Genomic DNA, 57,671 nt, shown 5'->3' with positions numbered 1-57,671 from the left:
CGTACACAGCAAACAGCAATGGCGCTATGCTCTGATTTTATAACGGAAGCTACAATTGGCCCAGGCGCAAATGTACACGATATACTTGCTGTGGCTGATTGGCCTAATTTCCAGGGAGCAGTTGTAATCGTCGGCCATCAACCCACATTGAGGAATGTGGCCAGTTATCTGATTCCAACTATTCCTGCAGAGCTGAGTGTAAAAAAAGGCTCTGTTTGGTGGATTCGATATCAGAAAAGTAAGAGCGGATTTGAACCAGTGCTGCATACTGTGATCTACCCTGAGATGTTATGAATAAATTGAGGTTGGTATCGCACTTATTGACGCTGCATATGCCCAGGATAATTCTGTTCAATAAACCCTACGGTGTGATTTGCCAATTTACACCAGCAGATGGACATCGATCATTGCAGGATTTCATTCCTTTTCCGGGTTTTTATCCGGCAGGTAGATTGGATGCTGATAGCGAAGGTTTAGTGTTATTAACCGATAATGGTAAGCTGCAGAATAAAATTTGCAGCCCAAAGTTTAAACTTCCTAAAACTTATTGGGTTCAAGTGGAAGGTAAGCCAGATAACGGTGCACTCAATGCAATGCGTCGTGGCATTGTTCTCAATGGCTTTAAGACAAAATCTGCGCAGGTAAGCCTGATGAATGAGCCCAGTTTTCTCTGGGACAGAAAGCCGCCTATTCGTTTTCGCAGGAATATTCCGACTACGTGGTTATCTTTGATTCTCAAGGAGGGAAAGAATCGTCAGATAAGGCGAATGACGGCGGCGGTATTTTTTCCTACATTGCGATTAATTCGTTATGCAATCGGTTTGCATACCCTGAAGGGTATTGCACCAGGAGAATGGCGCATGCTTGCTGATTCTGATATAAGCTAAAGATAAATGTTGCCGGATCTTTCTCTGAAATTTTTATGACAATGAATTTCTACTAAGAATCAGAGTGTAATGTCTTATTTGATTAGATCCACATGTGAATAGCAAACTGAAAAGATTGATATTTCCTTTCAAATAAATGATAGTGTAACATTTTGGCTGAAGAGTAATAAGTACGAAATAAAGAAGTAGGACATGCAGTAGTTTTTGATACAAATATGATTAATTGATTGAATTAAATATTGATGTACAGAGTGTAGTTTTTTATTGGATGGACCCCATGTTAAGTTGTACTGGGTCTTTAATAGGATGATAACCATATGATTTATGATTTTCTTAATTTAATTTCGGGTGTGATCGATATGCCGTGGTGGGGATATATTGTTATTACCCTGATTTTTACACATATTACAATTGCCGCTATTACGATTTACTTGCATCGTCATTCGGCACACAGAGCTTTGGAGCTACATGCTATACCGAGTCATTTTTTTCGTTTCTGGCTCTGGCTGACGACTGGAATGGTTACGAAGGAATGGACAGCAATTCATCGCAAACATCATGCAAAGTGTGAAACCAAGGAGGATCCCCATAGTCCGGTTATTTTTGGTATCGAAAAAGTATTAGCGGAAGGTTCAGAACTCTACAGAGCAGAAGCTAAAAATGCGGACACTCTGAAGAGATATGGTTATGGTACTCCTGATGATTGGCTAGAGCGTAATGTGTATAGTAAGCATAGCGCAAAAGGCGTTGCGCTTATGTTGATTATTAATGTGATTTTATTTGGTCCGATTGGGATTACTATTTGGGCCGTTCAAATGTTATGGGCTCCTGTTTTTGCTGCGGGTATCGTTAATGGTGTTGGTCATTACTGGGGATATCGTAATTTTCAGGCGGAAGATGCCAGCAGAAATATTGTTCCTTGGGGAATTCTGATTGGCGGGGAGGAGCTACATAATAATCATCATGCATATGCGACATCTGCACGCTTATCTAATAAGTGGTATGAGTTCGATATCGGTTGGATGTATATCCGAATTTTGGAAGCGTTAGGGCTTGCAAAAGTCAAAAAGATTGCACCTAAATTACGCATTGACCAAGCAAAAACTCAATGTGACTCAGATACCTTGCAAGCTGTTATCTCTCACCGTTATGAAGTTCTTGCAAAGTATACGAAATCATTAAAAGCAACTTTTGCAAAAGAAATGATCCATTTGAAAGAGGCAACCGTTCACTATGGAGTGGACAGTTCCACCTTGAAGCGCTGGGTTCTGGCTGATTCTAAAACCTTGCAGGATCATGAGCGCGAGAAACTGACCCAAGTGCTCAGTAATGCTAAAACTCTCGATAAAGTCTATACCATGCGAGACGAGTTAGCTCAAATATGGCAACGATCTACTGCAACAACGGAAGAATTGGTTAAGCAATTGGAAGATTGGTGCCGACGTGCAGAGGAGAGTGGAATCGAAGTATTGAGAGTATTTTCTCAGCGACTACGGTGCTATGCTTAATGCCTTGAAAAAGTGAAATGAGAATAAAAAAGCCTGCATATGCAGGCTTTTTTATTCTATTTATTATTACTCGATATTACTTGAGTTTTGTTTCTTTATATAGGACATGCTTGCGTACAACAGGATCAAATTTCATAAATTCCATTTTTTCAGGCTTAGCCCGTTTGTTTTTAGTGGTCGTATAAAAATGCCCCGTTCCAGCCGAGGATTCAAGTTTTACTTTTTCACGCATAATGACGGTAACTCCTTGATTAATATTCTTGAAAGATCTTTAAATGTTTTTTCCTTCCAATCGCATTTTAACCAATACTGCATCAATACCATTCTTATCGATAGTACGCAGTGCTGCATTAGTTAAGCGCAGTTTAATCCAGCGATTCTCGCTCTCAACCCAGAATTTTCGGTGTTGCAGATTAGGTAAAAAACGTCTTTTGGTTTTATTATTTGCGTGAGAAACATTGTGACCAGACATTGGCTTCTTGCCAGTTACTTCACATACTCGTGCCATATAGCGCACTCCAGGATTCTTAAAAAGAGGAATTATATCCTGATTTTGGGCATTTGCTCAAATTAAATCATGCTCGGAAAATGAAAGAGCAGTGCCGTTACCGACAATAAAGTGATCCAATACTTGAACATCAATCAGAGACAATGCTTGTTTTAAGGATTGGGTTAATACTTTATCGGCATGACTGGGTTCAGCAGTGCCCGAAGGGTGATTGTGCGCAAAGATGATTGCAGCCGCATTATGATGTAAAGCACGTTTGATAATTTCCCTAGGATAAACACTGGCTTGCGTCAAGGTTCCGCTAAATAGTTCTTCGGTAGCAATAGCATGATTCTTTGCGTCAAGGAAAATGCCAATAAATACTTCGTGTTGCTTATTTGCCAAGCTCAGTCGTAAAAAATCTCGAACCAGTTTAGGTGAATTCATAGCATTGCCACACTTTAGCTCCTCACCTAAGGTACGGCGAGCCATTTCTAATACCGCTTGCAATTGTGCATATTTAGCGATACCCATTCCAGGAAGTTGACAAAAATTTAACTGACTGGCTGCAAACACATTGGTTAAGCTACCAAAATGTAAAAGCAATTCTCTTGCGAGATCTACAGCGCTTTTTCCGCTAATGCCGGTACGTAAGAATATAGCCAGTAGTTCTGTATCAGAAAGTGTCGAAGCACCTTTTTGTAACAGTTTTTCACGTGGTCGTTCAGATACCGGCCAATTTGTAATTGCCATATATGATGTGGTGCACAGTGATGTAAAATAAGACGAGCGGTTGTATTAAGTGTTGATTAGTGAAGCTAACGTGATTAACCATAATTGATAGGATAGCGGCATTAGTGTGATCCAATTGAGCCGAATGAATGTTTTAGTATTTTAGGTAATTTATCGTATTGCAAAATTAAATTTATTGTTCATCATAAGATTAGAACCACCTGATTTAGTTGAAAAAATATGCTGCGCAGGAGGTGTGGCATGGATTATAGATATGGAAGTCATACGGTTTATCAGATTGATTATCATTTGTGCGGGTAACGAAGTATAGATACAAGGTTCTGATAGGAGAGATAGCCGGGCGGGTTCGAGAATTGGTTCGTCAGACGTGCGAAGCATTTGAAATCAGGATAGTGCGTGGTGTAGTGAGTAAGGATCAGGTCATATACTTTGAACCAAATTCAAATGATAATTTTAAAATGGAACCCGAATAAGACGCGTCGTTTAGATGGCGCATATCCGGACTTTCAGTCCGTAACTCAAACCTACCGGCTTTGGCCGGTGGTTGTTTAGTTGAGATATTACTTGTAATGAAAATAGGAGCATCGACTGTATCAAAGAAGCGTTTACTGTTGGGAGTAACCGGCGGTGTGGCCGCCTACAAAACAGCGGAACTAGCACGTCTGTTAACTCAGCATGGAATCGATGTGCAGACAATAATGACCGAAGCAGCTTGTCATTTTATGGGGCCGGCAACTTTCCAGTCATTAACTGGAAATTCTGTATACACTGATTTGTGGAAAACCAATGCCGTGCATAATATGGCGCACATTGATATATCCCGCAACGCCGACATGATTTTAGTGGCTCCGGCCAGCGCAAATTTTATGGGCAAGCTTGCCAATGGACTGGCAGATGATTTGCTATCGGTATTATGTATGGCACGTGATTGTCCGCTCATGATAGCACCGGCAATGAATCGTCAAATGTGGGAGAATCCTGCAACGCAGCGTAATTTGTCATTGTTACGCCAGGATGATGTAACAATAATCGGTCCGGCCTGCGGTGAACAAGCTTGTGGTGAAATAGGGATGGGGCGCATGGTGGAAGTAAGTGAGCTGGTAGAAGCGGTACAAATTGCTTTCCAGGCTGATACATTGTTACGGGGTAAAAATATTTTGGTGACAGCCGGACCTACTTATGAAGCAATTGATGCTGTCCGAGGAATTACCAACAATAGCTCCGGGAAAATGGGATATGCTGTTGCTAAAGCTGCATTAGAAATGGGCGCAAAAACCACTCTGATTTCCGGACCAACATGTTTATCGCCACCTGCAGTTGGCAAGTTTATTTCGGTAGTGAGTGCTGAAGAAATGTTACATGCAGTGCAAGCAGAAGTATTACAAGCTGACATTTTTATCAGTGTCGCTGCTGTCGCTGACTACCGTACTGCAAGCATCCAACAACAAAAACTAAAAAAATCACCTACCAATCTGTTGATTGAATTAATTCCTAATCCGGATATTCTGATGACGGTCTCTACATCTCCCAATCCGCCTTTTTGTGTTGGTTTTGCAGCGGAAACAGAAAATCTCGAGAAGAATGCAGCTGCGAAAAGAAATAAGAAAAAATTACCTTTACTGGTCGCCAATCTGGCTCAAGATGCGATTGGTTCTGATGAGAATGAGTTGATTTTTCTGGATGACGAAGGCAAACATGTTCTTCCCAAGGCAGCAAAAATAGAACAAGCGCGGCGTCTGATGATGCATATTCACTCACTGTATAGCAACCTTAAGAAAAATGATGAAAAAAATTGATATCAAAATTCTCGATGATCGATTAAATGAACAATTTCCAGCGTATGCTACACCGGGTTCAGCCGGTTTGGATTTGCGTGCGTGTATTGAACACCCGGTGACGATCAATCCTGGAGAAACTAATCTCATTCCAGTGGGCATCGCAATACATTTAGCGGATACTGGATTGGCGGCGCTGATATTGCCACGCTCTGGGTTAGGCCATAAGCATGGGATCGTATTAGGAAATTTAGTAGGTTTGATTGATTCAGATTATCAAGGGCAAATTTTGGTTTCTTGCTGGAATCGTAGCCAAACAGCTTTTTGTCTTAATCCGTTAGAACGGATTGCTCAGCTTGTTGTGGTTCCTGTGATTCAAGTAGCGTTTAATCGGGTAGACAGTTTTGACTACAGCCACCGTGGTGAAGATGGGTTTGGCAGTACAGGGAAACATTAATAAACTATTACCTTATGTAGCGTTATTCTGAATATTGCCTATATATGGCTTAGAATAATACTCAGTAATTGCACGGGATGGAAAGAAGCTCGCAACGATTAAGAATCTCAATGAAAGCGCGGTAACATTCCCTTGATTCCACGCATCATTTTTGCCATTCCGCCTTTATTCATCATTTTCATCATTTTCCTGGCTTGTTCAAATTGTGCTAGCAAGCGATTAACTTCCTGCACGGATACGCCTGCACCTGCGGCGATTCGGCGTTTTCTTGAGGCTTTTAGAATTTCTGGTTTCGCACGTTCTTGCTTGGTCATGGAATTGATAATGCCTTCTGTCCGGTTAATTATTTTATCGTCCACTTTAACGTTTTGCGCCGCCTGACTGAATTGGGCTGGTAATTTATCCATCAGGGCATTCATTCCACCCATGTTGCGCATCTGTTGAAACTGTGCTTTGAAATCATCAAGGTCAAATGCTTTACCCGATTTCATTTTCTTCATCAATCTCTCAGCTTCTTGCTGATCGGCGCTACGCTGCGCTTCCTCGATCAAACCGAGTACATCACCCATACCCAAAATGCGGGATGCCATTCGATCAGGATGAAATGCTTCCAGGCCTGTCAGTTTTTCTGCGATACCGGCGAATTTGATCGGTTTTCCCGTAACATGCTTGACTGACAATGCGGCACCGCCACGCGCATCACCGTCGAGCTTGGTAAGAATGACGCCGGTCAATGGTAATGCTTCAGAAAATGCTTTGGCAGTATTTACCGCATCCTGGCCTTGCATTGCATCAACAACAAACAAGGTTTCAATGGGTCGCAAAAGCGCCTCAAGCTCACTGATTTCCTGCATCATGGCTTCATCAATACCTAACCGGCCCGCAGTATCAACAATCATAACCTCATGATGATGCCTGCGTGCATAATCCAATGCAGCGGCACCAATTTCTCCGGGTTTTTGCCCTTCCTGAACAGGGAAAAAATCGGCGCCCACTTGATTGGCTAGAAGTTCAAGTTGACGAATCGCAGCTGGACGATAAATATCACAGGAAACTAGCAATACTTTCTTTTTTTTGTTTTCCATAAGCCACTTGGCCAGCTTCCCGCTGCTAGTAGTCTTGCCGGCGCCTTGTAGTCCTGCCATGAGAATAACCGCAGGCGGGACTGTGGCAAGATTAAGATCAGCCTTTTCTCCACCTATGATGGCAATTAATTCTTGATGAACCACTCCAACTAGAGCCTGTCCTGGGGTGAGGCTACTCATCACTTCATGACCAACAGCTTTTTCTTTGACGCGCGCGATGAAATCTTTGACTACTGGTAAAGCCACATCTGCTTCCAGTAACGCTAAGCGAACTTCTCGCAAAGCATCCTGGATATTATTTTCAGAAAGCCTTGCTTCGCCGCGTAATGTCTTGATAACTCCGCTGAGTCGATGGGTCAGATTGTCAAACATATTTAAGCCTCGTAAATCAATAATTAGAGAACAAAATAATAATCCGTTTTAATAAATATCAGGATCAGGTCTTTGAATTTGCTAAAGTGCCATGTAGACTAAACAATTATTTCGGCATATCAAATTTAACTATCAATGATCAGCATTTTAACTTATCTCGCGGCCTTTTTGCTTTATATACTGATTGGTTGGTTTTTTTGGCGAAATACATGGAGTCAAACCGCATCTGGAACGAATGACCATGTATTGGTGCAAGCTACATGGGGGCATTATGCGATGATTGTTCCGTTGCTGCTGCATACCCTAATACTTTATCAATCCATATTTGTTGGTTCAGGACTTAGTTTCGGTTTGAGCAATGCAATCTCATCCATTGTTTGGTTGACGGCTTTCATTTATTGGTTCTCAGGATTTTTTGAACGCTTACAGGGATTGCAGACTTTGATCGCGCCCATAGCAGGAGCTGCGGCGATAGCGGTATTGCTGCCATTGTTTTTCCCATCCTTGCGTCCGCTTGAGAATACTGAATTGCCTGCATTCAAAGCGCACTTGCTGGTTGCAATGATGGCTTATAGCTTGCTGACAATAGCGGCGTTACACGCATTGTTCATGACAGTAGTCGAACGTCAGTTACACCATCCCGCATCACGTTCAGTATTTCCCAATTTGCCACCGTTGCTGGCAATGGAAAAATTGCTATTTCATATTATCTGGGTTGGGTTTATCTTACTCACGTTGACACTCGTGAGCGGTATCGTATTTTCGCAGGAAGTGTTTGGCCAATCGCTGACGTTTTCTCATAAAACCCTATTTGGTTTTATCTCCTGGGGGGTTTTTGCAGCGTTATTGATAGGTAGGCAGTTCTATGGGTGGCGAGGGCGTATTGCAATTCGCTGGACATTGATCGGATTCATTATATTATTACTAGCCTATATCGGCAGTAAATTTGTGCTGGAAATCATATTGAATCGCTATTAGGTTAGTTAAATTACTTTTATCCTCGGCAAAAAACCAGGTAATTTAGCTTCACGGTCTGATATAACATGAAATTTCAAGCGGAGCCGGAATCGAAAACATCGACAGACAGAGGATATTTATTACTTTTATAAAAACTACTGTAAATATTACTGTATTTTATATTCTCTTGACCTCTGAATTCTTAATTTTTCTGTAATACATCAAACTTTTAGAATGCACCTAACCCAATTTGCCATTGAATTACTTCAGAAGGCTTCTTCGAGCAGATGGGTAAAGTGACGAAACATCGAACTATAACGAAGTAGGCATGAATAGCTGCGGAAGTTAAAGCAAAGAGTGGTTTTTTTACCTTCCGTGTCATGTCGTACACCACTGCGCTGACAACCGATATGGTTGAATTAATAACTGATGTTTCAATCCACGCGCCCACGTGGGGCGCGACGACTCTGACAAGTCCACGGGAAACAAGGAGTGGTGTTTCAATCCACGCGCCCACGTGGGGCGCGACTGTTAAAACATATCGAATCGTTCGATTCTCATTAGTTTCAATCCACGCGCCCACGTGGGGCGCGACTGCCTCGAATTGGCTCAGATGTTTCGGTGTGATGTTTCAATCCACGCGCCCACGTGGGGCGCGACGTCGTCCATAGAAATCAAGGTGAGTCCGATATCTGTTTCAATCCACGCGCCCACGTGGGGCGCGACCACCCGGCCAAAATACGTTTTTAACCGTATTCAGTTTCAATCCACGCGCCCACGTGGGGCGCGACTTCATCGATGAGATGACGCGATTCGACGCCGGCGGTTTCAATCCACGCGCCCACGTGGGGCGCGACGCCTTGCAGCAACTACCGCTCCAAAAAAGTTCTGTTTCAATCCACGCGCCCACGTGGGGCGCGACTTCAGCAAATTAGGCTTATAATCACTGAATGCCGTTTCAATCCACGCGCCCACGTGGGGCGCGACGAGTTTAACGATAAAGAATGGCGTAATAGTCAAGTTTCAATCCACGCGCCCACGTGGGGCGCGACCATGTACAACATCAATACCGGATGCTCCACACCCGTTTCAATCCACGCGCCCACGTGGGGCGCGACAGCCACTATGGGCATGTTTGGTGCGTCTATCGGTGTTTCAATCCACGCGCCCACGTGGGGCGCGACTTCACCGCCTCTATTTCAGGCGTTACTTTTGGAGTTTCAATCCACGCGCCCACGTGGGGCGCGACAGCGTATGCTTAATTGATTGGAATCATTGGTTAAAGAACCAATAAATTGCGAATCAATGGACGCATTTGCGAAAAGTATTATAAATTATTTACTGCTGAAATAAAAAATAAGAAAAATCATTATCTTAATGAATGCAAAAATATTGATCCTTTTATGCTCGCTTAGGATTCGCATTACAGTAATATCAAGCCATTTAAATCTAATACTGTTTTAGCGCCAATATGTTCAACACGCCGTTCCCAGTTATTTCCCAGGTAGTAAAATCTTAAGCTATCGAATTCTTCATCAATAACGTCGATTAGTTCATTTTTTAGCTTTGTCCATTGTGCCATATCAACCTCTATTTCAAATACTGAATACTGTACTCTCTGGCCGTAGTTTAGGCATAATTTTGCAATCCTGCGTAAACGTTTTGGCCCGGTATCGATTTTAAAGCTGACATCGTAAGTTACTAAAATCATCATCTGAAAACCTCTAATCTATTTCCACAGAAAAGGCACATAGCTGTCGCAGTCACCCCGCAAGAAACGCGCTAAGATTTGAGCTTGTAACCAAGGAAGTAAGCCAATCGGAACCGTTTCTTCAAACCACGGATGAAATAAGTTATCTTGCTTACGGTCTTGCCAAGCCGCCAACAATTTTTTTCGAGGTTCATCTTTCAATGTCACTGATCTGTTGGGCCAAGTCTCAAAATCCTTAGACACTACTTGTCGCTTGTTAATTAGTGATAATACAAACCTATCAACCATAGGCCGAAATTCTTCCGCCATATCTAAAGCTAATGACGGTCTGCCGCTACGTAGTTGATGCAAAAATCCACTGGCAGGATCTAATCCGGTTGTTTCCAAGGCAGAGCGACAATCATGGGTGAGCAAGGTGTAGAAAAACGACAGCAAAGCATTTACAGGATCAGTTGGTGGTCGGCGTCTGCGGGAGTCAAACTCGAAATCAGCTTGTCGTATTAAATGGTTAAACACGCCAAAATATACTTGCGCCGCTTCACCTTCCCGCCCCATCAAAGTATCAATAGTTTTGCAATCGATAAGCTGTGTTAAACAGCGAGTCAAGCGTTTTTCAGCGATTTGTAAGTCAGCAAGTATTTTGTCGTCGATAATTTGTTCACTGTGATCACGCAGATATCTTCTAATCACATAGCGCTGGTTATACAATTTCCCGGTTAGCATGGTCTGGGCAATGGCAACACTCTTTTCCACATTGTGCCCGGTTATATGTTGCGTTCTACGTAACAGCACATTACCGCTTACGGGACCTTCAACGCGAGCTAGATATTTGCCGAACATATTTAAAAAAGTAATGGTTATGCCATTTTCTGCACAATGCGCCATCAAGTAAGGTGAAATAGTTACTTGCCCAAAACACACTAAACCCTGTAATTTATGAATAGGTACGCGTGCTTTAGTTTCCTTATACACTTTTAAAACCAAATTCTCGTTGTCTTTATGCAACCAGGCGTTTTGCGTTTGAACATAAATTACGTTGCGTAATGGACGCATATTTAATCCTTTTTTAACTGTTCTGCCAGCCAGGCAGATGCCGATTTGCCAAAATCTTTGGGATGGCATTGATCGATTAGCGAGCAACCGTTACATTTTCTTGCTTGGTAGATTGCATGAGGAGTAATGTTGGTTTGTACGATGTCTCGGCAGGCTAAGATGGTTTGTAGCGTTAAATTGCGTAGTTCAGCATCAAAAATTACCGGGTGCCGCCGACGTACTTCGCCATAAAACAATGCGCCTTCCGGTATTGCAACACCGTGCATTTCTTCCAAACAAAGTGCTTGTGCGCACAATTGCACCTCATCGGCGCGATGCGCTTTGGGTTTGCCACGTTTGTATTCGATGGGGAAGGGGATTTCTGTGCCGTCTGCTTGTTGATGGTATTCCACCACATCGGCTACGCCTTCGATGCGTAGTTCTGCGTTAGCCAAGCGCAACGCTCGCGCGGTACGCACTGCACCGCGTTTTTGCTGATCAGCCTGATTTACGCGTTGATGCAATACCTGACCTTCTGCCGTAAATTGGTTTTCTATCCAGATATTTTCCAGTTCAATTAAAGCGAATTGACGCGGGCAATATAGATAATGCTGCAAGCGTGATAGGTAGATGGGTTCTAGGGTTTGCATGGCTCAATTTAGCACCCACAACGGAGATAAATAAAATGACAGTATTTGTGGTTATATTATTTCTATAATCTCAACGGCTTGTGGTAAATCAGCTCGATTGATGTTGACGACATAATCACTAAAACTGCGCGGTGGAATATCATCTGGATTGACACGATCAATCTTGATGAGGTCAAACAGCTTATGTGATGGTGCATTGCCTAATTTATCTGCATGTTTAAAAACAATGAGTTTTTGCGTTGCCATTTCGCCACGCGCGGCTGAATGGTCATGTTCAAAAATTTGCGCCAGTGAGTCCCATAAAATTTGCAAATCCTGTTCTGTGAAGCCTGTTTTCTCAGCAAGTGCGGCTGAAACAAATCCATGAGCGCGATATAAACCATAAGGAATAATATGTTTACGGCCCATTGTGCGTTCTTTTTCTGCGTCTTTTTCGTTAGTGACCGTCATGCGGGTTATGGAAATTTCTTGAGGAAAAACCGGATCAATTGAACGTGCAAAGGCCATTTGTATAGGACCACGAACAGTACCTGTATTTATCTCTGTGGTCATTACTGCGCCAAATGTACGAATATCGAAAAAGTGGTTGCACATGAATTGTGTCAAGGCTTTTGCTTTATCCGCATCAAGGGGTAATTTTTTTGCTACTGGTTTCAAATCTTGTGCTTCATACGCTTTTTTGTTCAGGTTATTTAACACGGCTTTTTCCTGCATATAAATTGCGTAACCCGGTTTATCTGCTTGTGTTAACTCTACAAAATTACGAATCTTGCGTTTTAAACAAACATCGGTGACTAAGCCCTGGTTAGTTTCAGGGTCTAAACGTGGCATATTGCCAGCATCGGGATCACCATTGGGGTTGCCGTTTTTAACGTCAAACAGTAAAACAAATTCGTAGCGGTTGTTAATTATGGTCATGTGAGATATTCCTTTGAAATTGAGTCGTGTGTGTTTTGTTTTCGAGCTAGTCTTCACTCGCTTGGCTTAGTGTTTGGTCTTCATCATCATGTACAGCTACAAGGTTTTCAATTTCCTTGCCCGCTTTATCTTTTATTTTCCGAGTGTAGCGTTGATGGTAATAACCAATAGCGAAACGTCCTTGATCTTGAAGATTCAAATTACGCGGCCATGAAGTCGGCATATCATTTTCAATATCTCTTATTTGCCAGTCGAAAAATGATGCCAAATGTTTTTTATCAGTGTTATCCTTTCTTATTTTTGCGAGATGATTCATGGCATTGCGTATCAGCATGGGAAATACTAAAGCGGGTGTGGCGGAAGCTGCTCCCCAGTAACGATCGCGTATGGTGGCATTGATGTCCTTGCCTAACGCCTGCTTTTGTATGCTTTCTAGTACCGCAAAAAGCCGTCCCATTCGATAGGCGACATTTTTTTCTTCTACATCCAGACTCATAGATAACTCCTTTGTGTTGGTCAATTGTTTTAAACGGATTTGACGATTGATAACGGCTTTACACAACGATACTCGTATGGAATTCACTACGCCATCTGAACGTATACGCAGTAGCACTTGTGCTAACAGACTTTGTGGATAGTTTTGTCCCGTGAAAATTGCGCGTGCCAGTCCACCCGCTAATTGAGGGGAAATTTCATCAGCTTTTGTTTTTCCATTATAAATAGGCGCGGTAGCATAGGTTAATTTCCAAATTTCTGGCAGTCCATTCCCCCATTGTGGTTCAAGATGCAAATCATGGTAATGCTGTGCTATACGTTGCGTCATTTCATCGAGTGTGGACACATACCAAAATCGTATCGATATACGCGCAGCATTAGGCGATAAACCCAAAATATAAAATTTAGTTGCTGGATTAAGGCTTGGGCGGAGGGTTTGCAGTGGAATACCTTGTGAAACTTGTTGTAATAAACTAGCTAAACTTGCTGTTTCTTGTCCATCAGTAGGATTGATTGCTTCCGACATAAAGCTTTCTGCCATTTCAGCATCAGTGCTATCAGCCGATTCTGCCCAAAAAATAGTCACCGCATCACCAATTTTTAAGCGTTGTTTGTTGGTATTGTCTTTGCGTAGCAGATAATTTAGGACTGTGACATATTTGAACGCGGCATTCGTGCCGACACTGGCATTTTTGCCTTTTTTCAAACCATAGGATTCAAAAGAATCTTTGTTAAACGATACGATTAACGCGCCAGACGATTGTGCGTTATCTACGCCTTTAATTGAACTATGTAGCTCAGCTATTTTTGCAGTTTCTCCCTCAATAAGGCATTGTCCATCGGAAAGTTTATTAAGATAGTTAGAAAGTACGATTGCCCATTGTTTTTTAAACTCCTCACAGTCATGGATGTACTTATTTCCATCGTCAAGTAGTCTAAAAACAAAATTAGCATCTAAAGCTTCTTTTGTTTCTTCGTGGTAATTTTGCTTATTGTCATTCCAGAACGTTGGAAATTTTTGCAAAGCTTTTAATGCCTTTGAATTGGTGCTGTCAAAAGTACTTACCTTAGCCCAAAAATCTTCATATTTTTTGTCCAAGTCATTAGGTTTTTCTGAGAGACCTAATGTATAGGCTGAGTTATCCCATAGATAATTAGCTTTCACACCTGATGTTCTTCCTTCGAGCATAGGAATCATCAATGATCTCGGCGTGTAAATTGTCTTTTTTTTCACTGCATAAGGAATGCGTAAATCCTCAATATGATGAATTGAGCCGTCCGCATTCAGCGCGATACAGTAACTAATTTTTTCCCAACTCCAACCGTAAGGAGGAAGAACACCTTGTTTGGTTGTAAAGAGCCTATCGTAATACGCATTCAATGATTGAAGAATCATGACAAAATCTCCAACATTGAGGGTATGGTAATGATGCCGTTAATCATGTTTGCTCTAAAAAAGCGCGGTGTCATGCCGTTAGTAAAATCTATATCCCATAACATCCAGCCTAAATCGCGTTCTCCTTTGAGTTGTTCGTGACAGATGGGAATATCAGCTAGGCTATCCAGTAATTCAAATGACGCACTAAACTCTCGATTTCCTAAACAGGGTTGTTGAAAACACTGTCCCTTACTGGCTCTGCGCTTGAATATTTCAATGTGTTTGCCCGCATTATCATCAACACCAGCCTGTTCCGTGAATTCAAAATGGGCTTCAATGATGTAGCACACTTTTTTAAGAATAATGGCAGCGCGTTGTTGACGATTATCGCCGTCATCAACGTGATAAGTCAGCTTGCCAAGATTGCCGCTTTTCATAGCAGCCTTCACATTACTTGGTTTTATAATGTCCGCCACTTCATTACGTTTTATGTTTTCAAAACAAATCGGCTCTAACACATGAATACGGTCTATTACCCAACGAATCGCTGGTTTCCAATGTATCGCTTCAATAATGCCGCGTGCTGCTGACGGTGTAATGACATCATAAGAAACACGCTCTACTTTCATTTCAGGTCGGGTAAAACAGGCATTGTCGCCCCAGACTTTTAAAATAATGCCTTTCGTCATTTGTTTTTCACTCCAATTTATGCATTTTTATCACCAAACACAGTCTTCTCCGTTCATTATTAACGGGTTAGCTTCGAGATTGAAGCCAACGGTATCTGTATATAAATTGTCACTTTCCAGCACTAAAAATTGTTCACCGAATCTTTTGGACTGAACGTATTGTAATGCTCTTAGCTTGATTAACTCCCCTGCTAAATGCTGCGGCACAGAAATGGTATAAACCTGCAAAGTTCTTGCGATCTGTCCAACACTCATGTAATCAGGTAGTTCATACAATTGTTTGATACCATCAACCGCCGTTTGATCATAGCGTACGATGACTGTTTTCATGGTGTTGCTAATGACTTTAAACTTTTGTGCAATCCAATCAAAAGGCAGGTTTTGAAGCTTGCTGTCTCGTATGACTCCTAAAATGTTGTGTTTATCTAGCTCACTGGTTTGCCCTGTTTCTTTATGCCAATAAACGCGCTCAAAATAATCTTGAATAGCCTCTAATCCTAACGGGTCACTGCTAAAAGTATGAAGGCTGAGGGTTTCTTTCATTTTGTCTGAGTATGTTTTAAGTTCGGGTGGTGGGGCGTGGTCTTTGGCGGTAAATATCCATACGGGGCTTTCGTCAGTTTTACGTTTACCCTCACGGTTACAACGCCCAGCCGCTTGAGCAATGGAATCTAAGCCCGCATCACTACGCATGACAAAAGGAAAATCAACATCTACCCCCGCTTCTATCAACGAGGTGGATACCACGCGACAGGTTTTGCCCTGCTTTAATGCCAAACGAATTTTTGCGAGCAGCAATTTTCGGTGTACCGCACACATATACGTTGATAAATGAAACGAACCTGTTAAATCCGCGATACCTTGATACAGTTCTTGTGCCTGTTTTCTATTGTTGACGATACACAATACTTGCTGTTTGTCGCGTAAATTGGCAATGACTTGGGCATCATCTAACATGCCTATATGCTTTACCGAAACACGTTGAAACTGCTCGTAAAGCTGTTTGGGATTAATACTGTCAGATACGGCTAATTCGCGTACATTTTGCAGACCGCCCGAAAAACCATCTTCTTCCTTAAATGCAGGTTGTGTGGCGGTACACAATACAATTGAGCAACCATAATTTTTTGCCAATTCATCAAGAGCAGCCATACAAGGGCGCAGTAAGTACATAGGTAAGGTTTGTGCTTCATCTAAAATCACCACACTATTGACTATACGGTGTAATTTACGGCAATCGCTGGGGCGATTAGAGAAAAGCGATTCCATGAACTGCACGACGGTGGTAACTATCACAGGTGCATCCCAGTTTTCCATCGCCATTTTTAACTTTGTTTTGCTGTCAGGCTGTTTTACGTTACTTTCAAGGGCGGGATCATTAAACGCGCTGTGATGTTCAATGATGGCATCCTGATATTCCTTTCCAAACTGCTCACGAAATACGGCAGCATTTTGTTCAATAATGCTGGTAAAAGGGATGACATAAATGATGCGCCGTTTTTGATATGTTTCGGCATGATCAAGGGCAAAAGCCATAGATGCCAAGGTTTTACCGCCGCCCGTTGGAACAGTTAAGCTAAATAAACCAGGTTCAAGCGTTTTAGCGTTATGACGTACCGCCGACAAAATGCTTGCGCGTTTTAGATTTATATCCTTATCGCATTTAAGTGATTGTAATGATTTATCAAAATTCGTTTTCAGTTGCGCCAAGCTGGGATATTGCCCCCGTGATGCCAACGGTAGCCCTGCAACACGATTGCAAAACACTTCCGTATCCAGTCGATCGGCATCAACCAAGCAGGAAAGAATCATGCGAGATAAAAAAGTCTGTTGAAAACAGACAAAGCCTTTTTTGGGCTTTAACGGCGGGACTGATAATTTTCTGGGCAATTTCTGTGCAATTTCATCTATCCATGCCAATTTTAGAATAGGCAAGTCAGTTTTATTACAGCGTTCTGTTAAAGGGGTGAGCTTTTGATCCGTCCGGTAATCACCATTTGCAAGTCCAGCATGGTGTCCAGCGATTGCATAAGCGATGAAAAATCCGAAATCGTCATATTTTTCAAACGCGATTTTCGCGCCCCATGTGGCATGATCGATTCTTGGATGCTTACCTTCAAGCCGCTGTTGAAACTCTACCGTATATTTGCCTAAATCATGCAATAAACCAGCAGCTTTGCCATATTCAGCACACTTAAAAGTTTCTGCAAAACCCTCGGCTAGTTCTCCAACATTTACAAGGTGGTTTTGTAAATGTTGCCAGTCACTTTTATCACTTCGTTCTGTCGAGTGTGCATAAAAAAAATTATCGATTTCGTCATTGTAGGCTGGTTGATTAATGATCAATTGACCTCCTTAATTTGATGTCGACATACTGAATAAAAACCGCGTCCAAAAACCGATATAAAAACATTTAATGGCTTCAGATATGGCTTGCTCATGCTGTTCATTTTTGATGAGTAGTCTTATCTGTTTGCACATGGATAACACCAATTGTTTGTCGATCAGATTTTTGGCTTGTTCCAGAATATGTGCATCAGTATTTTGCTTACATTCAGTTAGGTGCACTCGTTCATCATCTTTGCTTATGCGCAGATTAAAGCCATTGACACCTTCCGGTGTTAAGCAATCAATTAAACCGCTGTGATGCGATGCAACACACAACCCAAGTATTTGACCGCATAATTTGCCTTCGCCATTTTTGCCGAATTTACTCAATGCTTCCCATATCAATTGCGCACCTGCCGTGGAATGATCTATTTTACCTTTCAGGGCAATGACATCAACGTAATTAGCATCCATATCAGGATTGAGTAATCCGGTACCGGACTGGATGTAGTTTTGAAAAGCGGTACTGTATTTACCGAAATCGTGTAACAGTCCTATCAACTCGCCTGCTTCGGCAACATTGATTTTACTGGCTAATTTCTTGGTGATATCAGCCACTTCTTGTAAATGAATGGCGAGAGTTTGCTTTTCTTTATCCGTTGTGCGGACGTGAGCTATGTAAGCTTGGTTTTTATCAAGCAGGTGATTGATGTTGTCGACGATTTTCATTTTAACTTAAAATATACTGTTTCTTTTAGACTTGGTTCAATACGAAAAAGGAGCATGCATGGCTGCCAAAGCGATGGTCATCGTTCAGGCGGTACATTGTTGACATAGGTTTTGTGGTTTTATTGCCACGTCAGCTTTGATTTTGTGTCGGGCCATTACAATGACTCTCCAAGTAAAAAGCAGTACAGGATGGGCTACTACATATTTGACTAGATTGTAAAGGGTGTTACTGTATTCTATCGGATATAAAAAACACGTAAATCATCTGTTTATTCGTGTTTAGCGAGCTTGTTTGATTATATAAGTTTGGTGGGCTTATGTTACTGGTTTGCGCCTGACCCCGGAAGAGCGTGCCACGCTTGAGTGCGAAGCCGCCGGATTGCTATTAGGCGGATATATCCGAGAGCGTGTATTTGATGAAAACCGAGCTAAGCGTCGCACCCATAACAAACATCCGGTTAAAGATCATAAATTTTTGAGCCAATTACTTGGCGAGCTGAGTCATTCGAGACTGGTGAATAATCTCAATCAACTCACCAAGGCTGCCAATTGCGGCTTGTTAATGTTTACCCCGGAGGTCAAAACGGCGCTGCTGAACGCATGTGCCAATATCCGTTACTTCCTCGGCATATCGTATTGATTTCCAGGCTTCGAGATACTTCTGCCGTCGTATGCCCCTGATCCAATACCAGGTTGATTGCATCAAATTTGTATTTCTTTGTGTATTGCTTTCTCGTTACCATTTCTTCCTCCAGCTAAAGCTATTTTCTCATAACTGGACTATGCGGATTTATTAAACCATGTCAGTTTAGTGCTCTTCAGAAATCCAACGCGTGGCGTAGCGGATTAAGTCGGCGCCATCTTTTAAATGTAGTTTGATCCGGATATTGAAGCGATGCGTCTCGATTGTTTTGATGCTGCGGCAAAGCAATTTTGCAATTTCTTGACTGCTATGTCCTTGTCCGATCAAGTGGAGTATTTCAAATTCACTGGGAGTAAGTGTATTGATAAGCTGCTCGGGCTCGGAGTGACCCGATGCGATGCGTTTCAACAATTTCTCGTGCATTTGCTTGCTTAAATAAACGTTACCCTTGAGTACTTCATGAATCGCCGCCAGCAATATTTCGCCTGGTTCTTGTTTCATCACATAGCCGCGCGCGCCGGCGCGTAAAGCGCGTTCGGCATACATTGATTCATCATGCATGGAGACAAATAGGACGGGAAGTGTAGGTATCAGCGCATGCATACTTTTAATCACTTCAAAACCGGATACGGTTTTAAGCGTGACATCCAATAAAACAATATCGACAGGTTCATTTTTCTTCAGTATTGCCAATGCCTCGTTGCCATCACCAGCTTCGGCAATTACTTCCATATCGGATTCCATGTTGATCATCATCGCCATGCCATGCCTTAGCATGGCATGGTCATCCACTAACATTATTTTTATTTTATTTGTAGACATTTTAGGCCATCCGCATTTCTAAACGAACTTCCGTGCCACCTTCGGAGCGTGGGAGAAAATCCAATTTTGCACCTAATTGCTTGGCACGATATTGCATTATTTTTATACCCATTCCGGAGGTTGTTTGCGAGGTCTCACTCGTTTCAATAAATCCGCCGCCGTCATCGGAAATTGACAAGCACAGTAGTCCTTCATTTGAAGATAAGGATATAGCGATGTGTTGCGCCTTGCCATGGCGAATTGCATTGTTGGCGGCTTCCTGGGCAATTCGATACAGATTAAGCGCCAGGGTATCATCATGAATAATAATGTTACTTTTGCATGAAAATACGCAAGATATGCTGTAAGTCGTTGCTATTCTATTCGCTAGCGCTTGTAGTGCGGCAATCACGCCATTGGCTTCTATTTCAAACGGAAGCAGTCCTTGCGCCAGTTGCTTGATGTGTATTACCGAGATTTGTGCTTGTGAGGCAATGGAAGCGGCAACTGTTGCCATGCTGGTGTTTCCTGCGGCAATGATTTGCTTCTCCAGCGCCCTGGCTTGATAGCCGATAGCGGCTATTTGCTGCCCTAGATTATCATGCAACTCCTGTCCTATTGTATGTGCTTGTTCTTCAGCTACGAACACCAGGGCTTGTTCCAATCGTTTGCGTTCCAGCCAGCTTTCCAAGTCGCTGGCGATCGCGTTAACGAGTTTCTGCTCTTCCACCACCATATGGGGGTGATCTGCCGGGTAATAAACTCGTATTTGACCGCACACTTTGCCATTAACACGAATCATGGAGCTGCAGGTACACGCAGGATCTCGTTCTGTGCGCCAATAATTGGTTTTCCTATGAGTGATTTTGGCTTTTGACTGTAATCGATGCCCAACTTCCGGGTCAAATTTCCCTATGGTAAATCTCCAGCCATTGAGTTCGATTACGGCACTTGCAATTTCGGGAAATTGCATAGCCGGTATCAGATGTTCAAAAATATTCTGGCAAACGTTGTCTATCGATGATTCCATGCCGATGCCGCGGCGAATTTCATAAAGGCAAGTGATCTCTTTAAGGCGCTCATGCAGTAACTCATCGACTTGTTTACGTTCCAGCCATCGTGCCAGATCACTGGTAATCGCATCGATAAGCTTTTGTTCTTCCAGAATCAGAAAAGGTTTGTCCTGGGGGTAAAAAACGCTTAGCTGGCCACATATCTTCCCGTTGACACTGATCTTTGAGCTTAATCCGTGTGTCGAATCTTGATTCGAAGTCGTAGAACAAATACGCTTTCCATCGAGCTCGATGATTACCGAAGCATGTTCTGGATATTGCATGGCAGGAGTCAGATGTGCAATTATCTGCTGGCAAACTTTGTCGACGGACAAATCAGATCCGATGCTGCGGCGAATCTCATACAGGCAGGTAATTTCTTTCAAGCGTTCACGCAGCTCAATTTCCTTATGGCTTAGTTCGATAGAAATCTGTTCTGCGGTTTCTTTGGCATCGCGTGATTCTCTTTCGGATTTAATCAGTTTGCGGACAAACCAATTCAATAGCAATATTTCAGCAATAATCAATCCAGCGAGATAAAGGACGATAGTCATTAATTGATCATTAATCGGATTGAATAATTCTTCCTGATCCAGCTTCAGAACCATGCCTAGACCAATACCATGGAGTGGCGCATATGCTTCGATTACCGGTATGTGGCGATAATCTTTTACCGCAATGACGCCGCTTGTGCCATTGAGCGCAAGATTTATTGGCAATATTCCCCCTTCGCTTGCATATCGCAGATGGGTGAATTTTACGCCGTCAATTTGACTGATCAAACAAGCCATCGCCTGTGTATCGATGGCCGGAGGGGCGCACAATATGAACTCGCCGGTTTTGCCAATGGATCTTATCTCGCTGAATCTGCGCGTTACTTGTGGTAGTTTGATTTCTGTCACAATTCTGCCGATATGACGCTTTTCCTGATCTGTAATATCGACCTGAGTGCGCAAAATAAATTGCTTATCCCATATGAGGAATGTGTCATGGTATTCCGGCAGTGGTATTGACTGAGCTATATTTTCAGAAAAATGGCCGATTTGGGATAATTTATTGCCCTTTGCATCATAAACAACTGCGGCAGAAAAACCTGTCTCCGGGAGTGAATTAACACTTCGCTCAAGATCGTGCAATGCGCTTTTATTTTCTGGTTGCGCATTGAGTTCCTGCATGGACTGAATCAAGAACGGACGAATGGCTAAAGTGCGTGTATCCGCCATTCCTTTTTGAATCTGATTTTCTACGAGAAGCGCCTTGCCTTGCAACGCAACACGTAAACCTATCCCCAGTACGGATTCAATTTGTTGCCGCATTGCACTGTAAACAGCAATACCGGTTGATAATGTTAATCCCAGCAGGAGTAAGCCGCCAATGATACTAATCTTGTGATCGTCACGTGTAAAAAGCAAGCTGTCCTCCTCAATAGGATTATCGGTCTATGGCTTTTGCTGATTAAAATTATGCAGAATACTCCTGCAACCAAATTGGAGTCAGTATGCCATATTTAATTAAGGTGGATAAAAGTACAGATTCTGGATTAATAGAGATAAGTAATATTTGCTGGACCTTCATAGTTTATTCGCAGGTTCGCGGGATTATTTTTTCAGTGCCAGCCAAATTTCTCGAATACAACCCGAAGTTTACTGAAATACCATTCACCTTCGCAAGTCATCGTCTTGTGAAGGCGCACATGATTGCTAGAATATTTCATCGGGCGCTTGCCAAGGATAGAAGTCCGTTATAAATCAAAATTCAATTGGATCAACATCCAGTACCCAGCGTACTTCGCGGACAGGCAATGCATTTATTTGCCTATACCAGCCAGCGAGAAATGTCTGTAATTGTTTGCGTGAAGTCGATTGTATGAGTAAGTATGCGCGTTCCATTCCTTTTAAACGCAACAGCTGGGCAGGCACTGGATCATAAATTTCTATCATTTGAGCAGGTTTGGCCAAGTGCGCGGCTTGCTTTAGAAAATTAAGCACGATTTTGATGCTATGGGCTTCGGCACGCAAAAGTGCTTGATATACATAAGGCGGAAATCCGGCTATTTTTCTTTCCATCAACAGTGCCTGCGCAAGGGTATCATAATTGTGCCGTTGCAACGCATGATACAGAGGATGATCGGGAAACCCGGTTTGAATTAACACATGTCCTGCAACATTGGCCCGGCCTGCGCGACCGGAAACTTGCATGAGCTGCGCAAATAAACGTTCGCTGGCACGAAAATCCGTACTATAGAGCGAGGTGTCGGCATTCAAAATACCGACCAGTGATAAGTTAGGAAAATCATGCCCTTTGGCTAGCAATTGGGTGCCGATCAGAATATCTACTTGATGGGTATGAATGGCGTGCAAAATTTCTTTCCAGGCATTCTTGCGGCGTGTGCTGTCGCGGTCGATGCGCAGAATTCGCGCTGATGGAAAATGTGCTCGCAGCGCTTCTTCCACACGCTGCGTACCTTGACCAAACGGTGCGATATCCTGATTGCCGCATTGCGGACAAGCACGCGGGAAGCTTTCTTCATGACCGCAATGATGACAGCATAATTTTTTATCGCGTAAATGAACCACAAGACGACTGGAGCAGCGCTGACAGAGCGCACTCCAGGTGCAGGATTTGCATAGCAGCACCGGCGCATAGCCGCGCCGGTTGATGAAAATCAGGCTTTGGTATTTGTTTGTCAGACATTTTTCCAATGATTTGAGTAGCGGTTCCGAGAGTCCATCCTGCGGTTTATGAATACGTGTATCAATATACTGAATTGAAGGCAGCTTGGCGTTTTTCATTGCGCGAGAAGCTAGGCGAATATATTGGTAACGGCCATTGATCGCATTGAAATAACTTTCCAGGGACGGCGTAGCGGAACCCAGCACCACAGGAATATTTGTTTCCCGTGCGCGAAAAATCGCCAAGTCACGCGCGGAATAACGTAATCCATCTTGTTGCTTGAATGAGCTGTCGTGTTCTTCGTCGACGATGATCAGCCCCAGCTTGGATAGTGGCGTGAAAACAGCCAGGCGTGTGCCTAGGATAATTTTAGCTTCACCCCGTTGGGCTTGCAGCCAACCGGTTAATCGTTCCGTGTCGTTGAGCCCGCTGTGCAGATTGATCAATAAAACGGTACGAAAGCGTGCACGAAAAACTGCTTCCAGCTGAGGTGTTAAATTGATTTCTGGAATCAGCACCAATGTCTGTTTGCCGTGTGACAAAGCCGATTCGATGAGACGCAAATATACTTCGGTCTTGCCGCTTCCGGTTATCCCATGCAGCAACCAGGTATTGAATCGTTCAAGTTCCGCAGTCACGGTTGTTACTGCATTGGCTTGATCGGCTGTCAAGGTGGGAACGATTGCAGTTTTGGATGGAGATGTCTCGATTGTCGGTTTTTCGGCTACCCAACCGAGTCGCTTCCATTCAATCAGTAACTTACTGGCACGTGGCGAAATTTGTTTAATTTGCTGGGTAGTCAGTATGGTTGCATTTTGAAATTCCGTCAGCAAGCGCCGCGCCACGCGGTTGCGCGCAGAAATCATGGTGATATCGATCAGTCTGCCTGAATCCGTGAGACTCAATGGATGGTGTACCGGATCTTTCAGTTTAACCGGTTTATTATTGCGCAGCAGTACGGGCAAGCCGTTCATGATCACCATGCCGAGCGGATGATGATAATACCGACTGCAGAATTGAAACAGATCCAGCAATGCTGGCGGGAGCGGATTAATTTCCCGGAAAATGCAGTAAACGGATTTAAGCTTCTCGATCGGAACCTGGGTCTCCGTATCGATTGCCATAATAATGCCCGTGAGCTTTTTTTTACCAAAGGGTACGCACACACGCAGACCAATATCATGCGAGCTGGCATTTTCGGCTTGATAATCAAACAGAGTGTCGACAGGAACGCTGAGGGCGACGCGAATGATGACCATAAGCAGCCGGAATTATCGCGACTGGGGGACGTTACTCACCGGATTTTGAATTAATTCCAGTGCGTAACTGTCCAGAGTGAAGTAATAAATTATTTCGAAACGCGATACAGTGTAGTGGGCGCTTCGCCGGATTTCTCTAATTTTGCCGTTGCTCCGTCGGAGCTGATCGCGAAGCTTGTGCTGCCTTCCACATCGGAGAAACCGACACAACCATTTGTATTATAAGTATAACCTGAAAATATGAGTTTGTTGTTTCCTTTGTCGTAGGTATAAGATGCAAATTCGATACCAGGTTTTCCGCATTTCTCTTGATCTTCGCGTTGTGCTTCACCCGTTGGGTCAAGCATCAGGAATTTACCGTTTGGAAAAAATACCAGCGTTTGAGTTTTGATGGCATTTTCATCATAAGCCCAGGCTCCGATAATTCCGGTTGCATCGTTATCAATTTTTGCGAAACGTGTTTCCTTGACCTCTTTTTCTGCAACTTCATTTTCGTTGCTGAGTTCGATTGGCTTGGCGATATGAAAGAGTTCGCCAAAAACGCTGGTTTTTTCCCGCTCTCTTTGTACTGTCACGATGTCAGAATATATCAATTCAAAACCATCGGTACGTACCCTGCGAGTTGGTCCCGGATCAGATAAGCCGGCTTTGATATTAGTATCGATAGTGGGTTTTCCAACCAGTTTGAATCCGCGATTATCAAAATCAATAGCATTGGCAATGCCTGCTTCGACGCCTGCCTGAAATATGGTACGTCCACCGCAGACGCGATTTTCGTCACAGGAATCATCCGGCCTGGCTTCGGCATGCAAATATTCCCCGCTGTTATCGGCGGCCACTCGCAGTACGCTGGCGGTTTGATTGGTATAGCTTACCCAGATTTGTGCACTGAGCAGCGCGACACCCTGTGACATAAAGTGATCGCGGGCTTCCTCGGGAGTTCTGGTTTCTCCTTCGATGTTTCCAGCTTCCATGATACTTTTTAAATTAGCGGATTCAGCAAATGTTTGCGGATCACTGTCGAGATTAATGGATCCGTTGACAGCAGCGGCTGTTTCGCGTGAAATGGAAATGCCGTTGGATAAATCTCTATCGGAATCAAGGGATTGCAATAGAATCAATAAATTTTGTAATTTGTTGTTGCTATCTCCTGCCAGCTCAATCGGCGTTACGATTTGTGAACCCGGGATATTTCCCAGTGTCAAACCGCCCAGTTTGAATTCGATCTTGTCGCCATGGTTGAAGCTGAAATTACCTTTCTCATCGGTTGTGCCCGATTTGCCTGAAGAAGCGTTGTAGGTAACTCCAGAGACTGGAGAATCAACTAAAATACCGACTGCCGGGCCAGTGGGCATATTTCTTTTGGTAGCCGACGCGGAGGATGAAGATGCCGATGTTGCAGCAGTGTTCTCGTTACTGCTGTCACAGGCGGCAAGCCCGGCAACAAACACTGTGGATAATAATATTATCCATGAACTCTTTTTAAGTGGGGGTGTGGATTTCATTAAGATGCTCTCTTTTTGATTAATTAAAAAATTCAATCTTGTACAATTTACACTTTGCGATTGTTACAACAAAAAGCGGATGCTGATATTCTACTATTAAGATTGCTATTATAGCCAAGCAATCGTTTTTTCGTTTCTTACTTGCATCGTCGGGTTTCAAATTTTTGTCTTTTCGTGTATTTTCGCCGCTAATTTTTTACTAGGGAGAATATAGGGTATTAATATGTCAAATATGGCTGAGATCTCACAACTGACTGGAATGTCAGCGCAACTCCCCATTGACTGGTACCTGGATCCAAAAATTCTTGAAATTGAGAAACATATCCTTTTTGATCAAGGGCCGGGATACGTGGGTCACGAAGTAATGGTGCCAAATATAGGAGATTATTATGTACCGGAACGAATGGAGAAGGCTAGAGTGCTGGTGCGCAATGAACAAGGGATTGAATTGCTTTCCAATGTTTGTCGGCATCGACAAGCCCTGCTACTGAATGGTAGGAGTAATACCAAAAGTATCGTATGTCCGATTCATCGCTGGACGTATGCACTGGATGGAAAACTGCTGGGTGCACCGCATTTTGATCAGAATCCCTGCCTCAATCTTGCAAAAACATCGTTGCAAAACTGGAATGGCTTGTTGTTTTCCGGTCAGCGCAATGTGTCGCGGGATTTGACAAATCTAAGTACCGATGTCCTTCAGGGCTTTGATTTTTCCGGTTACTTGCTGGATCATGTGCAGGTCGATCACTATGATTGCAACTGGAAGACCTTTATAGAAGTTTATTTGGAGGATTACCATGTTGATTCGTTTCATCCGGGCCTGGGTCATTTCGTCAATACCGAAAAACTCAATTGGGAATTTGACAGTTGGTACAGTGCACAAACCGTAGCCATCGATAGCGCGCGCCTGCAGAAACCAGGCAGCCCTGTATATGCCAAATGGCATGAGCAAGTGCTGCAGCAAACTGAAGGAAAGATGCCGTCACATGGCGCCATATGGTTGTTGTATTTTCCTAATATCATGGTGGAGTGGTATCCCTATACGCTGGTCATTAGCACGATATTGCCAACCGGGATTGAAAGTTGCATGAATATCATTGAGTTCTATTATCCGGAAGAAATTGTTTTATTCGAGCGCGATTTTGTGGAGGCTGAACAGGCCGCCTATAGAGAAACCGCACGTGAGGATGAAGAAATCTGTCGATCAATAACCGCAGGCCGGCGTGCATTATATGCTCAGAATCTTAGCGAAACCGGGCCTTATCAAATGCCAATGGAAGCCGGAATGGAGCATTTTCATCAATTTCTGCGGCGTGAGATCGAACCCCATCTTTGATGGCTGTTCACTCGTAATTATAATATTTAAGGAAGACGGATTAATGCGCTCGATGTGGATGCTGGTCGCTGCATTTATGTTTGCTGGTATGGGTGTACTGGTTAAGCTCGGAGCTGCTTATTTTTCCAGCACCGAGCTGGTATTTTATCGATCGTTGTTTGGTGCCTGGATAACCTACCTGATCCTTCGTTTTTATCGCTTGTCGATACGCACGCCACATTGGCGGATTCACTGCTGGCGTGGAGTAACGGGTCTGGTCAGTCTGCTGATGTTTTTTTACTGCTTAACGCAGTTGCCGTTAGCCACTGCCGTTTCGCTGAATTATACTTGGCCGCTTTTTGCTGCGTTATTTTCCACCCTGATTCTGAAAGAGCATATTCACTGGTCACTGGTTGTAACCGTGATATTGGGTTTTATGGGAGTCATGTTGTTGTTGCGTCCTACCGTGCCTGATGATCAATGGTTCTCGGGTGTAATGGGCATTGCTTCAGGTTTTTTTGCGGCAATTGCATATATCAATGTCAAGCAGCTAGGTAATCTGGGTGAAACGGAATGGCATGTAGTATTCTATTTTACCTTGATTAGCACCGTATTAACGGGCGTGTGGCTGCTGTTTACCTCATTTAGTCCCATCACCGGACATGGGTTGCTGTTGTTGCTCGGGATCGGCCTGGCCGCAACCCTGGCGCAATTGGCGATGACGCGCGCTTACCATCAAGGTATTACCTTGGTGGTATCGTCATTGGGTTATAGCACGGTATTGTTTTCCAGTCTTTGGGGAATTTGGTTTTGGAATGAAATTTTATCACCGGTTGCCTGGTTGGGTATGGGGCTGATTGTTGCGGGTGGATTATTCAGCGGTATCTTAGGTTTTAAATTGACGCCAGCTGTCACTTCAAAATAACTCTGTAATTGTCTGCCAGCAGGCAAAATTTGCACCAATTCGTTTAATTGCCTATGATGAGCTTGTTATCATTTGGAATGGAATTATGATTACTATTCAAAAAAAGGGTAATTTGGTAATTGTCGCGGTTATTGGTGAGTTTACCTTGACCGATTATCGTGAATTTGAGCAACAGGTTCTATACCGGCAACATTTTGATGGTAAAGCAAATCTTTTGTTTGATTGGCGCGACATGCTCGACTACACCGTTGATGTCGCCTGGGAAGAAATCAAGTTCATGCGCGATCATGGCAACGAGTTTAACCGGGTAGCAGTTGTCACGGATGACGAATGGCAAACTTGGGGTACTTGGGTTTTTAATTTGTTTGTAAGTGCCAACGTAGCAGTATTTCATAATTATGAAGAAGCCGAAGAATGGGTCTTGGAGAATGAGTAACCGGAAAATCCGTTCCATTTCAACGACTTTGTTTATATGTAGGCATGTATTGCACAGAGATGGATGCACTTCGATCAAACATGATGATCTTTGGTGCTCTATAGTTTTGTTTATGAACGATAATAATCATTATGGATGAATTGATACTTGCTCGGATATTGCATGTACTGGGCGTGGTTTTGTGGATTGGTGGCGTGGCGATGGTAACGTTGGTGCTGTTGCCGCTGCTCGCGCGCATGTCATCGGCAACGGAAGCAATGGAAATTTTTGCTCGTTTCCGGCGGCGTTTTGCCGCGCAAGCACGGATTTCCACATTGATCGTTGGTTTAAGTGGTTTTTACATGGTATACGCACTGGATGTCTGGCAGCGCTTTGTACAATGGCAATATTGGTGGATGCATGCCATGGTGTTAATCTGGCTGTTTTTTAGCGTAATGCTGTTTGTTATGGAGCCACGTTCCCGCCGCCAGGCTGCGGTATCCGCACAGAAAAACATCGCTCCTGAGATGTTCGCCAAAATTCAGCGTAAGCATATGACCTTATTGATACTCAGCCTGATCACCATAGCTGGTGCCGTGGCCGGTAGCCATGGATGGCTGATTCCTGGGAATTGATAATGGATTATGCGGTATTAAAAATGATTCATGTCAGCAGTGTGATTTTAAGTTTCTCATTATTCTTTTTTCGCGGGGTCTGGTTGATTCAGGATTCCCAAAAGCTACATCAGCGTTGGGTCAAGATTCTGCCGCATATCAATGATACGGTATTACTTATCAGTGCCATTCTGCTGGCGGTCGTGATTCAGCAAAATCCGCTGGATCATGCTTGGCTGACTGCGAAGGTATTCGGCTTGCTGGTTTATATTGGCCTGGGTATGGTAGCGATGCGTTTTGGCAAAACCCGCAAAGCCAGGATCACCTCGTGGATAGCCGCGCTTTGCGTGTTTGCGTATATTGTTCTGGTCGCATTAACTAAAAGTCCCGTCTTGGGTATCGGCTAGACTTATCCGGCACTATATTTCAGAGTAGTGAGTACGGTCGAATGGATTTTTCTACTTTTCGTCTTGAAAAGGCCGGTTATCACCAGGCGCAAGCTATTAGCGATCTAATCAATCAGACCTATCGCGGAGAGGTCGGATGGACTACAGAAGCTGCGATTATTCAGGGCGACAGAACCGATCGGCTGGAAATAGAAGCTGCCATGACGCGCTCTGATAGCTGTTTCTTTGTTGCTTATCAATCATTCATGCTGGTGTCGTGTATTTATGTGGCAAAAGAAAAAGAGCATGCATACATCGGTTTTCTCTCAGTTCATCCCAGTCTGCAACAACAAGGGCTTGGCAAATATATGCTTGAATATACGGAGGCCTTTGCCTATAACATGATGCAAGTGCGCAAATTTAGCATGTTCGTAGTGTCGCAGCGTCCTGAATTGATTGCGTTTTATCAACGCAGAGGCTATCGTTTGACTGGTCAAGTGAAAGCTTGTCCGTCACATTTGGGCATACCGAAGGCTTCCGGTCTGACGATTGATTATCTGGAAAAGGTTGTGTAAGGTAGAACCTGATCCTTGCGATTATCATTTAGCCAATCATAAGGGAGCATCCCATGGCAAAATTAAAATTTCTGATTGTCTTATTGGTTTTTTGCAAAACTGCACTGGTACATGCGCAATCCGCTGATCCTGGTATTTGGCATAATGCAGCGCCGACACTGGAGAAACGCACCGAAATTGCAGCCGCGGCGCTGGATGGAAAAATTTATGTGGTGGGTGGATTCAGTCAACCGAGCCTGAGCAATGTGCTGGATTTCGCCGTCAGCCGCATGGTGGAAGTTTATGATCCCGCCACCGATACCTGGACTGAAACAACGCCGCTGCCAGAAGGCCGGCATCATGCTGGAATTGCTGCCCTGAATGGCCATTTATATGTGATTGGCGGCTTTACTAAAGGCGGTTTATCAGTATGGCGCGCAGTTGCCACGCTATATCAATTTAATCCGGTTAATCAAACCTGGCGCGAACTGAAATCCATGCCCACTGCGCGCGGCGCATTGGGTGTGGCGGTACATCAAGGTCGCCTCTATGCCGTTGGCGGATATGACGGTGATAACAACTCCGCAGCTGTAGAAGTATTCGATCCGCAAACCAACGTTTGGACTTCTGCTGCACCTATGCCGACCGCACGCGATCATTTGGCGGTTGTAACTGCAAGCGATAAGATTTATGCCATTGGCGGACGTCCGGACCTGAATTACCGCAAAAATATGGATGTGGTCGAAGCTTATGACTTCGTCACGAATCAATGGCACGCGCGCGCCAAATTACCGACCGCACGTAGCGGCATTGCCGCCGGTGTGATCGACGGACGCATTTACGTGGTGGGAGGTGAATCCGGTGAAGGCACGTTCAATACTCATGAAATGTATCTGCCAAAAGAGGATCGCTGGGTGATGATGATGCCGATGCCGACGGCCCGGCATGGATTGGGAGCAGCTGTGGTCAATGACCGGTTACATGTCATCAGTGGTGGTTTGACGCCTGGAGCATCGTTCAGCCAAGTACATGAAGTGTTTACGCCGCCACATTAAATGCTGGGCTTTGTAATTCCAGAGACGAAGAATCAGGAAGATTCCGGTGCGATGATCAATTCGGTATGTACCTTGTTTTGCCATTCGTGCATCCAGCGGGAGAAGTCATCAGGCAGCAACGGTCTGGAAATAAAATTACCTTGAGCCATATCGCATCCTGTTTGCCGCAAAAATTCCCAATCGTTACGATCCTCGACGCCTTCCGCTACGATATCCATGCCCAATTGCTTACCCATCGATAAACTGGCGTCGTAAATGGCGCGCAATGTGTCATCTTCACATGCGCGGTGCACGAAGCTCTGGTCGATTTTAAGTTCATTGAAAGGAATATCGCGTAATTGCGCTAATGATGAATGCCCGGTACCAAAATCGTCAATCGATAAATGGAATCTTTTGAGACGTAGCCGTGCCAGGATTTCCAGAGGTATGCGCGTATCGGATCCCATTAATTGGCTTTCTGTGACTTCGAGTACGATTTTTTGTGGTGGAAGGCCGCTTTCGGTTACCAGATTAACAACGAAATCCTGGAAATCCAGTGAGGCCAGGTTATCCATCGAAACATTAATTCCAGTCCGTAATGTTAGCCCGTTTTGATGCCACTGCTTGGCTTGAGCTACAGCCTGCTGCAAAACCTGGTGCGTCAAATCGTCAATCAGATTATTTTCTTCTGCGATGTGGATAAACCGATCAGGCAAAATGATCCCATCTTTCGGGTGATGCCAGCGCACTAATGTTTCCGCTCCGATAACATCGCCCGTCGCTACCGATACCTTGGGCTGGTAATAATTGACTAATTCATGATGCGCAAGGGCGGATTGAATATCCGCGGCAGTGTAAATTTTCTGACTGGGTTGCTGCCCGGCTGAAGAATCAGGTTTCCATTGTTGCAATATTTCAGATAATTTTTCAGGATCTACAGGCTTGAGAAGGTAACCCAGCATGGATATTTTGTGTGCATGAACCAGTCTCTCAGCGGTTTTGAGCATGCGTTCGTCTTCGCCACTGACTAGAATCAGTTTGCCATGATACTGTCGATCTACCAGGTAACGCACAAACTCGATGCCATCCATATCCGGCATGTTTAAATCGAGTAATATCAAATCCGGACGGGTGTCGATGTGGTCGATTTTTCTCAGAGCATCCGAACCGTTATCGCAAGTGACGACGGAAGCATAACCCAGCTTGGCAAGCATGCGCGTCAGGAGTTTGAGCATGAAGGTGTCGTCATCGAGGATCATTATTTTGACGTTGGATGCGCTAACCATGACTTGCCTTTATTATTATATAGTTTGAAAGAGGTGCAAAATTACTGCATACAGTATCGTACGATCATACACTGTGTCGTGAAAAAAATGATAGAAATCACTTTTACCGATATGGCATGAATTGTGAAATTGCTTGTATAAGTTGTATCATGTTAATTGTTTAGCGTACTTGGTATCCCATCACTCTGATGATTTCCCACTTGAAATCATGCACATGAGCATCGTCACCTGTCAGTGGCATGGAAAGGGCGCTTTTCGTTATTGGTGGCAGCTCCAGGTTGATTTGGTGTTGTTTCGTTTCGTGGGACATATTTGCATGCATGTGCATCTGATGATGATCATGGATCGGGGTCATGCTGACAACCAACTGTGTCACATGATAATGATCATTGCCATTATAGATGGTGCCACTGAAAATCCCCCAGCCGAATCCCGCGTCAATTTTAAGTTGTTGAATTGCTTCTGTGGGTAATTCGATTGGATTCGGGTGTTGCGCATCGGATTGCCGACAACAATCTGGAGTGGTAAGAGATTCGTTAGTCAATGCAGGATACGAAACAGTCATTAATATTATAATAAATAGAGGGAGTCTCATTGATTGTGATAGATTAGCCATTCAATATCCTTAACAGAGAAGTAGTTTAAATAATATTTGAGAGAGATTATAAATCAACGAACCTGATTTTATTGGTTCAGCGATAATTAACTGATCGAGTTCGCGCAAAGATTAATATCTGTGCATCTTAAAAAATATTTCTTGGTACAGGATATATTCTGCCTCAGAATATTTATTGAGGTTTTGATCCATTGATTATGGAGGCGTTCATGAAGCAGAAAATACTTTCGATCATGCTGATGTTATTGGTGGGATGTGCATCGATACCATCTGAGGCTCCGGAGCTTTCGGCGCAGCTTGGCGCCCGGATTTCTTCGCTGGAAGCGGCGCATGTCAGGCTTTTGCAAGAGTTCTTTCGTGACAAAAGGTTGCGTGTCGATGATTTTGTGCAAGAAGTATGGGTGCCGATATTTGCCCAGGAATTTTTCAGTGACCCCAAAGTCGATGCAACTTGGAAGCAAGTCGTTCGGTCGCAAGATGCAAAAGATCGCCTAACCTTTATTACGCTGACCGGACCCAAACTTCAAGTGAAAATTAATCAAAAGCGTGTTGAACTGATTCAGCCGCTGGATGAGCTTGAAGCGGTGATACGAAGCAAACTTAAATCGGAATATGATCAGGCGCGAGCGATTAATAATTCATTGACCGCTTTTCTGCAGTCCGCATCAAAAGTCGAGGAAAACAGAAAGCGTTACCTCGACATGATCGGAGCGGCAAGTACGGATATCGATAAATTCGTCAACCAAACCGATCAAGCTGTATCCGAGTTGGTTGTTGCTTCTCGCAGTATTGAAGACCGTGTGCAAGACGCGGAGAAATATCGCGAAAAGATCAAAATGATTCTTGATAAACTGCGTAAATGAGGTGTGATGATGACAATCGACTGGGATAAATTTCAAGCGGAATTGGATCAGGTCATTAATGAAGCGGGAGATAGAACAGATAATAAGCTTGCAGGGAAGATTTCAGTAATTACTCGCTTATCGGACGATGAAATTGAGAAACTTTTTCCAGAACCGGCTGAAGTCAAGAAGCTTGCGGAGTTGATGGAAATCATTAAGCGTTCTGGCGATCAAAATGAAAAAATCAATAAAATTGTTGATAATGCCGACGAGTTTGGCGGAATTATCCTCAAGTTGCTTACCAGGTTGGTATAGCAGCAATATTCCACATCTGATACTCATTGCGTTGTGCAGCGCCGGCTATAGGGATTTGCCTCACTTTATGAAAGCTGTGTGTTGTCGCCCCTGATTTGCAACCCGACCTATGACGGGCCTAGCGTACCTACGGAAGAATACCGAATATAAAAAGCCTGTTGTCAAACGCTTCCTAAAAAAGTGAATGCATGCTGTTAAAAAGCTATCGGGAAATTTTTAGTGATTGACATTCAAGACAACTGGTCGTATTGTATTCCGATGTCAAAATCAACCAAAAAAGAATTTAATCGCGAGAGCCTGTTGAATCAGGGTGTAACTCTATTCATGGGGCAAGGTTATCATGGGACCGGATTGCAGGAGATTCTCGATGCAGTGAACGTTCCCAAGGGTTCTTTTTATAATTATTTCGACAGCAAAGAAGATTTTGGAGCTGATGTCATCCAGCACTATATTGGTCCATTTATTACGCAATTAGCCAGACATTTGGATGATTCTGATACGGATGCGCTTGGTGCAATTCAAGGTTATTTTGATGAGCTTATTGTAGAGCTTGAGAAAAATGAGTTTAAGGGCGGGTGTCTTTTAGGCAATCTGATGGGTGAATTAGGGGATACCAGTAGAGTGTGCCAGAAATCTCTTCAAGCAGCGGTCAGACGTTATCGGGAATTGTTGCAGTTTGGATTAGAGAAAGCGCAGCAGCAAGGGACAGTCAGATTGGATAAATCAGCTGAAGAAATGGCTGATTTGCTGATAAATTCCTGGCAAGGCGCCTTATTGCGGATGAAAATAGAAAAATCATCCGCCTCGGTTAAGCAATGTTGTCATAATTTGCTAGGAGATTATTTTATGTCTTAGTTTTTTTATGTAATTAAAATACGACTGGTCATGTTAATTTAATCAATCTTACTGGAACTACTATGCCAAAATATATTATAGAACGTGAAATTCCTGGAGCAGGATCATTGACATCGCAGGATTTGCAAGCTATTTCTCAAAAATCATGCGGTGTATTGAGCAATATGGGTGCACGAGTTCAATGGCTGGAAAGTTACATAACGGATGATAAAGTCTATTGCATCTACATTGCCCCAGATGAAGCTGCCGTCAGAGCGCACGCTGAACAAGGCGAGTTTCCAGCCAACCGTATTTCTCGAATCAAAACGGTGATTGACCCAACTACGGCCGAATAGAGACATGAAAACCATGCCTGTTTATGAGCGTTGGTTTTTTACGGTATTCTTGGCTATGTATAAAAAACTGACTTGGTTATAGCGCTTTTTAGTAAGCTGCAGACAGGTAACTATAGTCATTTAGCAATGGCAATTTATTCAAGGGGTACATATCATGCGATTTTATGCTGCTGTTCGTTTCACACCATTCATTTTGACGTTGATTTTAGCAAGTATTGGTGAATCATTCGCCGAGGCTAAAGCACTAGACATAACGCCCAAACAATTAGCTGCCGCAGGATCGGAACGAGGGCATCAGCATCATGTGGCATCTGAATTGACACCTCAGCCAGGCGCAGACGGCCAGCTTGCTCCCAGGCTGCTTAACCTGGGTTCGCATACTTTCCCGGTCAGCACGCGTAACCCGTTGGCGCAACAATATATCAACCAGGGTCTTAATCTCGCTTATGCATTCAACCATGCCGAGGCACGCCGGGCATTTCGTGAAGCGGCGCGGCTGGATCCCAACCTCGCAATGGCGTACTGGGGACAAGCGCTGGTACTTGGTCCCAACATCAACGTAATGATGGAGCCGAATGAAGAACCGAATGCTTTGGAGATCGTGCAAAAGGCCAAAGCGCTGATGATGAATGCATCTTCGAAAGAGCAGGCGTTAATCAGTGCTCTTGAAAAACGCTACTCAGGACGAGCCGAGCATCGAGAAGAAAATGATAAAGCTTACGCGCAGGCCATGAAGAAAGTGCTTCAACGTTTCTCGCATGATGAGGATATTGCAATGCTGTATGTAGAATCCATGATGGATCTGCGGCCCTGGGGCTACTGGATGCTGGATGGTCAAGCCCATGAAGGAACAGCAGAGATTGTGGCGTTAACTGAAGAAGTGTTGCGGCGCAATCCGGAACATCCCGGCGCTCTGCATATGTATATCCATCTGATAGAACCGACTGATACCCCCGAGCGTGCAGAGCAAGCAGCTGATAAGTTGTTGACGTTGATGCCTGAAGCAGGGCACATGATACACATGTCATCGCATATTTATCAGCGTGTAGGCCGTTATGCCGATTCAATAAAAAGTAACCAGCTTGCAATCGCGGCAGATGAGAACTATATCGCCCAATGTCAGGCGCAAGGTGTATATCCGATGGTGTACTATCCGCATAACATTCATTTTCTCTGGTTTGCAGCGACATTGGATGGTCAAAGCAAGCTTGCTATCAGCGCGGCACAGGAAACAGCCAGTAAGATTGGTAATGAAGTGCTGGAAACGATACCGCTGACAGCCATATTCCGCGTAACGCCTTATTGGGCACTTGCGCGATTTGGATACTGGCAGGAAATTCTCGCTCAGCCCGCACCTCCCGTAACCAATCTGTTTTTAACCGGGAGCTGGCATTATGTGCGTGGGCTCGCATTTGTCGCGACAGAACAATTGCAGCAAGCCGAGAAAGAACTGGAGGTGTTGCGCAAGATTATGAGAGATCCTTTGTTGGATGGTCCGTTACTCTCGAAAAATACGACCAAGACCGTACTGAGCGCTGCACCTGAAGTTCTCGCCGGAGAAATTGCCGCTGCGCATGGAAAATTTGATCAGGCCATTGCATATCTTGAGAAAGCGGTGCGCCTGGAAGATGCTTTGGTGTATACCGAGCCATCAGAATTTCCCTTGCCGCCACGTCTGGCATTGGGCGCTATTCTCTTGGAATCAGGACGACCGAACGAAGCAGAAACAGTTTATTGGGAAGATTTGCGCCGGAATCGCAACAACGGATGGGCACTTTATGGTTTAGCACAGGCATTGCAAGCGCAAAATAAAATTGATGAAGCGGCGATTATCACGGCACGTTTTGAGCAAGCGTGGGCGCGTGCCGACATAAAACTGCAGAGATCTCGCTTTGGGCGCTAATGAACTAAGTATATTGTATAATGAACTAAATATATTGTAATTTGGATGGATATGTTTTTTTAAGAATACTATATATTCCGGCTATACTGCTTAACTAGGTAAAAATGTTTACGAGATGAGGATGAACGATGAAATTTGCCACAGTATTGATGACCGGATTGATTTTTATTGGTTTGTCGGCTTGCTCTAGTACCGGGCCAGTCCTATATCCCAACACACATTTTTTATCAGTAGGTAAAGATTCTGCGGAGCGGGATGTTGAGGCTTGTGAACGGCTGGCTGAGTCGGCGGGTGCCCGGGAAGGCAAGGGACAGACGGGGAATGTGGCAACTAGTACGGCTATGGGAGCTGGTATTGGTGCCGCAAGCGGTGCTGCTGGGGGCGCTATATATGGATCAGTGGGTCAAGGCTCGCTGATTGGTGCTGCCAGCGGAGCTGTTGCCGGACTGCTGCGAGGAATTCTGTTCTCGACAAGATCTTCGCAACCGAATCAGGCATATGCAAACTTTGTGTCGCGTTGTTTGGAGGAGAAAGGCTATGAAGTTACCGGTTGGCAATAAACACGGTAACTTTGTCTATTCGTGAGTTGCGAGTTGATGGATTATTGTAAAAACAGACTCTGCTATGTCAATACCTTTCTCATTGCATCAGCTAATTCCTCTGCGACAAATTTAGCGACATAAGCATCTGCACCTACCGATTTAACGTGATTTTCGTTTGCTTCACCCGTGAGCGAGGAATGAATGATCACCGGAATGGACTTATATCGTTGATCGCTCTTGATGTAGCGGGTAAGCGTGAAGCCATCCATTTCCGGCATTTCCAGGTCAGTTAAGATTAAAGCGATCTTGTCATGAATGGTTTTACCTTCGGCTGCGGCAATTTCCGACATGGATTGAATTTTGGACCAAGCTTCGAGTCCGGTCCTAGTCATTACATAAGATACTTCCAGTGCTTTTAGTGCATTTTCAATCAAGCTGCGTGCCAATGGCGAATCGTCAGCGGCCAGGATTATTTTTCCAGCAGGGAGGGTTATTTTGTTGCCAATATTTTCGGGTATCATTTCGCCGGCAGGACTGGGAAGCACATCGCGTAAGATCTGCTCAACATCCAGTACCTGGGCTAGGCGGGAGCCTTCTTTATCGCCATCAAGCCGTGCGATACTGGTGATCAAGTTGCCACCCTTGCCTTCTGCAGCGATCACTTGATTCCAATCCAGACGCGCGATTTCGTTGACTTCCTCGACTGCGAAAGCCTGAGTCGAACGCGCATATTCGGTGACCAAAAGTATCGAAGTTCCTTTGCTCGGATTGCAACCCACGACTTTAGGCAAATTGATAACCGTAATGACTTGACCGCGAATATTGGCTATGCCCATTACGTAGGGGGGAGCGTTTGCTATTTCTGTGATATCTGGCATGACCAGGATTTCACGCACCTTAAAAACGTTAATGCCAAATAGTTCACGATGATTGGTACCCGGAGCTTCGCCTAATCTGAACAGTAACAATTCGAATTTGTTATTGGCAGTCAGATTGGTGCGTTCATCAATCTCATGTAAGGCTGTGCTCATAGTGTGCTCTCCAAATTTGTTAAGCAAATTAGAATGGATAATCGTGTGCGGTATCGGCTAAAGTTACGGGATCTTGAAAAATATGACGAAACGGTTATTTGCCCAGGCATTAATGGACATAAGTTGTAAATGCTATCAACTAGTCGGATACTTTCTTGTCAAATTAAGGGGCAAAGTTACCTTCTTTAGAAAAATTCCAGGCTGGTTTATTATCAATGCAGTGAGTATTTTTTGATTGATTGAATAAGGCCTATTTTTATTGCTTTTTCGCTGGTTTCTGAAGAAACGCACTAATCGGGCTTTGATAGCAAAAGTATTAAAAAATGATAGCGAGACGCTGATGGCATCTTCACTTAGAATGAGTTAATGCCGTACTTAGTTTGGTTTGTTGTATTGGCCGATACTAACCCTGGAGATAAACATGGATTTATATGCAAGTGTTCCTAAAGAGCTGAAGCAATCTGGGGCAATTAAAGAGCTTCAAACATTATTTTTGAATCTTGCCTGCGGCATAAAACTGTTGATGTTCCGTCGTAATATCATTCACCAGATAACGGTTTCGTATGATCAGTTCATTTTGCTGTTGGGTTTTTATGGCCTGACAGCACTTGTTGCTTCGTATGTGATGACGCCTAATCCGGTTTTTGGGTGGTTCGGTTTGGGATATATCGGTGTGGAGCTGTTGGGTGTTCTTCTGGTGGGGTTTGTACTGGCAAAACTCTGTGATGAACAAGACCACTTATTACGGTTCCTGACTGCTACATACAGCATATTGCCTTTCTTTTATCTCTTTTCTATTGTGGTTATACCTTTCTTGCCAGATGCTTACTTTGAAGCTGGGTATATGGTTTATACCCTATGGATTCTGGGTGTCTGTTTTTATGTTGCATTGCAGTTATTAAATGGGAAAAAAATTAAGGCACTGCTGATTGTCATGCTCTGGATAGGTATTTCATATCCACTGACGAATGTTTCGTTAAGTTTCTGGCATGAGGATTTTGATTATTCAGAAGCGTTGACCGCTTATAATGATGATGAGTTAAGCTACGTCAATCAGGAACAAGTTTACTATAACCAGTATCAATTGCTGAATAATGCGCTCAATGCTATCGAGCCCGGCGTAAAGGGCATAACCGATCTATTTTTTATCGGATTTGGTGCTGATTCTTCGCAAGATGTGTTCATGAAAGAAGTTATTAATGTACAGAATGTCATGAATCAGAATCTTGGCGCAGCAGGTAGATCTATTGCGTTGATTAATAACTTGAAAACAATCGATACAACACCGCTTGCTTCATCCACAAATCTGAAAATTGCATTAAATCACTTAGGCGGTAAAATAAATCCTGAGGAAGATATTGTGCTGTTGTATTTAACTAGCCACGGTTCTTACGATCATGAGCTTTCAGTTAGTATGTGGCCGCTTGAACTCAACGACATAGGTCCGAATGATGTTAGAGCTTATCTGGATGATGCAGGCATACAATGGCGCATTATTCTGGTTTCTGCGTGTTACTCCGGTGCTTTTATTGATGCACTGAAAAATGAAACCAGTCTGATTTTGACTGCTGCAGCTGCAGACAAGGCTTCTTTTGGATGTTCCAGTGAAAATGAATTTACTTATTTTGGCGAAGCGCTATTCAAGAATGTAGAAGGCAAGTCATACCAATTCATAGATGGTTTTAATCAAGCGATAGAAAAAATCAAACAACGTGAAATATCAGAAAATCTGATTCCTTCAAATTCTCAATTGTTTGTAGGCAATTTGATGAGAGAAAAATTACAGTCTCTGGAACATGACATGGTTCGATATGCTCCTGAGAGATTTGGGAGCTTTTAAGCGGGTAGTGATTAAATTCCGATTACCTTGCTTTAAGTTGAGCAGAATAGCCGGTTTATTACAGTTTGATTGTAACCAGTCGGTGGAAAAAATGCTGAAAGTGAATCCTCTCGGAATTGATTAGTACTGGTAGTTTCTATGAGTTATTATTTTTCAGAATGGCTCTATGTCGAGCTTTACTGTATAGCGAAGAGGTTTATTATTTGCTTCGCTGCTTCCTGAAATAATTGCATTACAAATAATGATCTGATTAGAAACTCCTTTTTCGTCGAGTCTGCGGCGGAAACTTCTGGATTCTTCACGACTTAGATAATAGACGGTACGCCCGTCAATGTCGATATGAACCACGTCACTGTCAAAAGGGTTGCTATTGTCCGTTATCAGACGGGCTTTCAGGATATGCGTTTTTGTAACTGGGTTGTCATCCGGATTAATGCCATTTTCCTGCGCCAATTGTTGAATCACTTGCTGACGAGGGGCCGCTGCAATTATGCAGGCAAACTGGCCTGATTCAGGCCAGTTATAATAGTCTGCTGCCGGCTTTATATGCTGCTGTGGGCTTTTTTCCGGTTGAACTGCATTAGCAATTTTGTTTCGATTGGAAATAAGTATCACTGCAGAGATAAATACTATCGGAAGTATATAAGACTTATCGACACCGGCACCGGCGATCAATCCGATAAACAAGGACACGATCAAGAGCGCTAGGATACTTATTTGTGGTTTTTGATTTTCTGGTAAATCAGTTGAAGATTGCGGTTGCTTGTTCATTAATTTATTGTCTTAGTGCTTGCTCTATTGCTGTCACCACAGCTGGATCAGAAGGCTTGGTATGTGGACTGAATTGAGTAATGAATTGGCCGTCGCGATTGATTAAATATTTTTGAAAATTCCAGGTCGGATAGGTGCCGGATAATTCAGCCAGCTGAACATAAAATGGATGTGCATGGCCTTTTTTTACCGTGGTTTTCTCAAACATCGGGAATTTTACATCGTAGGTCAAGCGGCAGAAATCCTGAATTTCAGCTTCGGTTCCAGGTTCCTGTCCCATAAAATCATTGGATGGAAAACCCAGCACGACCAATCCCTTGGATTGATATTTATTATATAGTTGTTCTAACTCTTCATACTGCGGTGTATAGCCGCATTTACTGGCAGTATTCACAACGAGTAGCACCTTGCCGGCGTAGGTCTCGCATAAATTCACCATCTCCGATTCTGCAAGCTTACGAAAATTCTGATCCAAAAGCGTGCTGTTGCAGGCAAGAGCGGAATTCGCTAGAGAAAGCATGATTAAAACGAGCGGAATGCGCATGAGACACCTCCTTGATTAATGGATTAACAGCAAACTGGAAATTCCGGCAGCTGTCCTATTAGTATATTAGAAGCTGACCTGAGTTCGGAAAGAAAGCACTGAAAAATGATCGGTGCGCGTTGGCGTATCCAAACCGGTATTTCCAAATGCGGCATCGGTCAGGTAATAATTCAGCATAAACCGGATATTCATATGGGGATACCAATTTACACCCAGTGTGATGACTTGAATCTGGCATTTTGAGGTACCGGTTCTACATGGATTGGCGGTGAGGCTTTGGTTGGAATTCTCGGCAAGATCATAACGTCCGGCAAATTCCAGTGCGCCCCATCGGCCGTTTGGCTGAGGTTTACCAAAAGCACCGCGATCTTTCTTATACACGACAGTTTCTCCGGTTACAAACCAGCTGGCTTGCACATAAAAAGCATGAATGGTGGAATCCCTGTTGTTTCCAGCTGTTTGATGGGTATTGTCGAGCCTTGTGACGGCGTATTCCCCCTGTAGTGTAAGTGGTCCGAAGGAATACGCGGTTTCTGCAGCAAAAGTGGACTGACTATTGTGGTTAGGCGCGCCCAAACTGGTTCCGGCGATTCCCAAAGATTGGGTGATGCCTTGACGTCCACCATAAACGTCGGCAACTCCGGCCGATAGGGAATCTTTACTGGTGGTATCCCGACTGGCTGAAAGTCCAAGATGCAGAATGTGGCCTGTTTTGTCGATCGGCAGCCAGACAGCGCGACCGCCATAGCTGATTCCTGCAAACGGCAAGCCAAAGTGCGACAGGCTCATCACATGAATGCCAAAACCCAGATTATCCTTGACCATTCCCCGGTAGCCAATACCAGTCAGAAATTGACGTCCGCTATATATTCCGGTTGACGATGTTGATGGCCGTTCCATCAAGGTAATTTCATTGGAGCTGGTTATTTCTTCCAATCCCCGGTACGGTTTGAATTGCCCGATAGTTAACTGACCCGTTCCCAGCCCCGTAGCTATCCAGGCCTCACGAAGACTATGTGGAAATCCGGTAGTCGCATTGATTGCGAAATCATCTTCGAATTTAAAATTAACGCCATAAATTCTTCCGGTAATAGTGGCGTAGGTTCTGCGCCAATTAAAGCCATCACGATCATTGCCATGCAGAAGCTGACTGCCCAATGCAGGGTAATCCGGATTTGCCTGATCGGGATATAACGCATGCACATCGAAGTGTCCGCGGCCGTTTAACCCAATTTCAAAATTACCGTCATCGGTCTTGATCCTGGGGCCACCTTTGTAGGTGAAATTAACTGCATGACATGAGGCAATACTCACGTTCGCCAGTATTATGAGGCTACAGAACTTTATAGTGCGCTTCATATATCACATTTGGGCTCATTCTGTTCGTGGCAGCTTGGAAAGAGTGAAGTATGCCAGATTATATATCAGCCTAAACCGCATGAATGAAGTAGTGCCCAAGACGGTAAAGATGAAAATAACAATGAGTTACCTACCGGCTAATCCGTGCGTAATGCATCCACAGGGTTTAGCTTTGCCGCCTGCATGGCTGGGATTACACCGGCGGCGAGGCCGATCACCATCGATATGCACAGGGCGCCAAGTACATAATCCCATGGAATATTCACGGGCAGATCGCTGATCAATAATTTGAGCAACCAGGCGATACCCGATCCGATGAGCAATCCTGCTAACCCCCCCAGTGTGGAAAGCGCAATGGATTCCAACAAAAATAAAATGCGGATGCGCGTGCGTGTCGCGCCTAAAGCGGTAAGCAGGCCGATTTCGGATACCCGTTCAGAAACTGCAATATGCATCAGCGTGACCATACCGACTGCGCCTACTACCAGGGAAATACCGCCCAGTGCAGCAACCGCAAACTTTAATACGCTCAGTACAGTGGATAAAGTGCTGAGCATTTGTTGTTGTGGTTTGATGGTGAAATCCTCACGCCCGTGACGGGAAATCAGAATGCGCTGGATATCTTCGACAACAACGTGCACCGGAATATCGGGAAAATATGCCAATTGAATTTCCATTACACCTTGCCGGTTGAATACTTCCAATGCCCGGGTTGTGGGTATGAAAACGGTGTCATCCAGATCAAAACCGAGTATTTGTCCCTTGGATGCCATGACACCGATAACGCGGAAGCGCGAGCCGCCAACCTGCAAGATTGCACCCAGAGGGTTAGTATCGCCGAAAATCTCAGCGCGTACTTTGGCACCCAATACCGCATACGCCCGTGGATTGCGCGGATCATCATCGGGTAAAAATTGCCCGATTTCGATTTGCATATTAAAAGCCTTGGCAAAATCGGGTCCCTGACCATATGCCGTTACGCGCCGGCTACGGCCTTGCGCACGGATCTCCGCATTGCCGACTACGCTGGCATTGATATATTCGGCGTGGCGACTCTGTCGCAGTGCCATCGCGTCCTCTATTGTCAATAATCGCGCGCTGCTGATAGCGCCCAGGGAGCCGCCATGAGTATTGATTTTTCCTGGCGTGATTGTGACAATGTTGGTTCCAAACTGGGTAAATTCCGATAATACAAAGCGTTGCACGCCATCGCCAATGGCGGTCAGGAGAATAACCGCAGCAATTCCGATAGCAATTCCAGAGGCTGATAATACGGTGCGCAGCCGATGAGCCAGTAACGACTGTAAGGCAAACTGAAAAGTATCAATCGCATTCATATTTTGTATAAATAAATGGGTTAAGCCTCGGCCCAAGATTCAGATCAAGCCGATGATCGTTTCGTCTGATCATTTTTTGAATATGTATGATACCGCACAGACCACGATTAGCATTGTAGCTATAGTTGCAGTTATTCGTATGGTTCCGGATTCTCTCATCAAAACAATATGTTATCGGATTATTTTACTGCAACATCGTTTTAAGGAAATTTCGAACAGGCGTCATTTCAAGTATATTGATAAATTTATTGCTTTAATTATTAAATACTTATTATCTTTCTCGGAATGACTGATGCAAGTTTTTCAGGACTTCCTTGATTGTATTGTTCATTTATTTTTATTCACTTACCACTTACCTTAGGAGACTTTCATGGATCAGTCAACCTACGTCAAACATGATATGCAAGCCTGTATCGCGGCCTGTACCAGCTGTCATCAGATTTGCCTGCAAATGGGGATGAATCATTGCCTTGAAACCGGCGGAAAACATGTTGAACCCAGCCACTTCCGACTACTGATGAGTTGTGCCGAAATCTGTCAGACATCAGCTAATCTTATGCTCAGCGGTGCTGTTCATTCCAGCGCTGTTTGCGGTATTTGTGCCGAGATTTGCGAAGCATGTGCAATAGATTGCGAGAAAACCGGAGATATGAACGAATGTGTCGAAGCTTGTAGAGACTGTGCCGAGACATGCAAGCAAATGGCGGATATGCACCACTAGATTGATCATGATCGCAAGTGTAATATAAGAGGGGTGGTTGAATAGCCAGCTTGGAGTTTTTTTATTGATCTAACTTAGCTGATCGTTTGAGATGAGCAATTGACAGGAGATTGAATTATGAAGTACTTCACGAGATTATTCCTTTTACCTTTTTTGACTGTGGCATTACTCGTTACCGTGGGATGCGGGTCAACGCATAAACAGGAAGGGACAGGAGAGTATTTTGATGATACTGTCATTACCGCCAAGGTAAAGGCTGCCATACTTAATGAGCCAACGCTGAAGTCTGCTGAAATTAATGTCGAAACATTCAAGGGGGTAGTGCAGCTAAGCGGCTTTGTAAGCTCCTCCGCCAGTATTAATAAAGCGATCGAAGTGGCAAGCGGTGTCGCCGGGGTAAAGTCGATCAAAAATAGCATGCATCTCAAATAGATAGTACGAAAAACAATCCGGCAAGCCATGTTTACATTTAGACAGTACAAGATGGCTTGCTGCCAAACCCATCGGAATCGCATCACCTTTACATTTATTTAGTACCCCGTTCCGCCCTTCCTTTATTTTACAGTCTGTTTCATGGTGACGTAATTCATCAATTTTTTCATACTTTGCCGTTGCACGGTAATTGCTCCTTTCTAACCTGCGCGACCGTGCATTCCCCTTGAACACATGATCGATGCGATGGTGTTTTGCCGATTGAGATATTTATATCTCTAAACAAAGTAGCTGCCCAGCTGGGTCGAATAATATGCCTAGTGAAATGTACTTTCATATTTTGCTTTTATATCTAACGCATCTGACATGAACCATTCAATCATTTCCCATCGATCGAGCGAACTGGATTCATTACCCATGCTTTTTCTTATTTCAAGTAGAAGCGTCCCCATTAACGCAATCCAATCTCGAGTCTTCTCGTCGATCGGTCTCGGATCAGCTTCGGTATGGTAGAAGAATTGCATTAACTTGTTGTATGCGCGCACTACAGAGTCATTTGCAACTAAAGAGAGTTTAAAACCAATCTGTCGATATTCGACAGACAGCATCTTTGCGATTGCGATGTTATTTTTATTCTTGTTTTTGAATTTCAGATCTTGTGCGAAAGCATCTTCGCTCGTAAATAGCAAAAAGAAAGGCTCCAGAAGTGAATTGTAGGTTGCAATTCTGTCTTCCCGCAGCTTGTTTTCAAGCTCGCGAATCCTTGAGAGTTGAGCATCCTGCTTTGCTTGTGATGAACTAAATCTATTTTGAATTAGCCAACCTATTCCACCCAGAGCGATCAGGAGCAAAGGTGTTACCAATGTAGCTATCGCACTAATCGTGTCGAGCAGATCTTTTTCTGCTGGTACGGCCATGAGTTTTTATCTCCATTTTTTTGTGTCATAACCAAAATGAGAAGTGATAGTATTCTCTTTTTTAGGTTTGCCAAGTTAATTTATAAGCACTATTATCTAATTCAATCTCTGTCTCTGCGAGTTCAATTTTCTGCTTTTTGAGACAAAACTGATTGAAGTACGCGGTTAATACCTTACCACTTGTGTTGGGGTGTTTTATTTTATCTGAATCCAAAATTCTAAATTTCCTGCTGATCGAGTTGTTGTCTATCACAATCTATCTTGCGGGAATTATCACAATAATAGAAATATTCCTATCGTAAAACCATGATTGAAATCATTGCTGCAATTGCACGGTGGTCACAATTGACCGCTAATTTAATTTTGTTCGGAAGTTGTGTTTTTTTGGTAACCATTGGTCATCAGAAAGCATTGTTTGAAGCTCCCTGGGTTGTCCGGCTGGAAAGGTGGTTTCCGTGGATGACAGGTATCATCTTATTAGGATTGATGGGCATTCTGGCCGTCACTACGGGTGAAGCGACGGGAGTTGTTGCGAACGTTTGGAGCCCATTCGCCTGGCTGGAGATCGTGCAGAATACGCAGATTGGCTATATTTGGGTGGCACGAGCGGTACTGGCCAGTGTGTTATTGATGGTTATACTTTATTTCCAGCGTGTTAAGCGGGAGCGATGGCATTATCTGTTATGGGCTGTTGCCGCTTCATTTCCGTTGATAACGGGTACGCTGATGAGTCATTCCAGTGCGGATGAGATGTCGTTTGCAGCGGTTGCGCCGTATGCAGTGCATATATTGTTGGCAGGAGCCTGGTTTGGCGCGTTACCGGCCTTTCTGTTTATCTTATATAGCAACCACAGTGAATCCGGTAAAGCAGTAGATTTGAAAACGGCAAATTATCTGAAGAAATTCTCGGTTGTTGCGTTGCCTGTAATACTTTTACTGGCCGTTACCGGCCTGATTGTCACCGATCGCCTGGTCGAAACCTTTTATCATACTCTGGTTGCCAGTCCTTACGGCTGGCTATTGATCGCGAAGTTAAGCGTTCTGGCGGTTATTCTGGTGATTGCCTATCAAGCACGTTACCGGTGGCTTCCCATGTTGTTCGAGGACGGTACTGAACGGACCCGTCGCAGTACCAAACATTTAAGGCAGTGGGTCGGCATTGAGTTCTTGCTGGCATTATTGCTGGTGCTGCTTGCGACCATCCTGGCCAACACGCTGCCTGCCAAGCATGCGATAATTGAGAATTGGCCCTATCCATTCCGTTTTTCGATCAATGCAACCTGGGATGAACCGTATGTACAGGAAATGGTGTGGTCTGGAATTGCTTTGTTCTTCATTGCATTGTGTACCATTTGGCTGGGCAGGAAGTATCATTGGAGCAAGATGACGAAGATTTTAGTACCTGGCTTGCTGGGGATCAGTTCAATGGCGATTGCTTTGCCGCCTTTGGCGATCGAAGCCTATCCTGAGACTTATCTGAAACCGACGGTACCTTTTGATACCATTTCCATTGTCAATGGTTCCCGGCTGTTTGCAGAAAACTGCATCAACTGTCACGGTCCGCAAGGCAAGGGTACGCAGCCTGTTGCTGATCCCGACGTACGAGATCCCACCGATCTGCTAACACAGCAACATACGGCACAATATACCGTAGGTAATGTTTTTCATCTGTTGACGCATGGCATTCCGGGAACGCAGATGCCGGGTTTTGCTGCAACTTTATCCGAAGATGATCGCTGGGATTTGATCAATTTTCTTCATGCATTATCGCGCGGTTTTGATGCGCGCTTGTTGGGAAGCATGATTTTACCCGAGATGCCCGCCATCGCATCACCGGTGTTTAACTATGCAGCGAATGATGGTTCCGGTGGTAATTTAAGGGATTTTCGCTTACAGAAGAATGTATTGCTGGTGTTGTTTTCCTGGCCTCAATCCAAAGAGCGTTTTTTTCAATTGGCTGCTTCGTATGACCGAATCAAGGCGCTAGATACCGAAGTTCTGGCGATACCGATTCGTGCCCTGGAGCCATGGGAATTGGAGCAAATCGCTGAAATTGCAAATTTCCCTGTAGTTATTGAGGGATGGTCAGAAATCAAAGATAGTTATTGGCTCTACCGGCGGATTAGAGCAGTTCCTGATCTATCGGGCAAAGGAATGTTTCCCGGGCACATGGAATTTATTACCGATCGTTTCGGTTACTTGCGTGCGCGATGGGTGGCTCAATTCGAAGGATTCGGCTGGCAAAATTTCGATGCTTTAACACTCCAATTGAGACAACTTAATGAGGAAGATGAAATCATGCCACCGCCTGGGGAACATGCGCATTAATGTTTTTACAAGGAGGTTGAGATGAGCAATATGAAATGGCAAAATTCATGGCAGGGCTGTGTTGTCCGGGGGTTCATAGTGTTATGGATTGCCGCGGTATCATGTAGCGCTGCATCGCAAGGGTGGACTGGCAGCCCGGAAAAGAGAGTTTTAGAAACGATTGAAATCGAGGGTATTTCAATCAATACACCATTGGAAATGATTGCGGAAATTCTGCAAGCGCGAGATTACACGAAGGTCAATGAATCTCTGTATACCAAACAGAAGTATGCAGATAAAGGCCGGAGTACGATTTCTCGTGTGGAAGTCGATGATAATCCGGTTTTTCGTCAAATCGCCTACTATCGGGGCATGAGTGGCGGGCGGAACAAAAGCCCCACAGTGCGTGATGCCCCGATACCTGATTCCGATGTCGATATGGCGCAGCATCTATATCATTCGGTTTGCATGAATATTTCAGAAGAATTGCAAAATGAAAGAGCATGCGACCCTCTTACTTCGGCTAATATCAGGTTCGGTCGCGGGCAATGGATTCAAATTGATGATCATTTTTCTGCCATATTGACTGCATCGGATACCCATGCAACGGTTGGGATAAGATTTTCAAGAAATTGATATTAAAATAATTATTTATTGTTTCAAGCTGATGATTCGAGTTCTCTTTGTATCTGTCAATCAGTTTGTTTTTTTGATCATCATCGTTTGTAATCCGTCAGAAAATTTATTTGAATGGCTTGTATAAAACATTGTTACTAGCGTATAGTTCGCATTCAGCCATTTGAAGTCCAAGCAGGAGAGCGCGCTAATTATTAAGAAGCGCCGCCGAAGGCGTAACCCCCCGGAATCGCTCAGGCATGGTCAAGTCAGACTTGTTCCTTAAGAACCGCTTGTGACGGGCAATCTGGAGAGTGCCAAGGAATTGTCCTTGGCCACCGAAGGGGCACGCGGATGCTAATCTGTAAATCTCTCAGGTAAAAGGACAGAGGGGTGCGAAGTCATCTGAGCTGACTTTTATTTATTTCCGGGAGAATTCCGTGCTGAAAATGACACCCCTTAATCAAACCCACCGCGATATGAACGCCAAAATGGTGGATTTTGGTGGCTGGGATATGCCGTTGCATTACGGCTCACAGTTAGACGAACATCATAAAGTCCGTCAGGATGCGGGCATGTTTGATGTCTCACACATGTTGCCCGTGGATATTAAAGGCGACAATGTGCGCGACTTTCTACGCCGGCTGGTGGCAAACAATGTTGATAAATTGACGCTTCCTGGCAAAGCGCTATATTCCTGCATGCTGACTCCGCAAGCAGGTATCATCGATGATCTGATCATCTATTTCCTGTCCGAAACCTGGTTCCGTATCGTGGTCAATGCCGGTACAGCGGATAAGGATGTCGCCTGGATGCTCAAAAAACGTGATGAATGGGCACCTGATCTCGAAATTACGCCAAGACGCGATCTTGCCATGGTTGCCGTGCAAGGACCCAATGCCCGAGCCAAAGTATGGCAAGTCATCCCAAATTCTCAATCAGCGACCGAAGAACTAAAACAATTTCAATCCGCAGTTGTCGGGCAATACTTCATTGCGCGTACGGGCTATACCGGCGAAGATGGTTTTGAGATCATTTTGCCTGCCGCCGATGCGCCAGCATTCTGGAAAGCGTTGTATGCTGCCGGCGTTGCTCCTGCCGGATTGGGTGCGCGTGATACGCTGCGTCTGGAAGCGGGTATGAATTTATATGGTCAAGATATGGATGAGACGAAGAACCCGTTGGAATCCGGATTGGCTTGGACCGTCGATCTGAAAAGCGAGCGTGATTTCATTGGCAAACAGGCGCTGTCGGATACCGTTGTCACGCATCAATTGGTAGGATTGGTACTGGTTGATCGTGGCGTACTGAGAAGCCATCAGCAGGTTGCCGGGCAAAAAGATGACGTTGAGTATTCGGGTGAGATTACCAGCGGCGGATTCTCGCCAACCATGAACCAATCGATTGCTTTGGCGCGTGTCCCCACGCAAATAACCATCGGTGATGAAGTCAATGTCATCGTGCGCGATAAAAAGCTGCGCGCAAAGGTGGTAAAATACCCATTCGTGCGGAATGGCAAGGTATTAGTTTAATAAAAATTAATTAAAAATATTAGATTACTTTAATCCGGAGTGAAAAATGAGTATTCCAACACATTTAAAATATAGCAAATCTCATGAATGGGTAAAATCTGAAGCAGACGGTACAGTAACTGTCGGTATTACCCATCATGCACAGGAATTACTCGGTGATATGGTGTTTATCGAATTGCCGGAAGTTGGGCGTGTACTTAAACAAAAAGAGGAATGCGCGGTTGCGGAATCAGTCAAGGCAGCTGCAGATGTATATTCTCCTATCTCGGGTGAAGTTACCGCGGTGAATTCTCCGCTGGTCGACGAGCCAGGAAAAATAAACGAAGATGCTTATTCCGCCTGGTTATTTAAATTGAAACCCAGTAATACAGCCGAGCTGGATGGATTAATGGATGCAACTGCTTATAACGAGTTGGTCGAGAACGAGGATCACTAATATCCATCCAGGATTGAAATGTATTTTGTTTTACTATTTTAATGTCTTATTTCTGAAAGTTTTCTAGATAAATCATGCCGTTTATTCCACATACCAAAGAAGATATTGCTGAAATGCTTGCCAGCATTGGCGCGAAAACAATTGAAGAGCTTTTTGATGAAATTCCAAAAGAATTGATCAGCGGTGAATTAACGGGCGTTCCTCCCGGACTGAGTGAAATGGAAATAACTCGACTGATGATGGCACGTGCTACTCAAGATGGGTTTTATCAAAACTTCATTGGTGCGGGTGCTTATGAGCATCATATACCTGCGGCGGTTTGGCAGATCACCACGCGCGGAGAGTTTTATTCTTCCTATACACCTTATCAAGCAGAAGCCAGTCAAGGGACTTTGCAGTTATTGTATGAATATCAATCCATGATGGCTTCTCTGACCGGGATGGATGTATCCAATGCCAGCATGTATGACGGTGCTACGGCGCTGGCTGAAGCTGCTCTAATGGCAGTGCGTTCGCACAAAACATCGCGGCGTATTTTGATTCCGCAAACAGTTCATCCTGTTTATCGTCAGGTGGTTCGTGCTATTGTCAGCAATCAAAAAATTGAAGTGGTGGAATTGCCTTACTGCACTGAATGCGGACAAATTCTACCGGAATCATTAGTCAACTCGAATCATGAAGATTTTGCCGCTCTGGTGATTCCGCAACCTAATTTCTTTGGGGTGTTGGAACAAGTCGATGCATTGACCGATTGGGCGCATAGCAAAAATGCTTTTGCCATCGGTGTTGTTAATCCAACTACGTTGGCAGTATTGACTCCTCCTGGAGAGTGGGGCAGCAAGGGTGCCGATATTGCTGTCGGTGAAGGCCAGCCCCTTGGAATACCTTTATCCAGCGGTGGTCCATACTTTGGTTTTATGGCGTGCAAAAACGAGCTGGTGCGTCAGATGCCAGGACGTATTATTGGTCGTACTACGGATTTGGATGGCAAAGAAGGATTTGTGCTGACCTTGCAGGCGCGCGAACAACATATCCGCCGTTCCAAAGCAACATCCAATATTTGTACCAATCAAGGGTTGATGGTGACCGCAGCCACTATTTTTATGTCGTTAGTGGGGCCGGAAGGATTGCGTCGGGTGGCGGCACAATCTCACGCCAATACGCTGGAATTGGTCGAACAGCTGGTGAAGTTTAAGGGAGTAGAAAGAACATTTAGCGGGCCCGTATTTCATGAGACTGCATTAACTTTGTCTAAGCCTGTTGCTGATGTGTTGAATAAGCTGAAGCAGAAAGGCATTCTGGGGGGATATAATTTGCAAGGGCAATATCCTGAATTGGGTAATACCTTGTTGGTTTGTGCAACGGAAACCAAGACTGAATCTGATTTGCGAAATTATGCAACCGCCATGCAGCAAGCGCTTGGTTAAACCGCGCTTTACTTAAACCTATTACTTTCAACTATATCGTTAAGGAAAAATCATGGTTACTCTCAAAGGAAATCCCATCAAAATTGAAGGTACTTTTCCAAAAGTCGGTCAAAAGGCACCGGCATTTTCTTTGGTCAATCGAGATCTGCAGGATGTTACATTGGCCAATTATGCAGGAAAAAAGAAAGTATTGAATATTGTTCCCAGTCTGGATACGCCGGTATGTGCAATTTCAACCCGTAAATTCAACCAGCAGGCAAGTAATATGGACAATACCGTAGTATTGATTATTGCCGCTGATTTGCCTTTCGCCATGAGCCGATTTACTGACGCTGAAGGTTTGGATAAAGTAATTACATTATCGACCATGCGTGGCGCCAATTTTATGAAGGATTATGGTGTCTTGATCGCCGATAGCCCATTTGGTGGGATTACAGCGCGCGCAGTAATTGTGCTGGATGAGTCAGACACAATCATTCATGCCGAACTGGTTCCGGAAATTGCAGACGAACCTAATTATGATGCAGCCATAGTTGCCTTGAAGCAATAAATTAAGATTGAATTTATAGATCATGTTGATATTTGAACACTCGCGCCCAGGGCGTTTTAATTATTCCCAATCACCGACAAAACCGGCGAGCAAGTCTGCAATTCCGCAGAATCTGCAGCGCAAATCGAAAGTGCTGCTGCCGGAAGTTTCCGAGATGGATACGGTGCGTCACTTCACTCGCTTATCACAAAAGAATTTTTCGATTGATACCGAGTTTTATCCACTAGGTTCATGCACGATGAAATACAATCCGCGTGCGTGTAACTCATTAGCGATGTTACCGCAGTTTCTATCCCGGCATCCACTGGCACCGGAAGATACCGGGCAAGGTTATCTTGCTTGCATGTATGAGTTGCAGGAAATCCTGAAGTCGGTTACCGGCATGGCCGGTGTCAGCTTGACACCGATGGCGGGTGCGCAGGGCGAATTGATCGGTGTCATGATGATTCGTGCCTATCACGAATCGCGCGGTGATTTTGAACGCACTGAAATCATTGTTCCCGATGCCGCGCATGGTACAAATCCGGCTACTGCCGTAATGTGCGGTTTCAAAGTGGTGGAAATTGCTACCGATAAAGATGGCAATGTGGATCTGGACGCATTGAAAGCCGCCGTTGGGCCAAAAACCGCCGGGCTGATGCTGACTAACCCATCGACACTGGGCGTATTCGAGAAAAATGTTGCTGAAATGAGTCGTGTGGTGCATCAAGCGGGTGGTTTGCTGTATTACGACGGCGCTAATCTTAATGCGGTATTGGGTAAAGTGAAGCCGGGCGATATGGGTTTTGATGTGATCCATATCAATCTGCACAAAACCTTTTCGACTCCGCATGGCGGTGGAGGGCCAGGCTCTGCGCCGGTAGGTGTGGCTGAACGCTTATTGCCTTTTATACCGATCCCGATTGTTGCCAAGGAAGGCGAAACCTATCGCTGGGTTACTGAAAAAGACAAACCGCAATCCATTGGCCGGTTATCCGCGCACATGGGTAATGCTGGTGTCCTGCTACGAGCATATATCTATGTTCGCTTGCTGGGATTGGATGGTATGCATCGTATTTCCGAGTTTGCCACACTGAATGCCAACTATCTGATGGCTGAATTACGCAAAGCGGGATTTGAAATTGCTTATCCTAATCGCCGCGCCAGCCATGAATTCATTGTAACGCTAAAAGATATCAAGGATAAAACCGGCGTAACAGCGATGAATCTGGCAAAACGCCTGCTCGATAAAGGTTACCATGCCCCAACGACGTATTTTCCACTGTTGGTTCCCGAATGCTTGTTGATCGAACCAGCCGAGACGGAATCCAAAGAGACGCTGGATGCTTTTGTCACGTCGATGAAGGAAATCTTGCAGGAAATCGAAGAGCAACCGGATATGGTGAAAGGCGCGCCGCATACCATGCCAGTGCGTAAGCTGGATGATGTCAAGGCTGCGCGTGAACCGGATTTGGCCTGGAAGCAGGGTGCCTGACCCAATAAAGTCAGCCCCATTAATCGAAATGGAAGCCAAATAATGCGCACATTGATATGTGGTTCTATCGCTTACGATAATATTATGGTTTTCCAGGATCGATTTAAGAATCACATTTTGCCTGAGAAAATCCACGTATTGAATGTCGCATTTCTGGTTCCTGAAATGCGCCGCGAATTCGGCGGTTGTGCCGGTAATATTGCATACAATCTAAAAATGTTGGGTGGTGAGCCTGTCATGATGGCTACCGTCGGCGATGACTATGCGCCCTATGCCGCGCGGTTTGAGCGATTAAGCCTGACCCAGGAGCATGTACTGCACGTAGCCGATACCTTCACCGCACAAGCCTTCATTACCACTGATCTGGATGATAATCAAATCACCGCGTTTCATCCGGGAGCGATGAACTTCTCGCACCTTAATTCCGTGCAGGAAACCTGCGATATTCAGTTGGGCATTATTGCGCCGGACGGACGCGATGGCATGATGCAGCATGCGCACGAATTTCACAAAACCGGCATTCCGTTTGTTTTTGATCCAGGGCAAGGGCTGCCGATGTATAACGGAGAAGAGCTACTCGATTTTATCGACAAAGCCGATTACATCGCCGTCAATGATTATGAAGGTCAGATGCTGCAAGACCGCACAGGAATTAATCTGGAATCCTTGGCGAACAAAGCCAAAGCCCTGATCATCACCTTGGGTGCGCAAGGATCCCTCATTTACGCCGATGGCAAGAAATTTGAGATCCCTAGTATTAAACCTAAAGAAATCGTCGATCCCACCGGCTGCGGCGACGCCTATCGAGCCGGATTGCTATACGGCATTGTCAATAATCTGGACTGGCAAACCACAGGACAGCTGAGTTCGCTGATGGGTTCCTTAAAAATCGCCCAGCGCGGCGGACAAAATCACCAGTTCTCTCGTGATGAAATTGACCAATGTTATTTTGAGAGCTTTGGTACTCGTATTTTCTAGAATAAAGTGTCACATTTTCTGGAATGGAATTTTAGTCGAGTATATGATCGTTTCTGCTTGTTTAGATCATATTAATGATCGACCATGGTAATAAATTTTCTCCGCGCGGCCCTGCACTTATTGGTACTGCTATTGTTGGGTACCGCCATATGAATCTGTCAGTAGAAGCAATCTTTGGAATTGGTTTGGCAATGAATGCCACATCTGCACGAGGGTGCGAATAACACGTTCAGCTCAGTCGTTGGTTTGGGACAGCTGATTTGTGAGTGCATTTTTGACTAATGTTGTATTTTTCACAACATTTAACGAAATTAATTATATTTCAGCTGCCTAACGAAACTTCTAAGGTTGTCAGAGATCTTGACGATGATACGATGAATAACTAATCGACAGTTACGTTTTACAATAAGCTAATATTTCAGGGGATTTTATGAAAAAAATTATTTTAACAATGTCTTGCGCAATATCACTGCTTATTGCAAATATACAGTCTATTATGGCTGAAACTATTGCAGTGGAAGGTAATTCCATTTTTATTCTTGATAACAGTGTGGCAGGCTCTCAATTAGTTGTGAGAAACCTTAATGATGGCACTTTGAATTCGTGTCTTGCCGATTCCGGTTTGAATCTTCTTGGTTTAAATATAGACACAACTGCAACTGACGTTATTATCAAAAAAGGTACCGCAGTGGTTACGACTTTAAATACTGTTAGTCAGATAACTGATGTTAAGCTGGTGGATGTTAAAAACTGTCCAATTATCTATACTACTGATATCAGTGAATGTTATGCAGCGGTACAAGGTGACAAATTAATCGTACCATGCCTTAAATACGGTGATGATATCATTTCGGTTGTACTGGGACGTCGAGGCAATTCAATGAACTATGAGTATGAATCATCCAAGCCTGGCAAAGACCATAAACAAGACAGCGATGAGGATTAGAATAAAAAAACGCTCAGTTAGTCTAATCAGCCTGGATGCGCTGCTTTCTAAGATCTCATCATTAAAGGTAGTCAATAGGCGTGCCGCACTAAGCTGATTAGAACATTACCTGTCAGGTCTTGCGCTAGCAAATACCATACAGATTGGGAAATTGCCAAGTATAAGTAGTCATCCCTGAAAAAAGTACCCAACAATTGTTGTTGAGAAATTGAATCTGATATTTCCATTCAATGTGGAGAATAACTTTGGTTGGTTGGATTTTCATCGAAAGTGAACCGCCCCGGGTTTATCGGAGACTCCATTTCTTGAGAGAATGGAGCTATGAATAAATCGATAAGATACTCACCTGAAATCCGTGAACGAGCAATTCGTA

Annotated in this window: 57 protein-coding genes, 1 pseudogene, 1 CRISPR repeat array and 1 riboswitch (1 of these 60 running past the window's edge); of the genes and pseudogenes, 33 read left to right on the top strand and 25 right to left on the bottom strand. The window is 44.2% G+C overall.

Annotation, left to right across the window (positions count from 1 at the left end):
• The 3 genes from C4S39_RS05900 to C4S39_RS05890 form a co-directional block, all read left to right on the top strand.
• Positions 1–294: the 3' portion of a SixA phosphatase family protein gene (locus C4S39_RS05900; RefSeq protein ID WP_258039307.1), read on the top strand. Its footprint begins 180 nt before the window's first position; 294 of the gene's 474 nt are visible here — the last part of the coding sequence; its start codon lies off the left edge, out of view; the stop codon is at positions 292–294.
• 38 nt (positions 295–332) lie between these two features.
• A complete protein-coding gene (locus tag C4S39_RS05895; RefSeq protein ID WP_103966173.1) occupies positions 333–887 on the top strand; it encodes a pseudouridine synthase in 555 nt (184 codons plus the stop codon).
• A gap of 317 nt (positions 888–1,204) precedes the next feature.
• Positions 1,205–2,395: a DesA family fatty acid desaturase gene (locus C4S39_RS05890; protein ID WP_103966111.1), complete on the top strand. Its 1,191-nt coding sequence runs from the start codon at positions 1,205–1,207 to the stop codon at positions 2,393–2,395.
• Between the two features lie 76 nt (positions 2,396–2,471).
• On the opposite strand, the gene rpmG is transcribed toward C4S39_RS05890, so the two are convergent.
• From rpmG to radC, 3 genes are read right to left on the bottom strand one after another with little or no spacing between them, the layout of a single operon-like run.
• Positions 2,472–2,627, bottom strand: coding sequence for a 50S ribosomal protein L33 (gene rpmG / locus C4S39_RS05885; RefSeq protein ID WP_013647381.1), 156 nt, complete (start codon positions 2,625–2,627; stop codon positions 2,472–2,474).
• Positions 2,628–2,666: 39 nt separating this feature from the next.
• Positions 2,667–2,903, bottom strand: a complete 237-nt coding sequence (gene rpmB, locus C4S39_RS05880) for a 50S ribosomal protein L28 (RefSeq protein ID WP_013647382.1) — start codon at positions 2,901–2,903, stop codon at positions 2,667–2,669.
• 57 nt (positions 2,904–2,960) lie between these two features.
• The gene (gene radC / locus C4S39_RS05875; protein WP_103966110.1) at positions 2,961–3,635 is read right to left on the bottom strand and encodes a RadC family protein; all 675 of its coding nucleotides are present in this window, start codon (positions 3,633–3,635) and stop codon (positions 2,961–2,963) included.
• A gap of 240 nt (positions 3,636–3,875) precedes the next feature.
• Here radC and C4S39_RS05870 point away from each other — a divergent pair.
• The 3 genes and pseudogenes from C4S39_RS05870 to dut form a co-directional block, all read left to right on the top strand.
• Positions 3,876–4,057 (top strand): annotated as a pseudogene (locus C4S39_RS05870) (transposase); the annotation flags it as partial.
• Between the two features lie 147 nt (positions 4,058–4,204).
• Complete coding sequence (gene coaBC, locus C4S39_RS05865; RefSeq protein WP_103966109.1) at positions 4,205–5,431, top strand: bifunctional phosphopantothenoylcysteine decarboxylase/phosphopantothenate--cysteine ligase CoaBC; 1,227 nt, start codon at positions 4,205–4,207, stop codon at positions 5,429–5,431.
• Positions 5,418–5,867 (top strand): dUTP diphosphatase, encoded by a 450-nt coding sequence (gene dut, locus C4S39_RS05860; RefSeq protein WP_103966172.1) that lies wholly within the window; start codon positions 5,418–5,420, stop codon positions 5,865–5,867. The genes coaBC and dut overlap by 14 nt, the downstream gene beginning before the upstream one ends.
• A 107-nt stretch (positions 5,868–5,974) precedes the next feature.
• On the opposite strand, the gene ffh is transcribed toward dut, so the two are convergent.
• Positions 5,975–7,324 carry a signal recognition particle protein gene (gene ffh, locus C4S39_RS05855; RefSeq protein ID WP_103966108.1) on the bottom strand — a complete coding sequence of 450 codons (1,350 nt, stop codon included), beginning with the start codon at positions 7,322–7,324 and terminating at the stop codon, positions 5,975–5,977.
• Between the two features lie 135 nt (positions 7,325–7,459).
• Between ffh and C4S39_RS05850 the strand changes: the two genes are divergently transcribed.
• Positions 7,460–8,302: a cytochrome C assembly family protein gene (locus C4S39_RS05850; RefSeq protein ID WP_103966107.1), complete on the top strand. Its 843-nt coding sequence runs from the start codon at positions 7,460–7,462 to the stop codon at positions 8,300–8,302.
• A gap of 410 nt (positions 8,303–8,712) precedes the next feature.
• Positions 8,713–9,530: direct repeats of the CRISPR family, unit length 32 nt; unit sequence GTTTCAATCCACGCGCCCACGTGGGGCGCGAC.
• 174 nt (positions 9,531–9,704) lie between these two features.
• Here the strand turns inward: C4S39_RS05850 and cas2 are convergent.
• From cas2 to C4S39_RS05810, 8 genes are read right to left on the bottom strand one after another with little or no spacing between them, the layout of a single operon-like run.
• The gene (gene cas2, locus C4S39_RS05845; protein WP_103966106.1) at positions 9,705–9,995 is read right to left on the bottom strand and encodes a CRISPR-associated endonuclease Cas2; all 291 of its coding nucleotides are present in this window, start codon (positions 9,993–9,995) and stop codon (positions 9,705–9,707) included.
• A 15-nt stretch (positions 9,996–10,010) separates the two neighbouring features.
• The gene (gene cas1c / locus C4S39_RS05840; RefSeq protein ID WP_103966105.1) at positions 10,011–11,045 is read right to left on the bottom strand and encodes a type I-C CRISPR-associated endonuclease Cas1c; all 1,035 of its coding nucleotides are present in this window, start codon (positions 11,043–11,045) and stop codon (positions 10,011–10,013) included.
• A gap of 2 nt (positions 11,046–11,047) precedes the next feature.
• Complete coding sequence (gene cas4, locus C4S39_RS05835) at positions 11,048–11,674, bottom strand: CRISPR-associated protein Cas4 (RefSeq protein ID WP_103966104.1); 627 nt, start codon at positions 11,672–11,674, stop codon at positions 11,048–11,050.
• A 51-nt stretch (positions 11,675–11,725) separates the two neighbouring features.
• Positions 11,726–12,592, bottom strand: coding sequence for a type I-C CRISPR-associated protein Cas7/Csd2 (cas7c, locus tag C4S39_RS05830; RefSeq protein ID WP_103966103.1), 867 nt, complete (start codon positions 12,590–12,592; stop codon positions 11,726–11,728).
• Between the two features lie 46 nt (positions 12,593–12,638).
• Positions 12,639–14,483 (bottom strand): type I-C CRISPR-associated protein Cas8c/Csd1, encoded by a 1,845-nt coding sequence (gene cas8c, locus C4S39_RS05825; protein WP_103966102.1) that lies wholly within the window; start codon positions 14,481–14,483, stop codon positions 12,639–12,641.
• Complete coding sequence (gene cas5c / locus C4S39_RS05820) at positions 14,480–15,154, bottom strand: type I-C CRISPR-associated protein Cas5c (RefSeq protein ID WP_103966101.1); 675 nt, start codon at positions 15,152–15,154, stop codon at positions 14,480–14,482. The genes cas8c and cas5c overlap by 4 nt, the downstream gene beginning before the upstream one ends.
• A 30-nt stretch (positions 15,155–15,184) precedes the next feature.
• Positions 15,185–17,500: a CRISPR-associated helicase Cas3' gene (cas3, locus tag C4S39_RS05815; protein ID WP_219817919.1), complete on the bottom strand. Its 2,316-nt coding sequence runs from the start codon at positions 17,498–17,500 to the stop codon at positions 15,185–15,187.
• A gap of 9 nt (positions 17,501–17,509) precedes the next feature.
• Complete coding sequence (locus tag C4S39_RS05810) at positions 17,510–18,211, bottom strand: CRISPR-associated endonuclease Cas3'' (RefSeq protein ID WP_219817918.1); 702 nt, start codon at positions 18,209–18,211, stop codon at positions 17,510–17,512.
• A gap of 328 nt (positions 18,212–18,539) precedes the next feature.
• Here C4S39_RS05810 and C4S39_RS05805 point away from each other — a divergent pair, with 328 nt between their 5' ends.
• Positions 18,540–18,851, top strand: a complete 312-nt coding sequence (locus C4S39_RS05805; protein WP_103966100.1) for a hypothetical protein — start codon at positions 18,540–18,542, stop codon at positions 18,849–18,851.
• Here C4S39_RS05805 and C4S39_RS15125 read toward each other — a convergent pair.
• The 5 genes from C4S39_RS15125 to C4S39_RS05780 all read right to left on the bottom strand — a co-directional run bounded on the left by C4S39_RS15125 (position 18,790) and on the right by C4S39_RS05780 (position 26,144).
• Positions 18,790–18,954 (bottom strand): transposase, encoded by a 165-nt coding sequence (locus tag C4S39_RS15125; RefSeq protein ID WP_374953015.1) that lies wholly within the window; start codon positions 18,952–18,954, stop codon positions 18,790–18,792. The genes C4S39_RS05805 and C4S39_RS15125 overlap by 62 nt on opposite strands.
• A gap of 65 nt (positions 18,955–19,019) precedes the next feature.
• On the bottom strand, positions 19,020–19,676 hold the full coding sequence (locus C4S39_RS05800) for a response regulator (RefSeq protein ID WP_103966099.1): 657 nt from the start codon (positions 19,674–19,676) through the stop codon (positions 19,020–19,022).
• A 1-nt stretch (position 19,677) separates the two neighbouring features.
• Positions 19,678–22,119: a sensor histidine kinase gene (locus C4S39_RS05795; protein ID WP_258039306.1), complete on the bottom strand. Its 2,442-nt coding sequence runs from the start codon at positions 22,117–22,119 to the stop codon at positions 19,678–19,680.
• 336 nt (positions 22,120–22,455) lie between these two features.
• On the bottom strand, positions 22,456–24,639 hold the full coding sequence (locus C4S39_RS05785) for a primosomal protein N' (protein ID WP_103966097.1): 2,184 nt from the start codon (positions 24,637–24,639) through the stop codon (positions 22,456–22,458).
• An 89-nt stretch (positions 24,640–24,728) separates the two neighbouring features.
• The gene (locus C4S39_RS05780) at positions 24,729–26,144 is read right to left on the bottom strand and encodes an adhesin (RefSeq protein ID WP_103966096.1); all 1,416 of its coding nucleotides are present in this window, start codon (positions 26,142–26,144) and stop codon (positions 24,729–24,731) included.
• 223 nt (positions 26,145–26,367) lie between these two features.
• Between C4S39_RS05780 and C4S39_RS05775 the strand changes: the two genes are divergently transcribed.
• From C4S39_RS05775 to C4S39_RS05745, 7 genes are all read left to right on the top strand, one after another.
• Entirely contained in the window at positions 26,368–27,480 is a 1,113-nt protein-coding gene (locus C4S39_RS05775; protein ID WP_103966095.1) for an aromatic ring-hydroxylating oxygenase subunit alpha, read from the top strand.
• A gap of 43 nt (positions 27,481–27,523) precedes the next feature.
• Positions 27,524–28,384 (top strand): DMT family transporter, encoded by an 861-nt coding sequence (locus C4S39_RS05770; protein ID WP_103966094.1) that lies wholly within the window; start codon positions 27,524–27,526, stop codon positions 28,382–28,384.
• A gap of 85 nt (positions 28,385–28,469) precedes the next feature.
• Positions 28,470–28,820: a SpoIIAA family protein gene (locus C4S39_RS05765; protein WP_103966093.1), complete on the top strand. Its 351-nt coding sequence runs from the start codon at positions 28,470–28,472 to the stop codon at positions 28,818–28,820.
• A 131-nt stretch (positions 28,821–28,951) separates the two neighbouring features.
• Positions 28,952–29,434 (top strand): hypothetical protein, encoded by a 483-nt coding sequence (locus C4S39_RS05760; RefSeq protein ID WP_103966092.1) that lies wholly within the window; start codon positions 28,952–28,954, stop codon positions 29,432–29,434.
• Positions 29,413–29,820 carry a SirB2 family protein gene (locus tag C4S39_RS05755; protein ID WP_374953014.1) on the top strand — a complete coding sequence of 136 codons (408 nt, stop codon included), beginning with the start codon at positions 29,413–29,415 and terminating at the stop codon, positions 29,818–29,820. The genes C4S39_RS05760 and C4S39_RS05755 overlap by 22 nt, the downstream gene beginning before the upstream one ends.
• 41 nt (positions 29,821–29,861) lie before the next feature.
• Positions 29,862–30,374: a GNAT family N-acetyltransferase gene (locus C4S39_RS05750; RefSeq protein WP_103966090.1), complete on the top strand. Its 513-nt coding sequence runs from the start codon at positions 29,862–29,864 to the stop codon at positions 30,372–30,374.
• Between the two features lie 53 nt (positions 30,375–30,427).
• The gene (locus C4S39_RS05745) at positions 30,428–31,408 is read left to right on the top strand and encodes a Kelch repeat-containing protein (protein ID WP_103966089.1); all 981 of its coding nucleotides are present in this window, start codon (positions 30,428–30,430) and stop codon (positions 31,406–31,408) included.
• A gap of 32 nt (positions 31,409–31,440) precedes the next feature.
• On the opposite strand, the gene C4S39_RS05740 is transcribed toward C4S39_RS05745, so the two are convergent.
• Both C4S39_RS05740 and C4S39_RS05735 read right to left on the bottom strand, forming a co-directional pair.
• Complete coding sequence (locus C4S39_RS05740) at positions 31,441–32,673, bottom strand: EAL domain-containing response regulator (RefSeq protein ID WP_103966088.1); 1,233 nt, start codon at positions 32,671–32,673, stop codon at positions 31,441–31,443.
• Between the two features lie 160 nt (positions 32,674–32,833).
• Entirely contained in the window at positions 32,834–33,238 is a 405-nt protein-coding gene (locus C4S39_RS05735; RefSeq protein WP_258039305.1) for a hypothetical protein, read from the bottom strand.
• A gap of 260 nt (positions 33,239–33,498) precedes the next feature.
• Here C4S39_RS05735 and C4S39_RS05730 point away from each other — a divergent pair, with 260 nt between their 5' ends.
• The 6 genes from C4S39_RS05730 to C4S39_RS05705 all read left to right on the top strand — a co-directional run bounded on the left by C4S39_RS05730 (position 33,499) and on the right by C4S39_RS05705 (position 38,099).
• Positions 33,499–34,152 carry a hypothetical protein gene (locus C4S39_RS05730; RefSeq protein ID WP_103966086.1) on the top strand — a complete coding sequence of 218 codons (654 nt, stop codon included), beginning with the start codon at positions 33,499–33,501 and terminating at the stop codon, positions 34,150–34,152.
• Positions 34,153–34,158: 6 nt separating this feature from the next.
• Positions 34,159–34,446, top strand: a complete 288-nt coding sequence (locus C4S39_RS05725) for a hypothetical protein (RefSeq protein WP_258039304.1) — start codon at positions 34,159–34,161, stop codon at positions 34,444–34,446.
• A gap of 219 nt (positions 34,447–34,665) precedes the next feature.
• Positions 34,666–35,301 (top strand): TetR/AcrR family transcriptional regulator, encoded by a 636-nt coding sequence (locus tag C4S39_RS05720; protein WP_258039303.1) that lies wholly within the window; start codon positions 34,666–34,668, stop codon positions 35,299–35,301.
• Between the two features lie 62 nt (positions 35,302–35,363).
• Positions 35,364–35,636 (top strand): DUF4242 domain-containing protein, encoded by a 273-nt coding sequence (locus tag C4S39_RS05715; RefSeq protein ID WP_103966084.1) that lies wholly within the window; start codon positions 35,364–35,366, stop codon positions 35,634–35,636.
• A 154-nt stretch (positions 35,637–35,790) separates the two neighbouring features.
• Positions 35,791–37,539 (top strand): tetratricopeptide repeat protein, encoded by a 1,749-nt coding sequence (locus C4S39_RS05710; protein ID WP_103966083.1) that lies wholly within the window; start codon positions 35,791–35,793, stop codon positions 37,537–37,539.
• Positions 37,540–37,667: 128 nt separating this feature from the next.
• Positions 37,668–38,099, top strand: a complete 432-nt coding sequence (locus tag C4S39_RS05705) for a glycine zipper family protein (protein WP_103966082.1) — start codon at positions 37,668–37,670, stop codon at positions 38,097–38,099.
• Between the two features lie 62 nt (positions 38,100–38,161).
• On the opposite strand, the gene C4S39_RS05700 is transcribed toward C4S39_RS05705, so the two are convergent.
• The gene (locus C4S39_RS05700) at positions 38,162–39,112 is read right to left on the bottom strand and encodes a chemotaxis protein (RefSeq protein ID WP_103966081.1); all 951 of its coding nucleotides are present in this window, start codon (positions 39,110–39,112) and stop codon (positions 38,162–38,164) included.
• A 421-nt stretch (positions 39,113–39,533) separates the two neighbouring features.
• On the opposite strand from C4S39_RS05700, the gene C4S39_RS05695 reads away from it, so the two are divergent.
• Positions 39,534–40,952 (top strand): C13 family peptidase, encoded by a 1,419-nt coding sequence (locus C4S39_RS05695; RefSeq protein ID WP_103966080.1) that lies wholly within the window; start codon positions 39,534–39,536, stop codon positions 40,950–40,952.
• 153 nt (positions 40,953–41,105) lie between these two features.
• On the opposite strand, the gene C4S39_RS05690 is transcribed toward C4S39_RS05695, so the two are convergent.
• From C4S39_RS05690 to C4S39_RS05675, 4 genes are all read right to left on the bottom strand, one after another.
• The gene (locus C4S39_RS05690) at positions 41,106–41,723 is read right to left on the bottom strand and encodes a hypothetical protein (protein ID WP_103966079.1); all 618 of its coding nucleotides are present in this window, start codon (positions 41,721–41,723) and stop codon (positions 41,106–41,108) included.
• Between the two features lie 4 nt (positions 41,724–41,727).
• Positions 41,728–42,267: a glutathione peroxidase gene (locus C4S39_RS05685; protein WP_103966078.1), complete on the bottom strand. Its 540-nt coding sequence runs from the start codon at positions 42,265–42,267 to the stop codon at positions 41,728–41,730.
• Between the two features lie 66 nt (positions 42,268–42,333).
• On the bottom strand, positions 42,334–43,581 hold the full coding sequence (locus tag C4S39_RS05680) for an OprO/OprP family phosphate-selective porin (protein ID WP_258039302.1): 1,248 nt from the start codon (positions 43,579–43,581) through the stop codon (positions 42,334–42,336).
• Between the two features lie 182 nt (positions 43,582–43,763).
• Positions 43,764–44,963: an ABC transporter permease gene (locus C4S39_RS05675; RefSeq protein WP_103966076.1), complete on the bottom strand. Its 1,200-nt coding sequence runs from the start codon at positions 44,961–44,963 to the stop codon at positions 43,764–43,766.
• Between the two features lie 370 nt (positions 44,964–45,333).
• Between C4S39_RS05675 and C4S39_RS05665 the strand changes: the two genes are divergently transcribed.
• Together C4S39_RS05665 and C4S39_RS05660 are read left to right on the top strand one after the other, a co-directional pair.
• Entirely contained in the window at positions 45,334–45,684 is a 351-nt protein-coding gene (locus C4S39_RS05665; protein ID WP_103966074.1) for a four-helix bundle copper-binding protein, read from the top strand.
• Positions 45,685–45,801: 117 nt separating this feature from the next.
• A complete protein-coding gene (locus tag C4S39_RS05660) occupies positions 45,802–46,116 on the top strand; it encodes a BON domain-containing protein (protein WP_103966073.1) in 315 nt (104 codons plus the stop codon).
• A 317-nt stretch (positions 46,117–46,433) separates the two neighbouring features.
• Here C4S39_RS05660 and C4S39_RS05655 read toward each other — a convergent pair whose 3' ends face one another.
• Complete coding sequence (locus tag C4S39_RS05655; protein WP_103966072.1) at positions 46,434–47,033, bottom strand: hypothetical protein; 600 nt, start codon at positions 47,031–47,033, stop codon at positions 46,434–46,436.
• Between the two features lie 306 nt (positions 47,034–47,339).
• Here C4S39_RS05655 and C4S39_RS05650 point away from each other — a divergent pair, with 306 nt between their 5' ends.
• The 9 genes from C4S39_RS05650 (at position 47,340) to C4S39_RS05610 (ending at position 57,298) form a co-directional block, all read left to right on the top strand.
• The gene (locus tag C4S39_RS05650; RefSeq protein ID WP_103966071.1) at positions 47,340–49,361 is read left to right on the top strand and encodes a CopD family protein; all 2,022 of its coding nucleotides are present in this window, start codon (positions 47,340–47,342) and stop codon (positions 49,359–49,361) included.
• Positions 49,362–49,382: 21 nt separating this feature from the next.
• The gene (locus tag C4S39_RS05645; protein WP_103966070.1) at positions 49,383–49,976 is read left to right on the top strand and encodes a hypothetical protein; all 594 of its coding nucleotides are present in this window, start codon (positions 49,383–49,385) and stop codon (positions 49,974–49,976) included.
• Between the two features lie 276 nt (positions 49,977–50,252).
• Positions 50,253–50,354: riboswitch (glycine riboswitch) on the top strand.
• Between the two features lie 41 nt (positions 50,355–50,395).
• Complete coding sequence (gene gcvT / locus C4S39_RS05640; protein ID WP_103966069.1) at positions 50,396–51,487, top strand: glycine cleavage system aminomethyltransferase GcvT; 1,092 nt, start codon at positions 50,396–50,398, stop codon at positions 51,485–51,487.
• Between the two features lie 46 nt (positions 51,488–51,533).
• A complete protein-coding gene (gene gcvH / locus C4S39_RS05635) occupies positions 51,534–51,923 on the top strand; it encodes a glycine cleavage system protein GcvH (RefSeq protein ID WP_013647778.1) in 390 nt (129 codons plus the stop codon).
• A gap of 74 nt (positions 51,924–51,997) precedes the next feature.
• Complete coding sequence (gene gcvPA / locus C4S39_RS05630; RefSeq protein WP_103966068.1) at positions 51,998–53,350, top strand: aminomethyl-transferring glycine dehydrogenase subunit GcvPA; 1,353 nt, start codon at positions 51,998–52,000, stop codon at positions 53,348–53,350.
• A 52-nt stretch (positions 53,351–53,402) separates the two neighbouring features.
• On the top strand, positions 53,403–53,900 hold the full coding sequence (gene tpx, locus C4S39_RS05625) for a thiol peroxidase (RefSeq protein ID WP_181023761.1): 498 nt from the start codon (positions 53,403–53,405) through the stop codon (positions 53,898–53,900).
• Between the two features lie 22 nt (positions 53,901–53,922).
• Positions 53,923–55,374, top strand: a complete 1,452-nt coding sequence (gcvPB, locus tag C4S39_RS05620; protein WP_103966066.1) for an aminomethyl-transferring glycine dehydrogenase subunit GcvPB — start codon at positions 53,923–53,925, stop codon at positions 55,372–55,374.
• A 42-nt stretch (positions 55,375–55,416) separates the two neighbouring features.
• Positions 55,417–56,352, top strand: coding sequence for a carbohydrate kinase family protein (locus C4S39_RS05615; protein WP_103966065.1), 936 nt, complete (start codon positions 55,417–55,419; stop codon positions 56,350–56,352).
• Positions 56,353–56,782: 430 nt separating this feature from the next.
• Positions 56,783–57,298 carry a hypothetical protein gene (locus C4S39_RS05610; protein ID WP_103966064.1) on the top strand — a complete coding sequence of 172 codons (516 nt, stop codon included), beginning with the start codon at positions 56,783–56,785 and terminating at the stop codon, positions 57,296–57,298.
• Positions 57,299–57,671 lie beyond the last annotated feature (373 nt).

The organism is Nitrosomonas ureae, assembly GCF_900108305.1.
Taxonomy (GTDB): Bacteria; Pseudomonadota; Gammaproteobacteria; order Burkholderiales; family Nitrosomonadaceae; genus Nitrosomonas; species Nitrosomonas ureae_B.
Note: the sequence above shows the minus strand (reverse complement) of the source record. Positions and strands in the feature narration are given on the sequence as shown.

Bases quoted from the DNA above. Each gene is read 5' to 3' on its own strand.
- C4S39_RS05895 (WP_103966173.1), top strand. From the start codon at position 333: ATGCCCAGGATAATTCTGTTCAATAAACCCTACGGTGTGATTTGCCAA.
- C4S39_RS05890 (WP_103966111.1), top strand. From the start codon at position 1,205: ATGATTTATGATTTTCTTAATTTAATTTCGGGTGTGATCGATATGCCG.
- rpmG (WP_013647381.1), bottom strand. From the start codon at position 2,627: ATGCGTGAAAAAGTAAAACTTGAATCCTCGGCTGGAACGGGGCATTTT.
- rpmB (WP_013647382.1), bottom strand. From the start codon at position 2,903: ATGGCACGAGTATGTGAAGTAACTGGCAAGAAGCCAATGTCTGGTCAC.
- radC (WP_103966110.1), bottom strand. From the start codon at position 3,635: ATGGCAATTACAAATTGGCCGGTATCTGAACGACCACGTGAAAAACTG.
- coaBC (WP_103966109.1), top strand. From the start codon at position 4,205: ATGAAAATAGGAGCATCGACTGTATCAAAGAAGCGTTTACTGTTGGGA.
- dut (WP_103966172.1), top strand. From the start codon at position 5,418: ATGAAAAAAATTGATATCAAAATTCTCGATGATCGATTAAATGAACAA.
- ffh (WP_103966108.1), bottom strand. From the start codon at position 7,324: ATGTTTGACAATCTGACCCATCGACTCAGCGGAGTTATCAAGACATTA.
- C4S39_RS05850 (WP_103966107.1), top strand. From the start codon at position 7,460: ATGATCAGCATTTTAACTTATCTCGCGGCCTTTTTGCTTTATATACTG.
- cas2 (WP_103966106.1), bottom strand. From the start codon at position 9,995: ATGATGATTTTAGTAACTTACGATGTCAGCTTTAAAATCGATACCGGG.
- cas1c (WP_103966105.1), bottom strand. From the start codon at position 11,045: ATGCGTCCATTACGCAACGTAATTTATGTTCAAACGCAAAACGCCTGG.
- cas4 (WP_103966104.1), bottom strand. From the start codon at position 11,674: ATGCAAACCCTAGAACCCATCTACCTATCACGCTTGCAGCATTATCTA.
- cas7c (WP_103966103.1), bottom strand. From the start codon at position 12,592: ATGACCATAATTAACAACCGCTACGAATTTGTTTTACTGTTTGACGTT.
- cas8c (WP_103966102.1), bottom strand. From the start codon at position 14,483: ATGATTCTTCAATCATTGAATGCGTATTACGATAGGCTCTTTACAACC.
- cas5c (WP_103966101.1), bottom strand. From the start codon at position 15,154: ATGACGAAAGGCATTATTTTAAAAGTCTGGGGCGACAATGCCTGTTTT.
- C4S39_RS05810 (WP_219817918.1), bottom strand. From the start codon at position 18,211: ATGAAAATCGTCGACAACATCAATCACCTGCTTGATAAAAACCAAGCT.
- C4S39_RS15125 (WP_374953015.1), bottom strand. From the start codon at position 18,954: ATGGTAACGAGAAAGCAATACACAAAGAAATACAAATTTGATGCAATC.
- C4S39_RS05800 (WP_103966099.1), bottom strand. From the start codon at position 19,676: ATGTCTACAAATAAAATAAAAATAATGTTAGTGGATGACCATGCCATG.
- C4S39_RS05785 (WP_103966097.1), bottom strand. From the start codon at position 24,639: ATGGTCATCATTCGCGTCGCCCTCAGCGTTCCTGTCGACACTCTGTTT.
- C4S39_RS05780 (WP_103966096.1), bottom strand. From the start codon at position 26,144: ATGAAATCCACACCCCCACTTAAAAAGAGTTCATGGATAATATTATTA.
- C4S39_RS05775 (WP_103966095.1), top strand. From the start codon at position 26,368: ATGTCAAATATGGCTGAGATCTCACAACTGACTGGAATGTCAGCGCAA.
- C4S39_RS05770 (WP_103966094.1), top strand. From the start codon at position 27,524: ATGCGCTCGATGTGGATGCTGGTCGCTGCATTTATGTTTGCTGGTATG.
- C4S39_RS05765 (WP_103966093.1), top strand. From the start codon at position 28,470: ATGATTACTATTCAAAAAAAGGGTAATTTGGTAATTGTCGCGGTTATT.
- C4S39_RS05760 (WP_103966092.1), top strand. From the start codon at position 28,952: ATGGATGAATTGATACTTGCTCGGATATTGCATGTACTGGGCGTGGTT.
- C4S39_RS05755 (WP_374953014.1), top strand. From the start codon at position 29,413: ATGGCTGATTCCTGGGAATTGATAATGGATTATGCGGTATTAAAAATG.
- C4S39_RS05750 (WP_103966090.1), top strand. From the start codon at position 29,862: ATGGATTTTTCTACTTTTCGTCTTGAAAAGGCCGGTTATCACCAGGCG.
- C4S39_RS05745 (WP_103966089.1), top strand. From the start codon at position 30,428: ATGGCAAAATTAAAATTTCTGATTGTCTTATTGGTTTTTTGCAAAACT.
- C4S39_RS05740 (WP_103966088.1), bottom strand. From the start codon at position 32,673: ATGGTTAGCGCATCCAACGTCAAAATAATGATCCTCGATGACGACACC.
- C4S39_RS05735 (WP_258039305.1), bottom strand. From the start codon at position 33,238: ATGACTGTTTCGTATCCTGCATTGACTAACGAATCTCTTACCACTCCA.
- C4S39_RS05730 (WP_103966086.1), top strand. From the start codon at position 33,499: ATGAAGCAGAAAATACTTTCGATCATGCTGATGTTATTGGTGGGATGT.
- C4S39_RS05725 (WP_258039304.1), top strand. From the start codon at position 34,159: ATGATGACAATCGACTGGGATAAATTTCAAGCGGAATTGGATCAGGTC.
- C4S39_RS05715 (WP_103966084.1), top strand. From the start codon at position 35,364: ATGCCAAAATATATTATAGAACGTGAAATTCCTGGAGCAGGATCATTG.
- C4S39_RS05710 (WP_103966083.1), top strand. From the start codon at position 35,791: ATGCGATTTTATGCTGCTGTTCGTTTCACACCATTCATTTTGACGTTG.
- C4S39_RS05705 (WP_103966082.1), top strand. From the start codon at position 37,668: ATGAAATTTGCCACAGTATTGATGACCGGATTGATTTTTATTGGTTTG.
- C4S39_RS05700 (WP_103966081.1), bottom strand. From the start codon at position 39,112: ATGAGCACAGCCTTACATGAGATTGATGAACGCACCAATCTGACTGCC.
- C4S39_RS05695 (WP_103966080.1), top strand. From the start codon at position 39,534: ATGGATTTATATGCAAGTGTTCCTAAAGAGCTGAAGCAATCTGGGGCA.
- C4S39_RS05690 (WP_103966079.1), bottom strand. From the start codon at position 41,723: ATGAACAAGCAACCGCAATCTTCAACTGATTTACCAGAAAATCAAAAA.
- C4S39_RS05685 (WP_103966078.1), bottom strand. From the start codon at position 42,267: ATGCGCATTCCGCTCGTTTTAATCATGCTTTCTCTAGCGAATTCCGCT.
- C4S39_RS05675 (WP_103966076.1), bottom strand. From the start codon at position 44,963: ATGAATGCGATTGATACTTTTCAGTTTGCCTTACAGTCGTTACTGGCT.
- C4S39_RS05665 (WP_103966074.1), top strand. From the start codon at position 45,334: ATGGATCAGTCAACCTACGTCAAACATGATATGCAAGCCTGTATCGCG.
- C4S39_RS05660 (WP_103966073.1), top strand. From the start codon at position 45,802: ATGAAGTACTTCACGAGATTATTCCTTTTACCTTTTTTGACTGTGGCA.
- C4S39_RS05655 (WP_103966072.1), bottom strand. From the start codon at position 47,033: ATGGCCGTACCAGCAGAAAAAGATCTGCTCGACACGATTAGTGCGATA.
- C4S39_RS05650 (WP_103966071.1), top strand. From the start codon at position 47,340: ATGATTGAAATCATTGCTGCAATTGCACGGTGGTCACAATTGACCGCT.
- C4S39_RS05645 (WP_103966070.1), top strand. From the start codon at position 49,383: ATGAGCAATATGAAATGGCAAAATTCATGGCAGGGCTGTGTTGTCCGG.
- gcvH (WP_013647778.1), top strand. From the start codon at position 51,534: ATGAGTATTCCAACACATTTAAAATATAGCAAATCTCATGAATGGGTA.
- gcvPA (WP_103966068.1), top strand. From the start codon at position 51,998: ATGCCGTTTATTCCACATACCAAAGAAGATATTGCTGAAATGCTTGCC.
- tpx (WP_181023761.1), top strand. From the start codon at position 53,403: ATGGTTACTCTCAAAGGAAATCCCATCAAAATTGAAGGTACTTTTCCA.
- gcvPB (WP_103966066.1), top strand. From the start codon at position 53,923: ATGTTGATATTTGAACACTCGCGCCCAGGGCGTTTTAATTATTCCCAA.
- C4S39_RS05615 (WP_103966065.1), top strand. From the start codon at position 55,417: ATGCGCACATTGATATGTGGTTCTATCGCTTACGATAATATTATGGTT.
- C4S39_RS05610 (WP_103966064.1), top strand. From the start codon at position 56,783: ATGAAAAAAATTATTTTAACAATGTCTTGCGCAATATCACTGCTTATT.